General features: G+C 63.9%; 55 protein-coding genes and 2 tRNA genes (1 of these 57 cut by a window edge). 49 read left to right on the forward strand and 8 right to left on the reverse strand.

The genetic code is table 11. From position 1 onward, the window contains the following. Positions 1-399: 399 nt before the first annotated feature. The 12 genes from ACFMO3_RS04060 (at position 400) to leuS (ending at position 11,783) form a co-directional block, all read left to right on the forward strand. Entirely contained in the window at positions 400-2,358 is a 1,959-nt protein-coding gene (locus tag ACFMO3_RS04060; RefSeq protein WP_376789159.1) for a hypothetical protein, read from the forward strand. Between the two features lie 23 nt (positions 2,359-2,381). Beyond that, positions 2,382-2,693, forward strand: coding sequence for a hypothetical protein (locus ACFMO3_RS04065; RefSeq protein ID WP_376789160.1), 312 nt, complete (start codon positions 2,382-2,384; stop codon positions 2,691-2,693). A 40-nt stretch (positions 2,694-2,733) separates the two neighbouring features. Further along, positions 2,734-3,906: a phospholipase D-like domain-containing protein gene (locus ACFMO3_RS04070; protein ID WP_376789161.1), complete on the forward strand. Its 1,173-nt coding sequence runs from the start codon at positions 2,734-2,736 to the stop codon at positions 3,904-3,906. 26 nt (positions 3,907-3,932) lie between these two features. Beyond that, positions 3,933-4,721 (forward strand): lysostaphin resistance A-like protein, encoded by a 789-nt coding sequence (locus ACFMO3_RS04075; RefSeq protein ID WP_376789162.1) that lies wholly within the window; start codon positions 3,933-3,935, stop codon positions 4,719-4,721. A gap of 48 nt (positions 4,722-4,769) precedes the next feature. Next, the gene (locus ACFMO3_RS04080) at positions 4,770-5,543 is read left to right on the forward strand and encodes an enoyl-CoA hydratase (RefSeq protein ID WP_376789163.1); all 774 of its coding nucleotides are present in this window, start codon (positions 4,770-4,772) and stop codon (positions 5,541-5,543) included. Next, positions 5,528-6,379: an AAC(3) family N-acetyltransferase gene (locus tag ACFMO3_RS04085; RefSeq protein WP_376789164.1), complete on the forward strand. Its 852-nt coding sequence runs from the start codon at positions 5,528-5,530 to the stop codon at positions 6,377-6,379. The genes ACFMO3_RS04080 and ACFMO3_RS04085 overlap by 16 nt, the downstream gene beginning before the upstream one ends. 81 nt (positions 6,380-6,460) lie before the next feature. Then, positions 6,461-6,877 (forward strand): RidA family protein, encoded by a 417-nt coding sequence (locus ACFMO3_RS04090; protein ID WP_376789165.1) that lies wholly within the window; start codon positions 6,461-6,463, stop codon positions 6,875-6,877. A 248-nt stretch (positions 6,878-7,125) separates the two neighbouring features. Further along, positions 7,126-7,198 (forward strand) — tRNA-Ala (locus ACFMO3_RS04095). Positions 7,199-7,205: 7 nt separating this feature from the next. Beyond that, a tRNA-Ala gene (locus ACFMO3_RS04100) sits at positions 7,206-7,278 on the forward strand. 474 nt (positions 7,279-7,752) lie between these two features. Further along, entirely contained in the window at positions 7,753-8,268 is a 516-nt protein-coding gene (locus ACFMO3_RS04105; protein ID WP_376789166.1) for a metal-dependent hydrolase, read from the forward strand. A 13-nt stretch (positions 8,269-8,281) separates the two neighbouring features. After that, on the forward strand, positions 8,282-9,208 hold the full coding sequence (locus tag ACFMO3_RS04110; protein ID WP_376789167.1) for a branched-chain amino acid transaminase: 927 nt from the start codon (positions 8,282-8,284) through the stop codon (positions 9,206-9,208). A gap of 130 nt (positions 9,209-9,338) precedes the next feature. After that, positions 9,339-11,783: a leucine--tRNA ligase gene (gene leuS, locus ACFMO3_RS04115; RefSeq protein WP_376789168.1), complete on the forward strand. Its 2,445-nt coding sequence runs from the start codon at positions 9,339-9,341 to the stop codon at positions 11,781-11,783. A 68-nt stretch (positions 11,784-11,851) separates the two neighbouring features. Here the strand turns inward: leuS and miaB are convergent, their stop codons facing one another. Continuing rightward, positions 11,852-13,195 (reverse strand): tRNA (N6-isopentenyl adenosine(37)-C2)-methylthiotransferase MiaB, encoded by a 1,344-nt coding sequence (gene miaB, locus ACFMO3_RS04120; RefSeq protein WP_376789169.1) that lies wholly within the window; start codon positions 13,193-13,195, stop codon positions 11,852-11,854. 558 nt (positions 13,196-13,753) lie between these two features. Between miaB and ACFMO3_RS04125 the strand changes: the two genes are divergently transcribed. The 10 genes from ACFMO3_RS04125 to ACFMO3_RS04170 all read left to right on the forward strand — a co-directional run bounded on the left by ACFMO3_RS04125 (position 13,754) and on the right by ACFMO3_RS04170 (position 23,236). After that, complete coding sequence (locus ACFMO3_RS04125; protein ID WP_376789170.1) at positions 13,754-14,566, forward strand: dolichyl-phosphate beta-glucosyltransferase; 813 nt, start codon at positions 13,754-13,756, stop codon at positions 14,564-14,566. Further along, positions 14,469-15,119 carry a ribonuclease HII gene (locus tag ACFMO3_RS04130; protein ID WP_376789171.1) on the forward strand — a complete coding sequence of 217 codons (651 nt, stop codon included), beginning with the start codon at positions 14,469-14,471 and terminating at the stop codon, positions 15,117-15,119. Before ACFMO3_RS04125 ends, ACFMO3_RS04130 begins: the two co-directional genes overlap by 98 nt. A 35-nt stretch (positions 15,120-15,154) precedes the next feature. Beyond that, entirely contained in the window at positions 15,155-16,300 is a 1,146-nt protein-coding gene (locus ACFMO3_RS04135; RefSeq protein WP_376789172.1) for a glycosyltransferase, read from the forward strand. An 11-nt stretch (positions 16,301-16,311) separates the two neighbouring features. Beyond that, on the forward strand, positions 16,312-16,992 hold the full coding sequence (locus ACFMO3_RS04140; protein ID WP_376789173.1) for a hypothetical protein: 681 nt from the start codon (positions 16,312-16,314) through the stop codon (positions 16,990-16,992). A 58-nt stretch (positions 16,993-17,050) separates the two neighbouring features. Further along, on the forward strand, positions 17,051-18,346 hold the full coding sequence (locus ACFMO3_RS04145) for a YveK family protein (protein WP_376789174.1): 1,296 nt from the start codon (positions 17,051-17,053) through the stop codon (positions 18,344-18,346). Positions 18,347-18,388: 42 nt separating this feature from the next. Further along, a complete protein-coding gene (locus ACFMO3_RS04150; RefSeq protein WP_376789175.1) occupies positions 18,389-18,973 on the forward strand; it encodes a CpsD/CapB family tyrosine-protein kinase in 585 nt (194 codons plus the stop codon). Between the two features lie 519 nt (positions 18,974-19,492). Next, positions 19,493-20,554 (forward strand): glucose-1-phosphate thymidylyltransferase, encoded by a 1,062-nt coding sequence (locus ACFMO3_RS04155; RefSeq protein WP_376789176.1) that lies wholly within the window; start codon positions 19,493-19,495, stop codon positions 20,552-20,554. A gap of 160 nt (positions 20,555-20,714) precedes the next feature. After that, positions 20,715-21,992 carry a beta-ketoacyl-ACP synthase II gene (fabF, locus tag ACFMO3_RS04160; protein WP_376789177.1) on the forward strand — a complete coding sequence of 426 codons (1,278 nt, stop codon included), beginning with the start codon at positions 20,715-20,717 and terminating at the stop codon, positions 21,990-21,992. 111 nt (positions 21,993-22,103) lie between these two features. Continuing rightward, complete coding sequence (locus ACFMO3_RS04165) at positions 22,104-22,415, forward strand: hypothetical protein (protein WP_376789178.1); 312 nt, start codon at positions 22,104-22,106, stop codon at positions 22,413-22,415. 119 nt (positions 22,416-22,534) lie between these two features. Next, positions 22,535-23,236 (forward strand): nuclease-related domain-containing protein, encoded by a 702-nt coding sequence (locus ACFMO3_RS04170; RefSeq protein ID WP_376789179.1) that lies wholly within the window; start codon positions 22,535-22,537, stop codon positions 23,234-23,236. 235 nt (positions 23,237-23,471) lie between these two features. Here ACFMO3_RS04170 and trxB read toward each other — a convergent pair whose 3' ends face one another. Both trxB and def read right to left on the reverse strand, forming a co-directional pair. Continuing rightward, entirely contained in the window at positions 23,472-24,431 is a 960-nt protein-coding gene (gene trxB / locus ACFMO3_RS04175; protein ID WP_376789180.1) for a thioredoxin-disulfide reductase, read from the reverse strand. A gap of 187 nt (positions 24,432-24,618) precedes the next feature. Further along, entirely contained in the window at positions 24,619-25,170 is a 552-nt protein-coding gene (def, locus tag ACFMO3_RS04180) for a peptide deformylase (RefSeq protein WP_376789181.1), read from the reverse strand. 375 nt (positions 25,171-25,545) lie between these two features. Here def and ACFMO3_RS04185 point away from each other — a divergent pair, with 375 nt between their 5' ends. The 14 genes from ACFMO3_RS04185 (at position 25,546) to ACFMO3_RS04250 (ending at position 39,641) form a co-directional block, all read left to right on the forward strand. Then, positions 25,546-25,818: a chloride channel protein gene (locus ACFMO3_RS04185; RefSeq protein WP_376789182.1), complete on the forward strand. Its 273-nt coding sequence runs from the start codon at positions 25,546-25,548 to the stop codon at positions 25,816-25,818. Then, positions 25,802-26,275 (forward strand): DUF4349 domain-containing protein, encoded by a 474-nt coding sequence (locus ACFMO3_RS04190; protein ID WP_376789183.1) that lies wholly within the window; start codon positions 25,802-25,804, stop codon positions 26,273-26,275. The genes ACFMO3_RS04185 and ACFMO3_RS04190 overlap by 17 nt, the downstream gene beginning before the upstream one ends. Before the next feature lie 183 nt (positions 26,276-26,458). Continuing rightward, positions 26,459-28,903 (forward strand): tetratricopeptide repeat protein, encoded by a 2,445-nt coding sequence (locus ACFMO3_RS04195; protein ID WP_376789184.1) that lies wholly within the window; start codon positions 26,459-26,461, stop codon positions 28,901-28,903. Positions 28,904-28,966: 63 nt separating this feature from the next. Next, complete coding sequence (locus ACFMO3_RS04200) at positions 28,967-29,461, forward strand: metallophosphoesterase family protein (RefSeq protein ID WP_376789185.1); 495 nt, start codon at positions 28,967-28,969, stop codon at positions 29,459-29,461. Further along, positions 29,458-29,901, forward strand: a complete 444-nt coding sequence (locus ACFMO3_RS04205; protein ID WP_376789186.1) for an acyl-CoA thioesterase — start codon at positions 29,458-29,460, stop codon at positions 29,899-29,901. Before ACFMO3_RS04200 ends, ACFMO3_RS04205 begins: the two co-directional genes overlap by 4 nt. Positions 29,902-29,999: 98 nt before the next feature. Further along, positions 30,000-31,073, forward strand: a complete 1,074-nt coding sequence (locus ACFMO3_RS04210) for a dipeptidase (RefSeq protein WP_376789187.1) — start codon at positions 30,000-30,002, stop codon at positions 31,071-31,073. 136 nt (positions 31,074-31,209) lie between these two features. Then, positions 31,210-32,157 carry a carbohydrate kinase family protein gene (locus ACFMO3_RS04215; protein ID WP_376789188.1) on the forward strand — a complete coding sequence of 316 codons (948 nt, stop codon included), beginning with the start codon at positions 31,210-31,212 and terminating at the stop codon, positions 32,155-32,157. A gap of 124 nt (positions 32,158-32,281) precedes the next feature. Next, the gene (locus ACFMO3_RS04220) at positions 32,282-33,433 is read left to right on the forward strand and encodes a M20 family metallopeptidase (protein WP_376789189.1); all 1,152 of its coding nucleotides are present in this window, start codon (positions 32,282-32,284) and stop codon (positions 33,431-33,433) included. A 77-nt stretch (positions 33,434-33,510) separates the two neighbouring features. Continuing rightward, positions 33,511-34,299, forward strand: a complete 789-nt coding sequence (locus ACFMO3_RS04225) for an NAD-dependent protein deacylase (protein WP_376789190.1) — start codon at positions 33,511-33,513, stop codon at positions 34,297-34,299. A 143-nt stretch (positions 34,300-34,442) separates the two neighbouring features. After that, positions 34,443-35,249 carry a DUF4388 domain-containing protein gene (locus tag ACFMO3_RS04230; protein WP_376789191.1) on the forward strand — a complete coding sequence of 269 codons (807 nt, stop codon included), beginning with the start codon at positions 34,443-34,445 and terminating at the stop codon, positions 35,247-35,249. Positions 35,250-35,399: 150 nt separating this feature from the next. After that, on the forward strand, positions 35,400-35,942 hold the full coding sequence (locus ACFMO3_RS04235) for an ATP/GTP-binding protein (protein ID WP_322800419.1): 543 nt from the start codon (positions 35,400-35,402) through the stop codon (positions 35,940-35,942). 265 nt (positions 35,943-36,207) lie between these two features. Further along, entirely contained in the window at positions 36,208-36,999 is a 792-nt protein-coding gene (locus ACFMO3_RS04240; RefSeq protein WP_376789192.1) for an alpha/beta fold hydrolase, read from the forward strand. A 131-nt stretch (positions 37,000-37,130) separates the two neighbouring features. Then, entirely contained in the window at positions 37,131-38,447 is a 1,317-nt protein-coding gene (locus ACFMO3_RS04245; RefSeq protein ID WP_376789193.1) for a multidrug transporter, read from the forward strand. Positions 38,448-38,567: 120 nt separating this feature from the next. Next, positions 38,568-39,641: a shikimate dehydrogenase gene (locus tag ACFMO3_RS04250; RefSeq protein ID WP_376789194.1), complete on the forward strand. Its 1,074-nt coding sequence runs from the start codon at positions 38,568-38,570 to the stop codon at positions 39,639-39,641. 40 nt (positions 39,642-39,681) lie between these two features. On the opposite strand, the gene ACFMO3_RS04255 is transcribed toward ACFMO3_RS04250, so the two are convergent. Continuing rightward, positions 39,682-40,389, reverse strand: coding sequence for a ubiquinone/menaquinone biosynthesis methyltransferase (locus tag ACFMO3_RS04255; protein WP_376789195.1), 708 nt, complete (start codon positions 40,387-40,389; stop codon positions 39,682-39,684). 137 nt (positions 40,390-40,526) lie between these two features. On the opposite strand from ACFMO3_RS04255, the gene ACFMO3_RS04260 reads away from it, so the two are divergent. The 7 genes from ACFMO3_RS04260 (at position 40,527) to ruvA (ending at position 45,852) form a co-directional block, all read left to right on the forward strand. After that, the gene (locus ACFMO3_RS04260; protein ID WP_376789196.1) at positions 40,527-41,381 is read left to right on the forward strand and encodes an alpha/beta hydrolase; all 855 of its coding nucleotides are present in this window, start codon (positions 40,527-40,529) and stop codon (positions 41,379-41,381) included. 10 nt (positions 41,382-41,391) lie between these two features. Then, entirely contained in the window at positions 41,392-42,003 is a 612-nt protein-coding gene (locus ACFMO3_RS04265; RefSeq protein ID WP_376789197.1) for a metallophosphoesterase family protein, read from the forward strand. An 85-nt stretch (positions 42,004-42,088) separates the two neighbouring features. After that, positions 42,089-43,318, forward strand: coding sequence for a S8 family peptidase (locus ACFMO3_RS04270; protein ID WP_376789198.1), 1,230 nt, complete (start codon positions 42,089-42,091; stop codon positions 43,316-43,318). Positions 43,319-43,573: 255 nt separating this feature from the next. Continuing rightward, on the forward strand, positions 43,574-44,335 hold the full coding sequence (locus ACFMO3_RS04275; RefSeq protein ID WP_376789199.1) for a YebC/PmpR family DNA-binding transcriptional regulator: 762 nt from the start codon (positions 43,574-43,576) through the stop codon (positions 44,333-44,335). After that, positions 44,335-44,820 carry a crossover junction endodeoxyribonuclease RuvC gene (gene ruvC / locus ACFMO3_RS04280; protein ID WP_376789200.1) on the forward strand — a complete coding sequence of 162 codons (486 nt, stop codon included), beginning with the start codon at positions 44,335-44,337 and terminating at the stop codon, positions 44,818-44,820. The genes ACFMO3_RS04275 and ruvC overlap by 1 nt, the downstream gene beginning before the upstream one ends. Positions 44,821-44,891: 71 nt before the next feature. Continuing rightward, a complete protein-coding gene (locus ACFMO3_RS04285; protein WP_376789201.1) occupies positions 44,892-45,212 on the forward strand; it encodes a hypothetical protein in 321 nt (106 codons plus the stop codon). A 46-nt stretch (positions 45,213-45,258) separates the two neighbouring features. Then, complete coding sequence (ruvA, locus tag ACFMO3_RS04290) at positions 45,259-45,852, forward strand: Holliday junction branch migration protein RuvA (RefSeq protein ID WP_376789202.1); 594 nt, start codon at positions 45,259-45,261, stop codon at positions 45,850-45,852. 77 nt (positions 45,853-45,929) lie between these two features. Here ruvA and phnE (ACFMO3_RS04295) read toward each other — a convergent pair whose 3' ends face one another. The 4 genes from phnE (ACFMO3_RS04295) to ACFMO3_RS04310 form a co-directional block, all read right to left on the reverse strand. Next, the gene (gene phnE / locus ACFMO3_RS04295) at positions 45,930-47,078 is read right to left on the reverse strand and encodes a phosphonate ABC transporter, permease protein PhnE (protein ID WP_376789203.1); all 1,149 of its coding nucleotides are present in this window, start codon (positions 47,076-47,078) and stop codon (positions 45,930-45,932) included. 110 nt (positions 47,079-47,188) lie between these two features. After that, complete coding sequence (gene phnE, locus ACFMO3_RS04300) at positions 47,189-48,559, reverse strand: phosphonate ABC transporter, permease protein PhnE (RefSeq protein ID WP_376789204.1); 1,371 nt, start codon at positions 48,557-48,559, stop codon at positions 47,189-47,191. Continuing rightward, a complete protein-coding gene (gene phnC, locus ACFMO3_RS04305) occupies positions 48,549-49,307 on the reverse strand; it encodes a phosphonate ABC transporter ATP-binding protein (RefSeq protein WP_376789205.1) in 759 nt (252 codons plus the stop codon). The genes phnE (ACFMO3_RS04300) and phnC overlap by 11 nt, the downstream gene beginning before the upstream one ends. 132 nt (positions 49,308-49,439) lie before the next feature. Continuing rightward, positions 49,440-50,348 (reverse strand): phosphate/phosphite/phosphonate ABC transporter substrate-binding protein, encoded by a 909-nt coding sequence (locus tag ACFMO3_RS04310; protein ID WP_376789206.1) that lies wholly within the window; start codon positions 50,346-50,348, stop codon positions 49,440-49,442. Between the two features lie 322 nt (positions 50,349-50,670). On the opposite strand from ACFMO3_RS04310, the gene ACFMO3_RS04315 reads away from it, so the two are divergent. The 6 genes from ACFMO3_RS04315 to ACFMO3_RS04340 form a co-directional block, all read left to right on the forward strand. Then, entirely contained in the window at positions 50,671-51,330 is a 660-nt protein-coding gene (locus ACFMO3_RS04315) for a phosphoribosyltransferase (protein WP_376789207.1), read from the forward strand. After that, positions 51,331-51,993, forward strand: coding sequence for an NUDIX hydrolase (locus ACFMO3_RS04320; protein WP_376789208.1), 663 nt, complete (start codon positions 51,331-51,333; stop codon positions 51,991-51,993). Positions 51,994-52,238: 245 nt separating this feature from the next. Then, a complete protein-coding gene (gene ssnA / locus ACFMO3_RS04325; protein WP_376789209.1) occupies positions 52,239-53,621 on the forward strand; it encodes a putative aminohydrolase SsnA in 1,383 nt (460 codons plus the stop codon). A 71-nt stretch (positions 53,622-53,692) separates the two neighbouring features. Beyond that, positions 53,693-54,598, forward strand: coding sequence for a homoserine kinase (gene thrB / locus ACFMO3_RS04330; RefSeq protein ID WP_376789210.1), 906 nt, complete (start codon positions 53,693-53,695; stop codon positions 54,596-54,598). A gap of 97 nt (positions 54,599-54,695) precedes the next feature. Further along, complete coding sequence (locus tag ACFMO3_RS04335; RefSeq protein ID WP_376789211.1) at positions 54,696-55,235, forward strand: hypothetical protein; 540 nt, start codon at positions 54,696-54,698, stop codon at positions 55,233-55,235. A gap of 76 nt (positions 55,236-55,311) precedes the next feature. Further along, on the forward strand, positions 55,312-55,756 hold the 5' portion of the coding sequence (locus ACFMO3_RS04340; RefSeq protein WP_376789212.1) for a metal-dependent hydrolase. Its footprint extends 101 nt past the window's final position; the window shows 445 of its 546 coding nt (coding positions 1-445); its start codon is at positions 55,312-55,314; the stop codon falls past the right edge of the window.

Here is a 55,756-nt window from a genome sequence, read left to right on the forward strand (position 1 = left end):
CAGTGGATGACCGTTTTGCGCTATCCGGAGCCGATACGACCGGTCGGCTGGAACGGACCTTCCAGGAGCTGCGGCGGCGGTTTAAGGTGGTGGAGGCGTTGGAGCGGATGACCTATGGGCACCTGGCGCGGTTGAACGCCCGTTGGGGCGAGCGCACCGTGCGCGGCTTTTTGGCGGCGCGGGAAGAGCGGCCGCACTTGTTTGCGCAACGTTATCCCCCGTTTACACAAAAAAACTTGACGCTACCGTCCGTGGCTTCCGTTGGAAGGTTGTGGGGGGGGCTCGCCGTCAGGCCGGGGTGGGCGGAGTTCCCCGAATGGGTGCCTGGGGTCCTCCCATGTCGGTGGGGGCGGCGTTATGATAATAGAGGCATGGCTGGACGTTCCCCTGGAGCCTCTGATGATGCGAACCGGAGTATTCCGATGGGTTCTTCTCGCGCTGGTCCTGGGCGGGCTGTGCGGGCGCCAGGAGATGCCCGGCGGGATCCCCTCCCCAGAGAGCCCGGCCGCTACACCGACGCGGAGGCTGTCCCCTTCGGGGGATGTCCGCGCGGAGGAGACCCTCCAGGCCCTCCAGCAGGCGGATCCTCCGGTGCGGGATCTTCGGGATCTGGCGGTGCGATATTTCGGCCTTCCCACCGATACGCCGGAGACAGCCTGTCGGCCGGAGCGGGATCTCCCCCTCGGCGCCCGACGGTCCTTCCTGGTCTCCAACAATGACACGAACGAGACCTTCACGGTGACCGCGGTCTTGCAGGAGAAGACCCCTCATGCCTACCTCTGGGTGGAAGAGGATCAGGCGGTGGATCCGACGGACCTGCGGGCGGCGGCTGAGACCTTCGAGGGGCGGATCTATCCCACCGTCCGCGAATTCTTCGGCAGCGAATGGACGCCCGGTGTGGATTGCGATCCCCATCTGTTCATCCTTCACGTGAGGGGGTTGGGGGATGTCGCTGGTTACTATGCCAGCAAGGACGAGTTCCCCCAAGCGGTGCGGCCCGACTCCAACGAGGCGGAGATGTTCTACATCAACCTCGATGCGGTGCGCGTCAACTCAGGCTTCTATCACGGGGTTCTGGCCCACGAGTTCCAGCACATGATCCACTGGCACCAAGATCGCAACGAGGAGACCTGGTTGAACGAGGGCGCCTCGGAGCTGGCAGCCTTCCTCAGCGGCTACGATGTAGGCGGCTTTGACGTGGCTTTCCTCGATCATCCGGACACGCAGCTGAATACCTGGGGGACGCAGGAGGAAGGGAACGCCGAGCATTACGGCGCCGCTTTTCTCTTCCTCGAATATTTCCTGGAACGTTTCGGGGAGGAAGCCACCCGGCGCCTGGTGGCCCACCCGGAGAACGGCTTGGCCGCGGTGGACGCAGTGCTGCGGGAGATCGGAGCCGAAGAGGATGCCGACACCCTCTTCCTGGAGTGGGTCGCAGCGAACTTCCTGGATCACGCGGAGCTTCCTTCCGGACCGCGCTACCGGGCCTTGTGGCTTCCGGAGCCCCGCCTGGCCGCACGGGTGAGCCGTCTTCCCGAGGAGATCCAGGGCACGGTGCTCCCTTACGCCGCCGATTACATCGAGCTCCCAGCTGGGCAAAGCTTGTCCCTCGCTTTCCAGGGCGCCATTACTCTTCCTCTGATCGCCACTTCTCCCTTCGAAGGACAGCGTTTCTGGTATGCGGTGCGGGGAGATGACAGCAACCCCCGGCTAACCCGCCAGGTGGACCTGCGGGGGGTATCCCGAGCCACCCTGCGCTATCGGATCTGGTATGATCTGGAAAAGGACTGGGATTACGCTTATGTCAGCGTCTCCACCGATGGAGGACGCCGTTGGACGCTGCTGCAGGTGCCCGCCGGGACCGGTGCGAACCCAAATCACAACAACCTGGGGTGGGGCTACACGGGCGTGAGTGGCGGCGGGGAACAGCCCCGCTGGATCACTGAGACGGTGGATCTCACGCCCTACGCGGGCCGGGTGATTCACCTGCGCTTTGAGGTGGTCACCGACGATGCCGTCAACCGTCCCGGAGTGGCCCTGGATGCCATCGAGATCCCCGAGATCGGGTTCTGGGATGGAGCCGAAGGGGAGGCCGGATGGGAGGCCAAGGGATGGGCCCGCGTATCCTCCCGGGTGCCGGTTCGCTTTGCTCTTCAGGTCCTCCACTTCCGGAAGGATGGGGAAGCGCAGGTGGAGCGATTGCCCCTGGGGACGGATGGAAGCGGGGCATGGCTTGTCGAAACCGGACCCGATCGGCGGGCGGTGCTGGCGATCGCGGCCCTGGCGCGGTTCACCACGGAGTCTGCTCCCTATGCGGTGCGGGTGGCGCTTCCAGAGGTCACAGGAGGACGGCATTGAGTGGGGAACGGGAAGCAAAGGAGATGAGGTCGGGGTGGGATGCCTGGCTGGAGGGGGTGCTGGAGGATGAAAGCTGGCGGAGCGGCTTGACCGACGATCAGGCGGAGCGCCTGCTCCGGTGGGCCCTCGCCCGGCTCGGTCCGCATCCGGAAGAGACAGGGGGGATCCTGCGTCGGGCCATGCGCCGGATCCGGCGAGCCGTTCAGGCTTCGGAAGAGGAGGCCAGAGCCTTACTCGCCGAATGGGGGCTTCACGTGCCGCCGGGGTGGAAGAACTGGACGGTGGAAGATCGCCTGGTATGGGTGCTGGAAGCGCTGGCCCCCTGGCAGCCATAGCCGGTTCGCTGAAGCATCCATCCGGTAGGAGGGGAAAACTATGACAGCCTCCCGCTCACGGCGGACACGAAAAGCCGCGTTGCCCGTGCCCTGGGGAACGCCTCCCTTCACCAGGCTGATCGGTCTGGCCGTCCTGGTGCTGCTCGTGCTGGCCGTCATGTATCGTCTGGGCCGACCGGGCGTTTCCCCTTCTCCTTCTCCCCCGGTAGAGTCGGGAAGCTGGTATGAGGTGTTCTTCACCACTCCTCGTTTCCCGGATGCTCCGGAGTTCCACCGGGGGGGAGTGGTCGATTCCCTGATTGCGGCCATTGAGGGCGCGCGCCAAACCCTAGATGTGGCAGTTTACGACATCGACCTAATGCCGGTAGCGGAGGCGCTGCTACGGGCCCGCGATCGTGGGGTTCGGGTTCGGGTAGTCACCGAAACCGACAACGCGGGCACGAAAGCCATCGCCCGCCTGCGGGCGGGGGGCATCCCGGTGGTCACCGACGAGCGGAACGGCTATATGCACAACAAGTTCATGGTCATCGACGGCGAGCGGGTGTGGACAGGCTCGATGAACTTCACGGACAACGACGCCTATCAGAACAACAACAACGCGGCGCTTCTCCGATCGCCGGAGCTGGCCCACAACTATGCGGTCAAGTTCGCGGCCATGTTCGAGCGCCGCGCCTTCGGCCCGGCCCGCTCCTCTGGGAACACGGTTCCTCGATTGACCATCCAAGGGACCCCCGTGGAAAATTACTTCGCGCCGGAGGATCCGACGGTGGAAGCTATCCGGGCGGCGCTCCGCAGCGCTCGGGAGCGGATTGTGTTTATGGCCTTCTCCTTCACCCATCCCCGCATCGGCGATGTGCTGCTGGAGCGAGCGCAGGCGGGGGTGGAAATCCACGGCGTGATGGAACGCAGCGGCGCGGAGGCGTCAGTTAGCCAGTTCAACCGTCTGCGGCGGGCGGGGATCGACGTGCTGAAAGACGGCAACCCTTATACCATGCACCACAAGGTCTTTGTCATTGATCGGCGGGTGGTGATCTTCGGATCGTATAATTTTTCCCGCAACGCGGCAGAGGATAATGACGAGAATTTCCTGATCGTGACGGATCCGGCGATGGCGGCGCGCTTTGAGGGAGAGTTCGCACGGGTTTATGAGCAGGCGCTGAGCCCACCCCGCGCGGGATGGCTGACGGTGGAACGGGCTTTCGCGTTTCGGTAACCTCAATGCTCAGGAGCATTTCGGCGATGGCTGCGACACGTCCCTCCCATCCCTCGTCATCGGAAGAGTTGGAGCCCGCCCCGCCATGGGGAATCGGCTTGGCCTTGACGGCCCTGGCGTATTTCCTGATGGTCCAGTTCATGCTGGGTGTTCTCGTATTTCTAATCTACTGGGCGCTGCTGGAGCCTGGTCAGCCCTTTGCCGCCGCGTTCCAGCGGGCAGCCGCCAGCGGGCGCTTCATGGGGTTGGCCAACAGCCTGATCTATCTGTTCGTTCTGCTCACGGTAACGGCTGGTCTGCGTCTGTGGGTGCGCGGGCCTCTGGGCCCGGCGCTCCGCCTCGTTCCCCCGGTCCGGATCCCCTTGTGGGCGACGCCGTTCCTGGCCCTGGGCCTGGGGGTCGCGTTGGATGCCGTGACGATGGTCCTGGGTCGCCCAGTGATCCCGGAAACCCTCGTCCCCCTATTTCAAGGGCGGGATCCGCTGGGATGGGCTGCGATGGGGTTCCTCACCGTGGTGGTCGGGCCGCCCACCGAGGAGCTGCTCTTCCGGGGCCTACTGTATCCGGCCCTGGCGGCGCGGGTGGGCCCCATGTTTTCCATTTATCTGGTCTCCTTGATTTTCGCTCTCTTTCATCTTTTCACTTATGGCGGCACGGCAGACCAGTGGTTCTGGATTGCCCAGGCGTTCCTGGTGGGCCTGGCGCTGACCGGCCTGCGGGCTCGCACCCGTTCCCTGTGGCCTCCCCTCGTGATGCATATGACGTTGAACCTTTACGCCACCCTCGAAGCGATTTTCCTGCTCAACTTCCGGTGAGCCGATCGCGCTCCCTTCTAGTCCACCTCCCGCGTATAGGAGGAGCCTATGGCATATACCTCGATCCTGGTGGAGACCGTGGAAAACGTCGGGTTGATCCGCCTGAATCGGCCTCAGCAGCTCAATGCCCTCAACAGCGTCCTGATGGAGGAGCTGGCTACCGCCCTGGAGGATTTCGACCGAGAGGATCAGATCCGGTGTATCGTGATCACCGGCAACGAACGGGCCTTCGCGGCAGGCGCAGATATCAAAGAGATGGCGGAGGCCAGCGCGGTGGAGATGTTGCTCCGGGACAACATCTCCCGATGGGATCGAATCCAGCGGATTCGGAAGCCGATCATCGCCGCGGTGTCCGGCTGGTGTCTGGGCGGAGGGTGCGAGCTGGCGATGGCCTGTGACATCATCATCGCTTCCGAGACGGCCGTCTTCGGCCAGCCGGAGATCAATATCGGTGTGATGCCGGGCGCCGGGGGAACCCAGCGCCTGACCCGGGCGATCGGCAAATCGAAGGCAATGGAGATGATCCTCACCGGGCGCTACATGAACGCCCGCGAAGCCGAGGCCGCCGGGCTGGTCTCCCGCGTGGTCCCGGTGGAAACCTACCTGGATGAAGCCATTCGTCTGGCGAAGGAGATCGCCGCTCGTCCCCCCATCGCCGTACGGCTGGCGAAAGAGGCGGTGAACCGGGCCTTTGAGACCAGCCTGCGGGATGGTCTGGAATACGAGCGGCGGTTGTTCTACTTCCTGTTTGCCACAGAAGATCAGAAGGAAGGCATGCGAGCCTTCATCGAGAAGCGAAAGCCGGAATGGAAAGGACGCTGAGGCGGGTGGGCTCATCGATCGGTTTCCGGACCCTTACACTGGCCCTGGAGGCGGTGCGCTGGAATTCGAGCGGCCCCGCCTTGATCCTGGTGGCTCCAGATGTGGAGCATCGGGTGCGGGGAGGCCTTGCCACCATCCTCGGCGCGGTCCAGGCGGCGATGCGAGGGAACACCTGGATCACCCCCGCCTTCACCTCGCGGACCATGGTTTACCCGCGGGTGGGGCCGCCGGATAACGGTGTGGTCTATCTGGCCATGCAGGCGGTCAACGCTCGGGCTACGTTCTTTCATAACGATTTGCCGGCGGATCCAGAATGGGGGCCGTTCCCAGAGGGGGTTCGTCGGCTCCCCGGAGCGCGACGCAGTGAGCATCCCGTCCTCTCATTCCTGGCGGTGGGCCTCCAGGCAGAGGCCGCCGTCGCAGCGCAATCCCTTCTGGATCCATGGGGACCCATTCGCTGGCTGCATGCGGAGGATGGCGATGTGCTCCTGATAGGGGCGGATCACACCATGAACGTGGCCGTCCATTACGTGGAAGCCCTGGCCGGCCGGAAGACCTTCGTCCGCTGGGCGTTGATGGATCGACGGGTAGTGGAATTGCCAGGCTTTCCAGGGTGCCGGCGGGGCTTTGGAGCGGCCGCCCCGGTGCTGGAACCGGCCACCCGTCGGGTCCACCTGGGGGATTGGGCCATCCAGGGATGGCCGCTGGAACGGATGGTCCAGCTCCTGCTGGATCTCCTGCGTCGGGATCCGATGGCCCTGCTCTGTGAGGATCCCCTTTGCCTGCTCTGCCACGCGGTCCGACAGCATGTGCTGTATGGATCCCGCACGGCGTAACCCCAGTTGGGGTGAAACCTTCCCAGGATGCGCATAGCGGTCCACGCCCCCTCATGAACCCATCTTCGGGAGGGGATTTCCATGGCCCGAGAAGTGATTATGACGGAAAAGGCTCCGGCAGCGGTTGGCCCCTATTCTCAGGCGATCCGGATCGGGAACCTCATCTTCACCGCAGGGCAATTGGGTCTGGTCCCCGACACCCGCCAGCTGGCTGGGCCGGATATCGAGAGCCAGACCCGGCAGGCCCTCGAGAACCTGCGGGCAATCCTGGAGGCGGCGGGATCCTGCCTGCGCCATGTGGTCAAGACTACGGTCTTTCTGGTGGATCTCTCCGAGTGGCCCCGGATGAATGCTGTTTATGCCGAGTTCTTCCCCGAGGCGCCGCCGGCCCGCTCGGCGGTGGGCGTGGCCACGCTCCCTATGGGCGCCCGGGTGGAGATCGAGGCGGTGGCCGAGGTGTGCGACTGTCCTTCCCCGCAGGCATGCGGGTGCCGGTGAGGGAGCTCTTCTGAAGGCGATGGAAGGGGGATCGGATGGCTAGGCTGAACAGCCCAGGAGGGAGCTCCGCTGCCGGTTGCCTCCTTCTCGGGCTCGGCCCATCCATAGCGAAACCCGACAGCCGGGCCTAGAGAGCCGGGGCTGGGATCAAAGGAGATCCGGAGGGGCGTAATGGGGGTGGACGAGCCAGCGGACCCTTCCCAAGCCTTGACGATCGCATGCGGAACGAATAAAATAAACGTGCTGGTGGGGCCGTAGCTCAGCTGGGAGAGCGCTCCTCTCGCACGGGAGAGGTCGCCGGTTCGAATCCGGTCGGCTCCACTGCTGTGGGCCCGTAGCGCAGCTGGGAGCGCGCCTCAATGGCATTGAGGAGGTCACGGGTTCGAATCCCGTCGGGTCCACCTATTGCTTCCGGGCGCGCAAGCGCCTTGTTTTTATCCGGTCGCTGGGTTCAGGGAAAAGCCGGAAAGGCGAAGAAGGGGAGTAGTAGACCATCCCCCAGCGAGCGGCCGGGAGGTGCGAGGCCGCAGGCCTATGGGGAGGGCCAGGGGCACAGAGCTCCCAAAGGTCGAACTCGCCCTGGAGCCGCCGGGGTGAAAGCTGTTCCGGCTGTAGCTCCGGCCGGGTCGCGCCCGTTATCGCGCCAGAGCGCACCGGAAGCATAGGCATGCCCTTCCGGTGAAGCAGGGTGGGACCGCGGAGGAGCCCCCCTTCGTCCCTGACGGAGGGGGGCTCCTTGTTTCCACGGGAGCGGCCCGGCGGCTCCCATAGCGGGCTTCAGAGCCCGGTCTGGGGAACAGAGGCGCCCCCGCGGCCCGCAAGGGGAACTCCATCGCGTCCGTCCTGCCGGAAATCCCCTCAGGCCGGAGGCGTGGATGACGGTAATGGCCCATGCGGCGGCCGGGGTGGTCGCCGCCTATATGATCCAGCGGGTGACCCATCAGCCCTTCCACCTTGGGATCGCTGGGCTGGCCGTGTTGCTCAGCGGGCTGCCGGATCTGGATCTTCTATGGGGCTGGTGGTATCGGCAGCGAATGGGCGGAGAGGGTCATAACCCCCATCATGCCCTCTGGACCCATACCCCGCTGTTCTGGATGTTCTGGGGCGGGATCCTGGCCTGGGGGTTCCATCTGCCGCCGGGTCTGGTGGTCGGATTGGCCCTGATACATCTCGGGCTGGATAGCATCGGGACGGATGATGGGATTATGTGGCTCTGGCCATGGCGCCAGCGCCAGTATGCTCTGTGGCCCCGGGACCTCCACGCCGCCGGTGTCCGTGGGCTGGCCTTCTACCGCCGATACTATCGGCAGCCCTTATTGCTCCTGCTCGAGCTATCGCTGTTGCTCATCGCTCTCTGGATCCTGGGCGCAGAGATCCTTCGATCCTTTTAGGAGGGAAGGCCCGATGGCGCCGAGAAGCGAATGGATCTGGTGGAACGGGCGGCTGGTGCCCTGGGATCAGGCGACGATCCACGTCACGGCCCATGCCTTGCATTATGGAACAAGCGTGTTCGAAGGGATGCGGGCCTACGAGACCCCCCAAGGGGCGGCGATCTTCCGGCTTCGACCGCACCTGGCCCGGCTGCTTTTCTCCGCCCGCCTTCTCCGCCTGGAGATCCCTTACACGGAGGAACAGCTCGCGCAGGCGGTCGTGGAGACGGTGCGGGCCAACGGGCATTCTTCTTGCTATATCCGCCCCCTGGTCTTTCGGGGCGCGGGGCCCCTGGGGGTGGATGGCCGCTCGTGCCCGGTGGAGGTGGTGATCATCACCTTCGAGTGGGGGAAGTATCTCGGCCAGGAGGCGCTGGAGAAGGGGGTGGATGTCATCGTCTCCTCGTGGCGACGCATGGCGCCGGATACTTTCCCGGCGCTGGGCAAGATCGGCGGCCAGTATGTCAACTCACAGTTCGCGGCTATGGAGGCCCATGATCTGGGGTATGCGGAGGCGATCATGCTGGACGCCTATGGCTATGTGGCGGAGGGGAGTGGGGAGAACCTCTTCCTGATCAAGGATGGCGTGCTCTATACGCCGCCCTTCCATAATTCGATCCTGCTCGGCGTCACCCGTGACGCGGTGCTGACGCTGGCCCGGGAGCAGGGGATTGAGGTCCGGGAGCAGCCCATCCCCCGGGAGTGGCTGTATGCAGCCGATGAGATCTTTATGACCGGAACCGCAGCGGAGATCACCCCGGTGCGATCCGTGGATCGCATCCCTGTTGGATGCGGGCAGCCCGGCCCGATCACCCGCCGCCTCCAGGAACGGTTCTTCGCCATCGTGACGGGCCGGGCGCCGGATGTGTATGGGTGGCTGACGCCTGTGGCGGTGGCTTGAGGGGCTGTCGGGATGGAAGATGGAAATTCGGGGGAGTCGGGCCGACTGCCCTCGGTGGCCGGCCCGGCCATTAGAGCCTTCGTCATGAGATGCGCGGCTTGACCGGATGGGATGCAGAAGGAGGTGGGGGATGGAGCGCTATGATCCTCAGGTGATCGAGCCGAAGTGGCAGGAGCGCTGGGAGGAGACCGGGATCTACCGGGCGGTCCGCGACCCGAGCCGTCCCAAATTCTATTTCCTGACCATGTTCCCTTATCCCTCGGGCGATCTCCATATGGGCCACTGGTTCGCCATGGCCCCCAGCGATGCGGTGGCCCGCTATCTGCGCATGAAGGGCTACAACGTCCTCTTCCCCATCGGCTTCGACGCCTTCGGCCTGCCTGCGGAGAACGCGGCCATCAAACACAACACCCACCCGAAGACCTGGACCTATGCCAACATCGAGCGGATGCGCCGCCAGCTGCGCAGCATGGGGGCCTCCTTCGACTGGACGCGGGAGGTGATCACCTGCGAGCCGGAATACTACAAGTGGAACCAGTGGTTCTTCATCCAGTTCTACAAACGGGGGCTGGCCTACCGCAAGCGCTCGGCGGTCGATTTCTGTCCGAAATGCAACACCACCCTGGCCCGGGAGCAGGTGGTCAGCCAGGACGGCGAGCGGGTCTGCGAGCGGTGCGGCACGCCGGTGATCAAGAAGGAGCTGGAGCAGTGGTTCCTGCGCATCACCGCCTATGCCGATGAGCTCCTGGATCACAGCCAGCTGGACTGGCCGGAGCGGGTGTGCACGATGCAGCGGAACTGGATCGGGCGCAGCGAGGGCGCCGAGATCCTCTTCCCCACCGAAGGGGAGGATTCCATTGTGGTCTTCACCACCCGCCCGGACACCCTGTTCGGGGCCACGTTCGTCGTGCTGGCTCCCGAGCATCCCCTGGTGCCGAAGCTGACCGCGCCGGCGCGCCGGGCGGAGGTGGAGGCCTATATCCAGGAGGCCCAGCGCCGCACCGAGATCGAACGATTGTCCCTGGAGCGGGAGAAGACCGGCGTCTTCATTGGGGCCTACGCTCGCCATCCCCTGACCGACGAACGGCTGCCCATCTGGATCTCTGATTACGTGCTGATGGAATACGGGACGGGGGCGGTGATGGGCGTGCCGGCCCACGATCAACGGGACTTTGAGTTCGCGGTGAAGTTTAACCTGCCCATCCGGGTGGTGATCGCCCCGCCGGGCTGGCAGGGGCAGCCCTTGTCGGCTGCCTATGAAGGGCCCGGGACGATGGTGAACTCCGGCCCCTTCGATGGCCTGCCCAGCGAGGAGGGCAAAAAGGCGGTGGTGGCCGAGCTGGAACGGCGCGGCCTGGGCCGCCCGGCCGTCTCCTACCGGCTGCGGGATTGGTGTATCAGCCGACAACGCTACTGGGGCACCCCCATCCCCATCATCTACTGCCCAACATGCGGCACCGTCCCCGTGCCCGAGGACCAGCTGCCGGTCCTGTTGCCGGAGAGCGTCAACGTGCTCCCCACCGGCGAGTCGCCACTGAAATACCTGGAGGACTTCGTGAAGACCACCTGCCCCCAGTGCGGCGGGCCGGCTGAGCGGGAGACGGACACCATGGACACCTTCGTCGATTCCTCATGGTATCAGTATCGCTATCTGAGTCCACACAAAGACGACGCGCCGTGGGATGAGGAGGAGGCCCGCTACTGGCTGCCAGTGGACCTGTATACCGGCGGGGTGGAGCATGCCACCATGCACCTGCTCTACACCCGGTTTTGGACTAAGGCGCTGCGGGATATGGGGATGGTCTGGTTTGATGAGCCGATGATCCGCCTGCGGAACCAGGGCGTCATCCTGGGCGAGGACCGGGAGAAGATGTCCAAGTCCCGGGGGAACGTGGTGGCGCCGGATGAGCTGGTGATGCGCTATGGGGCGGACACGGTGCGGGCTTACCTGATGTTCGGCTTCCGCTGGGATGTGGGTGGACCGTGGAGCTCCACCGGCATCGAAGGCGTGCACCGGTGGCTGCACCGGGTGTGGAATCTGGTGCTGGAGCCGGTGGAAGGGGAGGGAGAGCCCGCTCCAGAGCAGGTGGCCGCGCTGAGGCGGTGGACCCATCGGACCATCAAGCGGGTGACGCAGGACCTGGAGGATTTCGAGTTCAATACGGCTATCGCCGCGCTCATGGAGTTCACCAATTACCTGCAGGACGCTCGGAACACCCCGGTGGTCCGCCACCAGGCATGGATGGAGGCCATCCAGACGCTGGTGCTGCTGCTGGCGCCGTTTGTGCCGCATCTGGCCGAGGAGCTGTGGGAACGGCTGGGCTATCCGTACAGCGTGCATCAGCAGCCCTGGCCGCAGTGGGATGAGGATCTGGCGAAGGCCGACACCATCACCCTGGTGATCCAGATCAACGGGCGAGTGCGCGATCGGGTGGACGTGCCGGCCTCAATCACCGAGGAGGAGGCGAAGCGAATCGCCCTGGATCGAGCGAATGTCCGCCGACATCTGGGCGATCGACAGCCTCAGCGGATCATCTACGTGCCGGGGCGCCTGATCAATATCGTGGTGGAATGAAAAACCGGTGGGGCAGCGACTGGGCCGCTGCCCCACCCCTGAGCGTTCTCGGAGGGCAGTGCGGATCCTCACACCGCGGAGATGGGGGTCCCCTGGAGGGACCAGGCACCCGCTGAGGTGATGCGGACCTGGATCAGCTGCCCCCGCCAATCTCGGTCGCCGTCTTCAAAGAACACCAGCTTGTTGTTACGGGTCCGCCCGAACCACTTGCCCTTCTCGTTGCGGTCTTCCACCAGGATTTCCACCGCTTGCCCGATGAGGGCCTCGTTCTTGCGGCGGGAGATCCGCTCATAGAGCTCCTCTAGCATGCGGAAGCGGCGCTCTTTCTCCTCAGGCGGCACATCATCGGCCATCGTGCGCCAGGCTACTGTCCCCGGCCGCGGGGAGTATTTGGCGATGTGCACCACGTCGAACTCCAGCTCTTCCACCAGCCGATAAGTGTCCATGAATTGCTCTTCAGTCTCACCGCAGAAACCGACGATGATGTCCGTGGCGATAGAGGCGTTGGGGATGCGCTGGCGGATCTTTTCCACCACGCGCTTATAATCGGCCACCGTGTAGCCCCGGCGCATGCGGGCCAGCACCTCATCGTTGCCGGCCTGAACCGGGATCTCGATGTGCTCGCAGACCTTGGGCAGCTCTGCCACCGCCTCGATAATGCGGTCGGTCATGAAACGGGGATGGGAGGTCAGGAAACGGATGCGCTGGATGCCCTCCACCTCGTGGACCGCCCGGAGCAGGTCTGCCAGATCCGGGCCGTCGGGGATGTCCTTCCCATAACGGTCGACGATCTGACCCAGCAGAGTGACTTCCCGGACGCCCTGTTCGGCCAGGGCACGCACCTCCGCGACGATCTGACCCACCGGTCGGCTCCGCTCCGGGCCACGGCGGTAGGGGATGATGCAGAAGGTGCAGCCGAAGGAACAGCCATGGACCACCGGGACATAAGCGGTCACCTTGCGGCCTCGCTCGGAGGGCGGCAGCACCAGCTCCTCGTCCTGGAGGGCGTAACGGATCATGCGCTCCAGGTCCGCCACCGCCCGACCCTCATCGATCCGCCGCGCCAGGAAATCCACCAGCGGGCGGGGATCTGCGGGGGGCATGAAGACATCGACCCAGGGGAAAGCCCGGCGGAGCCCCTCGTTGCCCTTCACGCCCACCAGGCAACCCATGACCGCCACCACGCGCTCCGGCCGCCGCTCTTTGAGGGGGCGGACCATATGGAGCCACCCGTAGGCCTTCTCCTCTGCCGACTGGCGCACCACACAGGTGTTGACGACCAGCACGTCGGCCTGTTCCGGGCGCTCGGCCATCTGATAGCCGAGCTTCTCCAGGGCCGAGGCCAGCCGCTCGCTGTCGGCTACATTCATCTGGCAGCCGAAGGTATGGATGTAATATCGCATCCCGCGCATTCCTACATCCTTCCCATTGGAATCCGGGAGGCCCCAGGGCGAGGATCCGCTTGACCCTTTCGAAGTCCAGACGGGGGAATGCACCACGATTTCCTTTTCCGCAATCGATTCCCCCAGGAGAAAGCCCGCCGCCCCGTTTGGGGCTCCGAGAATCGGCTCGCCCATCATTTTAGGGGGATCGGAGGTGCTCCGTCAAATCCCTGTCCGGGTTCGGGGTGAGGCCATGCGGCCTTTCGGATTCCCCTTGAGGAAGCACCATGGCCTCCCCCTCTGGGCTCTTCCCTGCTTTCATTTCGAGGCGCATCGGCTCTGGGGATCCATCATCCCTGGATCTCCAGACCCCACAAGCTCCACACCCGCATCTGCCCGGCGCTGGTGGCTGCCACGACATCCTGGGGATACCGCTTATGGGAAGTCCCACGATTGGTCTATAGAGGCCCTCTCGATGATGGGATAAGGCCATGGGTTGGGAAGCCAGGTGGCTTGTCCGGAAGGCCGTCTTTGTGATATGCTGCTTTCCGCCAAGGCGGAGGGAACCCGGGGTCGTTGAGGCCAGTGATGGACGAACCATTGCTCTCCATCATCATCCCTGCTCACAACGAAGAGCGAAGGCTGCCCCGTGCCCTGGAGGCCATCGACCGCTTCCTGCGGTCTTGGGGCCAGCCAGCCGAGGTGATCGTCGTCGAGAACGGCAGCACCGATCGAACGGCGGAGATCGTGGAGGCCTTCGCGCGGGATCATCCGTATGTCCGCCTGATCTGTGATCCCCATCGGGGGAAGGGGCGGGCGGTCCGCCAGGGGATGCTGGCCGCCCGCGGCCGCTACCGCTACATCTGCGATGCGGACCTTTCCACGCCTATCGAGGAGGTGGTGAAGTTCCTCCCGCCCCAGCTGGACAACTTTGATGTGGCCATCGGCAGCCGTGAGGCGCCAGGAGCCCGACGGATCGGGGAGCCCCTCCACCGCCACTTGATCGGCCGTGTCTTCAACACCATCGTCCGCATCCTGGCGGTTCCCGGCTTCCAGGATACCCAGTGCGGCTTCAAGATGTTCCGCGCCGAGGCGGCGGAAGACCTCTTCCGGGCGCAGCGGCTGGATGGCATGAGCTTCGATGTGGAGGTGCTGTTCATCGCTCGCCTGCGCGGCTACCGGATCGTAGAGGTCCCGGTGATCTGGTATTTCAACCCGGAAAGCCGCGTCCGGCTGTTCCGGGACAGCCTGAACATGTTCCGCGAGCTGCTTCTGATCCGCTGGAATGCGTGGAGGGGGCGCTATGTCCGGTCGGAGTCGGTCTCGCCTTCCCCGGCCGACGCTCACGGAGGAGATGGCCTTCTGGCGTCGGGGCGTTCAGAGCGTGGCCGGTCTGGATGAGGCCGGGCGGGGGGCATGGGCGGGTCCGGTGGTGGCGGCGGCGGTGATCCTCCCGCCGGATCCCAAAGGCTTGCGCCATGGGTTGGCGGGGGTGCGGGATTCCAAAACCATGACCCCTGAGCAACGGGAGGCTCTCTTTCCGGAGATCCTTCAGATCGCCCGGGGGGTAGGCATCGGGATGGCGAGCCCGGAGGAGATCGATGCGCTGGGTATCGTCCCGGCGACCCGCCTGGCGATGCTGCGGGCCCTGGGGGCGCTGCCGATCCCCCCTGAGGCGCTGATCGTGGACGCCCTGACCCTGCCCGTCCCGCTGCCCCAGCGGGTTCTTTTTCAGGCGGACGCTCGCTGCCTGTCCGCGGCGGCGGCGTCCATTGTGGCCAAGGTCACCCGGGATCGATGGATGACGGAAATGGATCGGATCTATCCGGGATACGGCTTCGCAGGGCATAAAGGCTACGGCACCCCGGGCCACCGTCGGGCGCTTCGGATTTACGGACCCAGCCCCATCCACCGCCGGTCCTTCGCCCCGGTTCGTTCGTCTTCCCGGCTTTAGCTGGGGAGATCCTATCCGCACCACACAGGAAATCCATGCGCGTCGCGCTGGTCCACGATTGGCTCAATCAGATGGGAGGGGCGGAGGCGGTGCTGGAGGCCCTGGTGGAGGCCTTCCCTGGCGCCCCCATCTACACCAGCATCTACGCTCGGGATCGGATGCCCGCTCACTATCGGGGCTGGGAGATCCACACCACCTGGCTGGACGCCATGCCCTTCATCCACCGGCATCACCAGCTTTACCTCCCCCTTTATCCTTTGGCGTTCGATGGGCTGAACCTCTCCGGATACGACGTCGTGATCTCGAATAAAAGCGGGTTCTGCCACGGGGTGGTCACGGGGCCTTCCACGGTTCACCTCTGCTACTGCCTGACGCCAACCCGCTATGTCTGGGCCTACGAGGAATACATCGCCCGCGAGGGCCTGCCGGGACCGCTGCGACGCCTGCTGCGGCCGCTGATTGCCGTTCTGCGGGTCTGGGATCGGATGGCCGCGGATCGGGTGGATGCCTTCATCGCCATCTCGCGGGAAGTCGCTCGCCGCATCCGCAAGTTCTATCGACGTCCCTCAATCCTTCTCCACCCGCCCGTGGATGTGCAGCGCTTTCAGCCTACCACCCGCACCGAGGATTACTTTCTGATCGTCTCTCGCCTGATCCCCTACAAGCGAATCGACTTGGCTATCGAGGCGTTCAACCGACTGGGACTGCCCCTGGTGATCGTAGGGGACGGCCGGGACCGTTGGCGTCTCCAGCGGATGGCCGGGCCGACCATCACGTTCCTGGGGAGGGTTCCGGCGGAGCAGCTGACGGAGCTTTACGCCCGGTGCCGGGCTTTTGTGTTCCCGGGGGTGGAGGATTTCGGGATCGCACCGGTGGAGGCGATGGCCGCCGGGCGGCCGGTGATCGCCTTCGCGGCCGGCGGGGCGCTGGATACAGTGGTGGAGGGCGTGACCGGGGTCTTCTTCCATGCGTCTACGCCGGAGAGCCTGGCAGAGGCGGTGCGCCGCCTCGAAGGCTTGCGGTTTGATCCCGGGGTGATCCGACGTCATGCGGAGCAGTTTGACAAAGGGGTGTTCCAGGAAAAAATAAAGAAAATCGTGGAGCTGGCGTGGGAAGTTGCCCGTCAGGGCCAGGATGTGGAACAGGCCCTGCTGGATCGCTGGGGAGCTTCGCTTTCCTGACGGAAGGTCCGATGACGTTTGAGGAACTGCTGCGGGTGCTGAAGCGATGGGGGTGGCTGGCCCTGATTCCCACCGCGCTGGGGTTCTTCGCGGCCGTGCTGGATCGTCCCCCAGCGCCTGCCTATCAGACCTCCATTCGTCTGGCGGTGGGGATTCGGCCGGAGGGCCGCGGGGATTACGACTACGAAGGATACTACCGCTGGCTCTCCAGCGAATACCTGGCCGCGGCCGTTTCCGCTTGGGTTCGAAGCCGGGACTTCGCGGAACGGGTGGCGGCGCAGTTGCAGGCGGAGGGTCTTACCCTCCCACCCCCCGCGGTTCAGGGGGCCATGGCTTCGGATTATCAGCGGTCCCTGGTGGTTCTCTATGTCACCGCTTCGGATCCAGGGGTGACGGAGGCGATCGCCCGGGCGGCGGTGGCGGTGGCGCGTCGGGAGGTTGATCAGGTCTGGCCCCAGTCGGGGGAGGGGATGGCCGTGCTGACGCCGCTGGATGTCCCCACCGCCTCGCCTACTGCGCCTTCCCTGCGTGCCCGGCTGGAACCGCTCTTCCGGATTGCCTTGGGCCTCCTGGGGGGATTCACCCTGGCCTTCCTGGCCGATTTCCTGGATCCCCGCATCTGGGATCGAACGGATGTGGAGCGCCTGGGCTTCCGGGTGCTGGGGGAGATCCCTCGACGCCGGGGAAAATAAAGGGGAGAAAGCCTCCTCAAACCCGGGCCCAATGGCCTAAGCCCTGTGAGGGAGCCCGATGAGCCTCTGGGATCTCATACTAATTCTGCGGCGATGGGGGTGGCTGATCCCGGTCCTGGCTGTTGCCACCGCCCTGAGCGCCTTCGTCTATAGCCGGCTGCAGACGCCGGTGTATCGGGCGGTGGCGACGATCGCGGTGCAGCCGGCGCGGCCGGATTTCGGTCAGAGCCAGGCTGCCAAAACCCTCCTCAGCAGCTACGTGCAGATCATGTCCAGCGCATATGGGGGCGGGGATCTCCATCAGCCCTCGGCCAGCCGGGTGATCCAGGCCCTGCAGCTGGATATGACGCCCGAGCAGCTGCGGCACAGCGCGATCTTCTCGGCGGATGAGCGCAGTCTCCTGATCGAGCTGGAGATCCGATCTTACGATCCGGAGATGGCGCAGCGGATCGCCCGGACGTGGGCGGAGCTTTTCATCGAATGGCGCCGGACGGAAAACCAGACGCTGCGTCAGGAGGACCAGATCGATGCGCTCCTGGTGGATCAACCGGTCGCCGGGCGATTTCGCCCCCAGACGGCCTTCAATGTGGCGGCCGGGGCACTGATGGGGATGGTACTGGGAGGCGCGCTGGCCCTGCTGATCGGCTGGATGGAACTGGGGGCAACCCGGGCGACGGAACAATGGTTGCTCCTCCGGCATTACCTTTGGCTCCTGCGACGGCGGGGGTGGGCGCTGATCCTCTTCCCGCTGGCCGCTGCGGGCCTGGCCTTCGTCTACAGCCGGCTGCAGACACCGGTGTATCGGGCGGTGGCGACGATCGCCGTGCAGCCGGCGCGGCCGGATTTCGGCCAGAGCCAGGCCGCCAAAACCCTCCTCAACAGTTACCTCCAGATCCTCTCCAGCGTCTATGGCGGGGATGATCCCGCGCAGCCCTCTGCCCGCCGGGTGATCCGGGAGCTGGGCCTGGCGATGGCCCCGGAGCAGTTGCGTCGGAACATGTCCCTTTCCCTGGATGAGCGCAGCATGGTGATCCGCCTGGAAGTGCGCGCGCTGGATGGAGAGCTGGCTCGACAGATCGCCAAACGGTGGGCGCAGCAGTTTGTGGAGTGGCGACAGAAGGAGAACGAGCGGCTCCGGCGGGAGGACCGGATCGACGCACTGCTGGTGGACGAGCCCACGTATACCCGGTTCCGCCCTCAGACCCGCTTGAACGTCGCCCTAGGTGGCCTGGGAGGGCTGCTGATCGGGCTGATCGTGCTGTTCTTTGAGGAAGGCCTGGCGAACCTCCGCCGATGGGTGGAAGCTCCTTCCGGAACCCCGCGGCGGGAGGAAATCCCGGAAGTCCTTTCGTGAACTGCGCATCCAACAGCGGCGATGGAATCCCGATCCTGGCCGATGATATCCGAAGCCTGCCGGATCCTGCGAGCCAACCTGGAGGCGCTGCGCCTGGAGCACCCGCTTCAGGTCCTCCTTCTCATGCCGGCATCCCCAGGAGAGCCGGCGGCGGAGGTGGCGCGGGATCTGGGCATCGCCTTCGTAGAGGCAGGTCGGCAAACCCTCCTGGTCGATGCAGATCTGGAACGGCCCCGGCTCCATGAGGAGCTGGGGGTTTCCCCTTCGCCCGGTCTTCGCGGCCTGCTCACCGGGAAGGGAGGATCGATCGATGCGGCCCTGGTCGAGACCGGGATCCCCGGGTTCATCCTGTTGCCCGCCGGCTTGCCGGAGCCGGATCGACAGCCTCCCAGCCCGCGGAGGGTAGGGGAGCTCCTCCAGGCTCTCCGACGACGGGCGGAGCGGGTCCTGATTTATGCTCCGCCGGCGCAAACCGTGAGCTGGACCCTGACGCTGGCGGAGCATAGCGATGGCGCGCTCCTCATCGCGCGTGTCCGTCGCACTCACCGGGCCCATCTCCTCCAGGCCCGCGAGGCCCTGGAACGGGTCCACGCCACCGTGTTGGGAGTGATCCTCTGGGCGGGATGAGATCCTCGGATAGGTTTTCCCGTCACCGATCGGATCTTAGCGCCCGCGCCAGGCTTTCCCTCGTCAGCAAGGCTACCAGGTCATCTTTTCAGAGAGCTTCGTGGATTGCCTCTTCGCTTGCAGGGCAAGAATGAGATCCACTTCCGGTCGGTAACCGAACAAGAGATCGGAGCGCACGTGGTGGTCGAGGAAAGCACCCAGGGGCGTTTGTCGCTTCCCAGGGTGAGCGGTTGTCACGCTGGGGATGACATGGACGGCTTCCGGGATAAGGCCGTGATGGGCAAGGGCAGCCTGCGGGCTGACGTGGGAGGGCCGCATGAGGCGGTTGGCGACCCGGAAAAAGTGAGGGAGAAGGCGCTGGTAAGGGGGAGCCAGCTGCCCGGGAGTCGGATAGAATGGAAAGCGCTGGAGGCACGGCGGGGTTCGGTCGGCCGGATCCTGCTTGCCAGTGCCTGAAGGGGCGCAAGTGGGAGGGTGGATTCCTCCTATCCCGAACACCCAAAAAGGAGCGGGAGATCCATGAAGGCGCTGATCCTGAGCGGAGGGAAGGGAACTCGCCTGTATCCTCTGACCTTCACCAGCGCCAAGCAGCTCATCCCCATCGCCAACAAGCCGGTTCTCTTCCGGGTTATCGAAACGGTCAGAGACGCAGGCATCACAGATATCGGGATCGTGGTGGGGGATACGGCCCCCGAGGTGATGGCGGCGGTGGGGGATGGGAGCCGCTGGGGGGTGAAGGTGACCTATATCCGTCAGGAGGCTCCCCTGGGCCTGGCCCATGCCGTGAAGATCTCCCGGAGCTATCTGGGGGACACGCCCTTCGTGATGTTCCTGGGCGATAACGTGATCCAGGGGGGAATCCGCCATCTGGTGCAGATGTTCCTGGAGAGCGACTACGATGCCCAGATCGTCCTGAAGGAGGTCCCTGACCCTCAGCATTATGGGGTAGCGGAGCTGGAAAACGGCCGCATCGTGCGGCTGGTGGAGAAGCCCCGGGAGCCGCGGAGCAACCTGGCGCTGGTAGGGATCTATCTCTTCCGGCCGCCGATCTTCGAGGCCGTGGAAGCCATCCGCCCCAGCTGGCGGGGCGAATTGGAGATCACGGATGCCATTCAATATCTGGTGGAGAAAGGCTACCGGGTTTACCCCTATCTTCACACCGGGTGGTGGATCGATACCGGGAAGCCCATCGATATGCTTGCCGCCAACAGTCTGGTGCTGGAGGAGCTGGAGCCGCGGGTGGAGGGCTATGTGGATCGGGATTCCATGCTGGAGGGGAAGGTGGTCATCGAGAAGGGCGCGGAGATTATTAACAGCCGGATCCGTGGCCCGGCGATCATCGGCGAACACACCCGCATTGTGAACAGCTATATCGGCCCCTTCACCAGCATCTATCATCACTGCGAGATCATCAACAGCGAGATCGAGCATAGCATTGTGCTGGAGCATTGCCGCATTGAGGACATCCCGCGGATCGCCGACAGCCTGATCGGCCGCCGTGTGGTGATCACCCACTCGCCGATGAAGCCGAAGGCGTATAAATTCACCCTGGGGGACTACAGTCAGGTGGGGATCATCTGAGCGGGGATGCCATCGCTGGGGATGTTCCCGGATTTTTGAGGCCATGGGGATCGCCCCCGGCGACCCGACCGGCCTCAAAACGATGTTTCGCCTTCCTGGATGAAGCTTTGCGGTTCGGGGATGGATGAGAAAGCTCCGTGGATTGCCCTGGATGAGTCAGATGCTGTGTTCCCGTTCGGAAAACCAGCGGGTGGTGATCACCGGGATGGGGGCCCTCTCCCCCCTGGGCCTGAACGTGCGGGCGTTCTGGGAGGGCCTGATCGCCGGCCGCTCCGGCATTGGCCCCATCACCCAGTTCGATGCCTCGGGTCTCCCGGTCCGCATCGCCGGCGAAGTGAAGGGCTTCGATCCGACCGTCGCCCTCCCCTCGAAAGAGGCCCGGCGCATGGCCCGCTGTTCCCAGTTCGCCGTGGTGGCGGCGCTGGAAGCCGTGCGGGACGCCGGGTTCGATGGGTTCCCGGATCCTGAGCGGGTGGGGACGCTGATTGGGGTCGGGATGGGGGGGTATGAGGTGGCGGACCGTCAGATCCAGATCTTCCGCACCCAGGGGCTGGCTCGGGTAAGCCCCTTCGCCCTCGTCGCTTCGATCCCCAACATGCCGAGCCACCACGTGAGCGTTTACTTCGGGGCCAAGGGCCCGATCGCCACGGTCGCTGCCGCCTGTGCCACCGGCGCCCAGGCGATCGGCGAGGCGGCCGAGTGGATCCGCCGGGGCATTGCGGATGTGGTGATCTGTGGCGGGGTGGAGGCCCTGATCACCGATTTCGCCATCGCCGGCTTTGCGGCCATGCGGGCCCTTTCCACCCGGAACGAGGAGCCTGAGCGGGCCAGCCGTCCCTTCGACGCCCATCGGGATGGCTTCGTTTACGCCGAGGGCGCTGGGATCCTGGTGCTGGAACGGCTCTCCCACGCCCGCGCCCGAGGCGCCCGCATCTATGCGGAGGTCCTGGGTTACGGCAACGCCGCCGATGCCCATCACGTCGCCGTCCCTGAGCCGGAGGGGGCCGGAGCGGCTCGGGCGATGCGCTGGGCCCTCCAGGATGCGGGGCTCAGGCCGGAGGAGATCGACTACATCAACGCCCATGGAACCTCCACCCGGTTAAATGATCCGATCGAGACGATGGCGATCAAGCAGGTGTTTGGGGAGACCGCTTACCGGATCCCGATCAGCGCCACCAAATCCATGATCGGTCACACGATGGGCGCGGCGGGGGCACTGGGCGCCATCGCCACGGCGCTGACACTGGTTCACCAAATCATCCATCCTACTATCAACTATGAAACCCCGGATCCCGAATGCGATCTGGATTACGTCCCCAATGTGGCCCGCCGCGCCCGGGTGCGCCGGGCGCTGGTGAATGCCTTCGGTTTCGGGGGGCACAACGTCTCGCTGATCCTCGGGCGTTGGGAGGGCCCGGAGAGGGAAGCCCATGGATGAAACGGAGATCGGCATCCGGCCCCCGCCGTTCACGTTTAACCCCATCCGTCTGGATCAGGATACAATACGGTTCCAATAGCGAGCTCGGGATTTGGAAAGGGAGGTCCGGCCATGATCTGGCGCAGGATTCGGGAGCTCCTGGGCGGGGAGATCACCGAGCTGGATCCCGATGCAATCTGGCTCTACGTGCAGTGTGAGCGATGCGGGGCTCCGGTTGCTGTCCGGGCCGACCGCCGGTATGACCTGAATCCTGAGGAAGCCGGAACCGGCTATGTGCTGATTAAGGAGATCATGGACGACCGCTGTTTCCAGCTAATGCGAGCGGAAGTGCATCTGGATGGCCGTTATCGCGTGGTGGAACGAACCATTGAGGGAGGGCGCTTCCTGACCCCCGAGGAGTATCATCAGCTGCGCGGCGCGTGAAGCGCGCGTTGCCTACTCCTCCAAACGCATCGAACGGTGGATGGGAGGATCGGTTTCCATTTCGGGGTGAGGGCTGGCGCTCCTTCGATCCCTGACTTCAACCGGGAGGCCTGAAACCGATGAAAGTCGTGCGCAACGAACGGTATATCCAGCGTCGGGCGGCGATTGGCAACTGGGCCTTCCCCATCGGCTATATCATCCTGATCCTCGGATTGGTGACCTCTTTGCTGTATCCTCAGCTCGCATTCATCCCGGTCATCGCCTTTTTCGTGGGATTCGGGCTGACCCAGATCGGGATCTATTACATCCATCGCTTCGTGCGTCCGGACCGGCCGGAGGCAGCGTTGACCCAGGCGCTCAAAGGCCTAGATGATCGATACGTGCTCTATCACTATATGCTCCCCGCAGAGCACGTCCTAGTGGGCCCGGATGGGGTGCGGACCTTTGTCGTCAAATGGCAACAGGGGGAGATTCGCTGTCGGAACGACCGGTGGTCCCAGCCGATGGGGCTTTTCCGGCGTTTCCTGCGCTGGATGGCTCAGGATACCCTGGGGAACCCGACCCGGGAAGCCCAGCTGGAGGCCGAAGCCCTGCGTCGCTATTTCGTCCGTCGGCTGGATGGGAAGGAGGTTCCCATTCAGCCGGTGATTGTCTTCACTCATCCGGAAGCGCGCCTGGATGTGGAAGGCAGCAGCATCCCGGTCGTTCACGCGCGGAAACTCAAGGAGTGGCTGCGGAAGGAGGCCCGCCAAAGCGCTCTCCCCCGAGATCTCCAGGAAGCGCTCCGGCGGGTCCTCCCGGTGTCGGATTCGGAGGAGTGAGCCGCGAGGGCGCGGAAGACGTCCCCCCGTTCCCCAAAGGTCTTAGCCGCAGGGCATCCCGACATAACCAGTGCGCCGATTGGAAATCGGCCTACGCCGGCGCAGGCCGGCCATGGGCCGGAGGCCTATAAGGTCGAATTCATTCGACACAAAGGCCGGTCACCGGCTGAAGGTCCCCAGGTTGCATGCATTTGACGCATCTTGTCCCGTCGCCGCTGAAGCGGCCCCTGCAGATTTAACGGGACAATTCCCCCGTGGCGGTCAGGGCCGGGTAACCCTGGTGTTCCAGCTCGGCCAGGAATTTCTCCGCCTCCATGGCCGCCATGGCCCCGAATCCGGCCGAGGTGATGGCCTGACGGAACCATCGATCATGCACTTCGCCGGCGGCGAAAACCCCCGGAACGCTGGTGTGCAGCCGCTCGTTGACTTTGATATAGCCCGCCTCGTCCATCTCCAGCTGCCCCCGGAACAGCGCGGTGTTGGGCTCGTAACCGATGAAGATAAATACGCCATCCGTGGGGAATTCCCATTCCTCCCCGGTCTTCACGTTCCTCAGCCGCACCGCCTGCACCTTGCCGTCGCCCAGGATGGCGGTGACGACGGTGTTCATCAGGAAGGAGATCTTGGGGTTGCTCCGGGCGCGCTCCTGAAGGATGGGTTGGGCGCGGAACTGATCCCGCCGATGGACTATGGTGACCTTCCGGGCATAGCGGGTGAGGAACAGCCCTTCCTGGAAGGCGCTATCGCCCCCGCCGACCACCACCACTTCTTTGTCGGTGAAGAAAAAGCCATCGCAGGTGGCGCATACAGAGACACCTCGCCCCCAGAACTCCTGCTCGCCAGGGACGTTCAGGCGGCGAGGGGTTGCCCCTGTGGCCACGATCACCGCCTTCGCCTCGTATTCCTCGCTATAGGTGCGCACCCGGAAAGGATGACGCCGGAGGTCGACCTCTATCGCCTCATCAAACTCGAAGCGGGCGCCGAAGCGTTCCGCCTGTTGCTTCATGCGTTCGGCCAGCTCGGCGCCGCCGATGGGCTCCGGGAAACCCGGGAAGTTCTCCACCACATCTGTGGTGGCGATCTGGCCGCCGACGCTGTTGCCGGTGATGACCAACGGCGAGAGGTTCGCCCGTGCAGCGTAGAGGGCCGCCGTCAACCCGGCAGGCCCGGCTCCCAGAATGATCAGGTTCTCCATTCGAGCTTCCCTCCGAAATGGACTCATAGGGTATCCCATTGAGATCGCATGCAGGATGGTGGGATGCGCTTTTCCCCTCTCGGAGCCCTGCGAGCACCAGAGAAGGGAGGAAAAAGATGCTTGGGGGCCGAGTGCCCTCAAACCTGGAGAGGATCCATCCCCTGAGCGACGCCTGGCCATGCGCCCCTTAATGACGCGAGCCGGGGGAAGCACGGGCCGGGACGGGCTCCGGAATGGCCTCCCGGGCTGGCTGAACGCGCCAGATGCGGGTCGGATCCATAATCCGGTCCGGGAAGAGGATGCCATCCAGATGATCGATCTCATGTTGGAACACGCGGGCCACCAGGCCTTCTGCCCGGATCCGAACCCTTCGCCCATCCCGATTCAGGCCCCGCACCGTGACGGAACGGGCACGGGGGACCCATCCATACCATCCAGGGATGGAGAGGCATCCCTCCACCCCTTCGACGATCTCGGGGGAAGCCTCCACGATCTCCGGGTTGATCACCACATACAGCACACCGCTCCCGGGGACCTCCTCATCCTCCGGGACCTCCACGATGATCACGCGGAGGGATTCCCCCACCTGGGGCGCGGCGAGGCCGATCCCCTCCGCCGCCCGCATGGTTTCAACCATGTCATCGATCAGGCGCCGGAGGGCCGGCGTGATCCGCGTGACGGGCTCCGCCTGCTGCCGCAGGATCGGTTGATCCGCCAGGACGATCGGTCGCACAGCCATGGATGGCCCCCTCCTCCTTCACCCTTTAAATTCGATGCGTCTACCCCTGAAAAGGTGACACGCCCTCTGATTTCTGATTTTAGAGGGATTGGGCTTAACCGGCTACCATTGGGTTCGAGGGCTCAGGTCGTGCCTCTCTCCGGCACCGATGGGTTTTCTGGCGGAGCTTTCGCAGAGGGCCGGTCGCCTTCGGTGGCTTGACCGACTCTCTAAAGCTCTTAGGGATCCGGAAGGGGCTGCCCCACGGGGAGCCTTCATCGGGGGCCCGACGTCTTTTGGATGAGCTCCACAGAAAGAGGGAGGAGGTCCCCGTGTTTTCTGTGCCCGTGTGGCATACCCTCGGCCCTGCTCCAATGCCCGCTCTATCCTGGAGCCATGTTCACCATCGGCGCGGGCGGCTCGGCGGGACGTGAGGGGCCTATCGTGCAAATTGGGGCCTCCTTGGGGTCTACGATTGGCCAGCTGCTCGCGTTTTCGGAGGAGCGGATCAAGATCTTGGTGGCGGCAGGCGCGGCTGGCGGGATTGCGGCCACGTTTAACGCGCCCATCGCCGGTGTTATCTTCGCCCTCGAGGTGATCCTTGGGGAGTTTGGCATGGCCTATTTCGGCATTGTGGTGATCGCCTCGGTGGGTGAAAGTCGTGGATGAAAACACCTCCGGCCAGGATGTTAGCCAGGAGTATGTGGATCTGGAGGCCCGGCTGGCCAACCTGGAGGCGGCGGCGGCCCGGCTCCGGGAGTTCCTGAAAGAGGCGAAGTCGGTAGAAGAAGCCCTTCAGGTCGAAGCGCGATTGCGAGAGCTGGAGGGAGAGATCGCCCAGGTGAAAGGCCGCATGAACTTCCTGAAGGGGCGCTCCGCTTACTCGCTGATCACGGTCATCCTGGAACCGCTGCGTCCGACACCGACCCCCACACCGACGCCCCTCGTCTGGAATCCTGGGGAAACGTTCCGTGAGGCCACCGGTGTGCTGGGGATCCTGTTGCGGGGCCTGGTGGATATCAGCATCTGGATGCTGGTGCGGGGCGGCCCCTTTGTGCTCCCGGCCGGGGCGATCGCCTTCGCGGTTTATCGACTCCGGAATCGCCACCGGCCGAAGGCATTGTAAAGACCGGGTGGGGTCTGGGAGCTTGCCCATGTTCCCGCTGAATCTGGACATTTGACCAGAGCACGCTGACGCCGGGAGATGGGGAACCGGCTCCAACCGGCCCGCGAGCGTCCGCTCTTGCACGGCCCCCTCTCCCTCAATCTCCGTTATAATCGAATTGACCCAAGGGGAAGGGGGATCCGGATGCAGGAGATCGCGCTTTCCCAGTATTGTGCAGAGATTGAGCGCCTTCTTCAGGATGAGGCCTACGATGAGGCCATCGCCCATTGTTTCCATATCCTGAAGCGCTATCCGAAGTATTACAGGGTCTATCGCCTGCTGGGCCAGGCTTATCTGGAGAAAGGCCAGGATGAAGCGGCGATGGATCTCTTCGCCCGGTCGCTTGGCGCGGACCCCGAGGATTTCCTTCCTCGTATTGGCCTCAGTGTGCTCTACGAGCGACAGGGGAAGATTGCCGAGGCTGCCTGGCAGATGGAACGAGCCTATGAGATCCTCCCCTATAATGAGTTCATTCGCGAGGAGCTGGCCAAGCTCTATGCCCGCCGCGACGGAGCGCCGCCGGAGTTCCTCCCCCTTACCCGGGGCGCGCTGGCCCGTCTCTATGCCCGGGGCCATTTATACGCCGCGGCCATCGCGGAGCTGGAGAGCCTTCTTCAGGAAGCGCCCCGCCGCTATGATCTGCGGGCTCTTTACCTGGAGGTGCTATGGCGGGATGGACGTCGCCTGGAAGCTGCCCGGTCCGCTCAGAGCCTGCTGCAGGAGCTGCCCTACTGCCTGAAGGCCAATCTGATCCTGGGAGAGTTCTGGATAGCCAGCGGCCGCGAGGCGGATGCCCGGGAGCTGTTCCGACGGGCCGCGGCCGTGGATCCGGAGCTCACCCTGGTCCCGGATCTCCTTGGCCCCACGGCCTCCATCCAGCCGGCTTCTGTGCGGATTGAACGGCTGATATATGTGCCGCCCACTCCTGCCTATGCCCGACCTCCGGTGGAAGAGGAGGAGATCCCGGAGTGGCTGCAGGCCTTAGGCCTTCCCCTGGGTGAGGCGATCCCATCCGCGGAAGCCCCTGCCCCGGTGGGGCAGGAGGAGGTTCCCGAGATGGCTCCGGAAACTCCTCCCCCCGTGGAGATCCCGCAGGAAGCGCCTCCAGAGCCGATCCCCGAGCCGCTGGAATGGCTTCGCGCGCTAGAAGGGGCTCCGTTCCCCGAAGAGGAGGGGCCTACCACAGTCGCGGAAGAGGGGCCCGAATGGCTTCGCGCGGTGGAAGCGCCAGCCCCACCTGGGATGGAGGAGGCCATCCCGGAAGCCGAATTGCCGGAGTGGTTGAAGGCGGATTTCGCCCTGCCGCCGGAGGAAGAGCTTCCGCCCCCACGGGAGGTCCCGTGGGAAGAGGAGGGATTCCCGGGCCTGGAGTGGCCAGGGCCTCCTCCGGCGGAGGCCCCAGAGATCGTCGCACCGCCTGAGGAGATCCGGTCCGCGGAGGAAGCAGCGCTTGAAGCCCATCAGGCAGAGGAGGTTCCTGGAACCGAGCTTCCTGCAGAGGTCGAGGGAATCCAGCGGGTGCAGGAACCTTCTGGGGGCCCGACCCCGGAGTTCGTTGGTCTTCCTCCACTTCCGGAGTCCTTGAGCCCCGAGGAGGCCCTGGCCTGGCTGGCTCGGATTGCGGAGGGGAAAGAGGAAATGCTGCGCGCCCAGGCGGAGCGGGAGGCGGAGGCCCGGATGGCGGAGATCCTGGGCCGTCGTCCACCGGAAGCACAGGAGCCCGCTCTTCCTTCGGAACCCGTGGAGGCAGCGCCTTCGCCGGAACTCCCGGAGCTCCCATCCAGCGTGGAGATGGAGGAGGTGGCTGCGGAAGAGAAAGCGGTGCTCCCGGAATGGCTGCTGGCCCTTAAGCCGCCGGAGGAAGCGCTGGAGGCGACTCCTTCCGAGGAGGCCCAATTCCAGGCGCTGCTGGAGGAGGCCGCGGCGCAGCCGCTGGAGATCCCCCCGGAGTGGATGGCGGAGCTCGGGCTGTTCCAGGAACCAGCGCCTGCGGAAGTGCTATCGGGTAGGGAAGCATTGCCCGTCGAGTCCATGCCCCCAGAGCTTCTGACGGAAACCCCGCCGGGGAGGGAGGAGGTTAGGGAAGCGGGGTTGGAAGAAGAACCTGCCCCGCCGATGGCTGGAACCCCGCCTGCTGTGGCAGCACCGATCTGGGATCTGCTGGCAGTGGATGAGGGGGTTCCGCCCGCAGGGAAGGTGCCGGAGGTCCTTCCTCCCGTGGATCTCCGTTGGCTGGAGCGTCTGCAGGCGGTTCCGATCGCGGAAACGATGGCCGGACCGCTGTTGGGGATCCTGGCGGAATATGAGGTCCGGCTCAAGGAGCAGCCGCGCGACCATGAGACCCGCTTGGCGATGGCCCGGCTGCTCTTCAATCTGGGCGACACGGCGCGCGCGGTTCGGGAATATCAGCGCCTCCTGCGGGTCGCCTCGATGCGCGATACGGTGATCACGGATCTGGAGCAGGCCGTGCAATTGCGGCCCACCGACTCGCGGCTCTGGCAGGTTCTGGGAGATGCCTATCAGGGGGCCGGGAAGCTTCAGAAGGCCCTGGAGGCTTACCGGCGGGCTCTTGCCACTTTAGGCTCGTAGCCGCTGGCCTCGCGCCAGGGGGATCACCGCCCTTAAAGAGAACCAGACCCCGGAGGGGCATCCATGCGAATCGGGATCCTGAGCGATACCCATGACCATATCGAAAACACCCGTCGGGTCCTGGAGCTCCTTCGTCAGGAACAGGTTGAGCGTCTTTTCCACTGCGGCGATGTTACCTCGCCGGAGGTTGTCTCCCTGTTCGAAGGCTGGGATGTGCTGTTCGTCCGGGGCAATCTGGATCGCCTGGATACGCTCGAGCCGGCCGTGGTCGCCCTGGGGCGCCAGCCCTTCCTGGGCGATGAGTTGAGCACCACAATGGCTGGCCGTCGCATCCTCATCCTCCATGGCGATGATACGGAGCGCTTGAAACAGGCGATTGCATCAGGGGAGTTTGACTATATTTTCCATGGCCATACCCATCGGCGTCGGGATGAACGGGTCGGTCGGACCCGGGTCATCAACCCGGGCGCCCTGGGAGGGATCCGGCATGAAAGCCGCTCTTTCTGCATCCTGGATCTGGAGACCGATGAGCTTCGCTTCATCGAGGTTGAGCCATGAGGGAGGAGCTCTTCCCGCCGGATCTGTCGTTCCGCATGGCCGTGCCTATCGAGGTCCGCTTCCGGGATATGGACGCGATGGGCCATGTCAACAACGCGGTCTATTTCACTTACTTTGAGCAGGCGCGCCTCCATTACATCCGCCAGCTGGCCGGGCTTCCTCCTCCTCTGGAACCCTTTGGGATGATCGTAGCAGAGGCCTTGTGTCAATATCGAGCCCCGATCACCATGGGGATGCCGATTCAGGTCTGGATCCGGGTCGCTGAAGTGCGTCAGCGGAGCTTCGTCTTCCTGTATAAGATCGAGCGCTGCGACAGCGGCCAGATAATGGCCCTGGGGCGCTCGGTGCAGGTGGCTTACGATTATGCGCAGGGAGTCCCTGTGCCGATCCCGGAGCCCTGGCGCGAGCGGTTCCTTCAATTCGAAGCGGGCACGATGTAACACTCAAAGCACGTTTTTTCGTGCCCCTTATGGCTTGAAAGTGAAAGGTCATCCTCTGCATCGAAGTCCAGCGGCGAAGAAGGAGGGTTCCGCGTGCTATGAGCATTGTCGACGCTCATGAAGATCTGGCTTGGAATGCCCGGTCGTTCGGCCGGGATTACACCCAATCCGCCTATGCTATCCGGGAGCAGGAGGAGGGGACGGAGATCCCGAGTTTGAACGGGCGGTGCATGCTGGGTTTCCCCGAATGGCTAGCCGGCGGGGTGGCGGTGATCTTTGGGACGATCTTTGTGATGCCCGCGCGCCGAGCCCGTTCTCCTCGGGAACGGACCTATCGAACGCCCGAGGAGGCCTATGCGGAGGGGATGGCCCAGCTGGATTACTACGAGCGCCTGGCGGACACTCAGCCGCGCTTTCACCTGATCAACACGCGAAAAGATCTCGAGGTCGTGCTGGAAACTTGGAAGGAGCCTCATCTGGAGGCCGATGCCCGGCGCATTGGGATCGTCCGGCTGATGGAGGGCGCGGATCCGATCCGACGGCCGGAGGAGGTAGAGGTCTGGTATGAACGGGGTGTGCGGATCATCGGCCTGTCCTGGGGGGCCACTCGCTATGCCGGCGGAACCGGGGAGCCTGGCCCTCTGACCGATGAGGGCCGTCGTCTCCTGAAGGCGATGCAGGAGTTCCCTCTCATCCTGGACCTCAGCCATATGGCGGAGCAGAGCTTCTTCGAGGCCCTGGACCGCTATGAGGGCCCGGTGATCGCCAGCCACTCGAACCCCCGGGCGCTGGTGCCGGGAGATCGTCACCTTTCTGATGCGATGATCCGGGCCTTGGCGGAACGGGATGGCGTGGTGGGAGTGGTGCTTTGTAATCGGATGCTGAAGAGAGGGTGGACACGAGGGGATCCCAAGGAAGCGGTGACCATCTGGGATGTGGTGCGGGCCATCGATTACGTCTGTCAGCGAGTCGGGGATGCGCGCCACGTGGGGATCGGAAGCGATTTCGATGGGGGGTTCGGCGCGGAGTCCGCACCGGCGGAATTCGACACGGTGGCCGATCTCCCGAAAATCGCCCAGGCGCTCCGGGAAGCCGGCTTCGCGGAGGCAGACATTGAAGCCGTGATGGGCGGAAACTGGTTGCGGATCCTGCGACAAGGGCTTCCCGATTGAGCGGATGAAGGAGCCCTGCAGGAGCGTTTGGGGGAAAGGGGGTCTTTGACCTCGAGAGGTCGAAGGGCCTTCGTTATCGTAGAAAAGGGAAGTCCTGTCAAGGAACAGAGTAAGGATCGATGGGGGGAGGCGAGGGATGTGGCGGGCCAGGGAGGGGCTGGAGGAGCGACCGGTTCTGGTGATCGGAGCCGCCGGTCTGGATCTCAAGGGTTACTCGGCCGGGGCAATCCGGCTGGCCGCTACCAATCCGGGCCACGTGCGCCGGAGCGTGGGCGGCGTGGCCCGCAACATTGCGGAGAACCTGGCCCGACTGGGTCATCCGGTCCTCCTGATCTCGGCAGTCGGGAACGATGAGGCGGGGCAGTGGGTGCTGGAGCGAACTCGGGGCGCAGGGGTTGACGTCACGCATGTGATGGTGGTCCCCGATGGGCGAACCGGGATTTACCTTGCGGTCCTGGACGAACAAGGTAATCTGGTGGTCGCGGTGGATGACATGGGGATCCTCGAGGCGATCACGCCGCGTTATCTCCAGACATGCCGGACCCTGTTTGAGCAGGCCGCCATGGTGGTGCTGGATGCGAATCTCTCCCCGGCCGCTTTGCGGATGGCGGTTCGCCTCGCCCGTCGCTTCGGTGTCCCTGTCGCTGCGGATCCAACCTCGCCGACCCTGGCCATGCGCCTCCGGCCGATCCTTCCCGAGCTGCACCTGGTGACGCCCAATACGGCGGAGGCCGAAGCGTTAACCGGGCTGCCGGTTTCCGGCGTGGATGAAGCGCTCTTCGCGGCCCGCTATCTTGCCGCGCTGGGCGTGCAGATCGCTATCATCACCATGGCCGAGCTGGGCCTGGTCTACGCAGCCGGGGATCTCAGCGGGCACATCCCGGCTTTGCGGACAGAGATCGTGGATTTCACCGGGGCGGGGGATGCTCTCACAGCCGCGGTGATCTTCGCGCTCCTTCACGGCATCCCGATCGAGGAAGCGGTTCGCCTGGGGATTGCAGCAGCCGCTCTGACCCTTCGCTCCCAGGAGACCGTTTCCCCGGATCTCAGCCTGGAGCAGCTGTATGAGCAGCTGGTGATTTGATCAACCGCATTGGGGGATTTCGGGGCCGGCCTGGCCCTAAAGCGGGGAGGAGTCCTTCGGTCTCCCCAGATCGAAGCCCAGCGGCGGATGTCCTCAGCGAGTGCCACTCGCCGGGAGAACGATCATGACATCGTTCATAACCTGGATGGAACGATTCTTCGCGCTTCGGGAGGAGTTGGTCTCTTTGTTGCGTGAGCTCGCCCTTCGGGAATCGCCCACCACGGAAAAGGGGGCTGTGGATCGACTCGGGGAGTTTGTGGCGGATCGCCTGCGGGATCTCGGGGCCCGGGTGGAGCGCATCCCCCAGGAGACGGTGGGCGATCACTGGATTGCCACCTGGGGGGATCCGGAATCCTCCACCCAGATTCTCACCCTCTGCCATCTGGATACGGTATGGCCTCTGGGAACCCTGGCCCGGATGCCCATCCGGGAGGAGAACGGCCGGCTCTACGGGCCCGGCGTCTTCGACATGAAAGGCGGGATCGCCATCCTCCTGGGGGCCCTGCAGGGACTCCAGGCCCTGGCTGTTTGCCCTCCCCACCGGATCCGCATGCTCTTCACCAGTGATGAGGAAACCGGTAGCGAGACCTCTCGCCCTCTGATCGAGGAGGAGGCCCGGCGCAGCCATCTGGTGCTCTGTCTGGAGCCCGCGCTTCCGGATGGAAGCTTGAAGACCTTCCGGAAGGGGGTGGGGGATTTTGTGGTGGCGGCCTATGGTCGATCGGCTCATGCCGGGGCCGACCCTCAGCGCGGGGTCAACGCCATTGAGGAGCTGGCCTATCAGATCATGCGCTTGCGGGGGCTGGCAGACCCCCGGCGGGGCACTACGGTGACCGTGGGGGTGATCCGGGGTGGGACCCGCCCGAATGTGGTGCCGGAGTATGCGGAGATGGTGGTGGATGTGCGGGTGGCCACGCGGGCGGAGATGGATCGGATCGAGAAGGCTTTCCGGAATCTGCGGCCGGTTTTGGATGGCGCTCGCCTGGAAGTCCGGGGCGGGTTCAACCGGCCCCCTATGGAGCGCAACGCGCTCATGGTGACGACCTTCGAGCGGGCCCGCGCCATCGCCGCGGCGTTGGGGCTGGCCCTGACCGAGGGGGGAACCGGAGGGGGGAGCGATGCGAATTTCACCGCGGCGCTGGGCATCCCCACCCTGGACGGCCTGGGGGCCATCGGGAACGGCGCCCATGCCCTGGATGAGCACGTGCACATCGATTCCCTCCCTCAGCGGGCCGCCCTGGTCGCCGCTTTGCTGGCTCGATGGACGGTATTATAGTTGAAAGCGAACCTCCCTCGATGATTGGATTAGGTTTTGCCGATTGTGAAGCTTCCGGTTCGGGGCAATGTCATGCGATGCACGGCGAATGGGCTCGCGCCGTTGAACTGATCCGAGGCGCTCGCTACCTGGTCGCCCTGACCGGCGCAGGGATCAGCACGCCATCCGGCATCCCGGATTTCCGGAGCGAGGGTTCGGGGTTGTGGACGATCTATGACCCGATGGAGGTGGCCTCGATCTGGGCTTTCTCCAGGCGCCCGGAAGCGTTTTTCGAATGGGTGCGCCCGCTGGCTCGCATGATCCGGGAGGCCCGCCCGAACCCCGCCCACTATGCCCTCGCCCGCCTGGAGGCCGCCGGCATCCTCAAGGCGTTGATCACCCAGAACATCGATGAGCTCCATCAAAAAGCCGGCTCTCGCCACGTCATCGAGGTGCATGGCCATCTCCGGGAAGCCACATGCATTCGTTGCTATCATAAGGTCCCCGCGGAACCCTATCTGGAGGCCTTCCTGCGGGATGGGACCATCCCCCGCTGTGGGCAGTGCGGAGGGGTGCTGAAGCCGGACATCATCCTGTTTGGCGAGCCGCTGCCCGCCCGGGCGTTCCTATCGGCCCAGCAGGAAGCCCGGCGGGCCGATGTGTTCTTGGTGGCCGGCTCCTCGCTGGAGGTCGCCCCCGCGGGGGATCTGCCGATCCTGGCGAAAGAGCATGGCGCCCGCCTGATCATCATCAACCTCTCCCCCACGGCGGCGGATCGCTATGCGGATCTCCGGATCCACGGCGATGTCGCGGAGGTCCTCCCGCGACTGGTGGACCAAGTGTTGGGACCGGCGGAGACTCCCGCTTCAGCGATCCGCCCGGAATGAGCCACCGAACGGTTGGGAATTCGGAGCGCCCATGGATCCCGATCGGGGAGCGCGAAGCCATCAGCGGAAGGAGGTCGGGCGATTTCCCGCATCGTCCCATCCCGTGAGATCTTTAGGACTTAAGCCATTGGGGAGGATCCTGAATGGCGTTGAAGGGAAACCTTCGAGATTTCAATACCACGCAGCTCCTCAACCTGATCCATCTGGCCCGGAAGACCGGGACTCTGACCGTGGAAAGCCGGAGCGGCACGGCCCGTTTGTGTTTTAAAGACGGCAAGCTGATTTATGCAGCGCTGGATCGCCAGGATGGGCGCCTGGTGGATGTCCTGATCCGGGCCGGCAAGCTTCAGCCGGAACAGCTGAAGGGGTTGGACCTCGCCCGCCTTCAGGATGATAAGGTGCTGGGCCTCAAGCTGATCGAAGCGGGCTACGTCACGCAACAGGACATCCTGAACAGCCTGCGAGCCCAGATGCTGGATGTGGTTTATCGGCTGTTCTCGTGGAACGAGGGGGTTTTCCGTTTCGAGCCCGATCTTCAGGTGTTACAAAATCGCATTCCGGTTCCCCTGGACCTGGAGAACATCATCATGGAGGGAGCCCGGCGCCTTCGGGAGGTGGAGCGCCTGAAGGAGGAGCTCCCGGATCTGGACATCCCGGTCCGGCTGACCAGCCGCCCGGAGGCCATACGCAAGGTGCAGCTGAGCGCGGAGGAGTGGCGGGTGATCAGCCAGGTCAACGGCCGGAACACCATCGAGCAGATCATGCGCCGTTTGAATATGGATGAAATCCAGATCCGGCGTATTATCTACGGGCTCCTCCAGGCTGGGTTGATCGAGTTGGGGGCTCCGCCACCCGTCGCCCTGCCGCCGGGCATGCCGGCCCGCGGGCCGGGGAGTGGAGTCTCCCGCTCCGTGGTGGAGAAGCTGATCAATTACTTCCGCCGGCTGTAACGTTTTTGAGGACGGTTCCATCGTGGAAGGCAACCCGATGTCGCAAAACGGCTTTCTCTCCCGATTCGATCCGGACGGCGGGCTCTCGGCCCATCAAGGGTTGAAAGGTTCGTCTCTTTCGGGCAGACTCCCTGGGAGGATAGCAACCCTATGCAAGCGGTGAAAATCGTGGTGACCGGACCTTTCGCCTCGGGGAAGACTCAATTCATCCGCACAATTAGCGAGATCGAGGTGGTCTCCACGGAGCGGCGGATCTCCACAGCGGCGGAGCGGGCGATCAAGGATCAGACCACAGTGGCGATGGATTTCGGGCGGATCACGATCGATAGGGATCTGGTGCTGTATTTGTTTGGAACCCCCGGTCAGCGGCGGTTTGATTTTATGTGGGAGATCCTGGCGGAGGGGATGCTGGGATTCATTGTAATGGTCGACAGCACAAGACCGGAGACGTTCCGCGAGGCTCGTAACATCCTCGACACGTTTCGTCGCTACGCCCAAACCCCCTTTGTGGTTGCCGCCAACAAGCAGGACCTCGAGGACGCGTGGGATCCGGAGGATCTTCGCATCGCGCTGCGCCTGGATAGTCAAGCCAAAGTCCTTCCTTGCATCGCCACCCGGCGAGACAGCGTGAAAACGGTCGTCCTGGAGCTGCTCTATTCGATCCTTGAGGAGCTGTCGGCTTCCCAGCGTTAGCGTGGGTCCGTAGAGGCCGCTGGAGCGGCGACCGAGCGAGATGCGTCGATGTATTCGACCTGAGGGGCCTTTGGCCACTGGCCAGCCTTGGGGTGTCGAAGGAATTCGACCTGGATAGGCCTCTGATCAATGGCTGGCCGGCGCCGGCCAAGGGGCTTTCACGTCGGCCTTCGCCGACGCGGGGCGCGGAAGCGCCTCCCGAGGTCGATTTCCCATCAGCGTGCCACAGAGGGTTTCCGATCCCGGATTGGACTTTTGAAGCGGAATGAGCTCGATTGTCACCGAGCAGGGGATTGTCCATTACGAGGCGATCGGGCGAGGGCGGCCGGTGATCTTCCTCCATGGGTGGCTGGGATCCTGGGCTTACTGGATCGACACCATGAGTGCCCTAGCCCCCCACTGTCGCTCCTACGCGCTGGATTTCTGGGGATTCGGAGAGTCGGATCGGAAACGGGTCAGCTTCACCGTCCCCGATTTCATCGCCCTCGTGGTCCAGTTCATGGACCGCCTGGGAATCGCCTCGGCGGCGCTGGTGGGTCATTCCATGGGGGGGACAGTGGCCCTGGGGGTGGCCCTCGCACACCCGGACCGGGTAACACGGGTGGCGGTGGTGGGTTCCCCGATTGTGGGGACGTCGTTGAATTTCTTCCTTAAGATGGCCGGTCGGCCTTTCTGGGCTTTTCTGGCGTATACGTTCCCAGCAGTGGTGAAGGCGGGGACCTATTTGGCCTCGCCCACCATCACCCGGGCCTGGCGAACATGGTATCGGATGTGGGAACGGGATCTCTCCCGGACCACGCTTCGTTCCTTTTTCCAGAGCATCGGCAGCCTCCATCGCACCGATCTGCGGCCGTTGCTCCCCCAGATGCGTCCTCCGGTCCTGGGGATCTATGGAGCTCGCGATAATATCGTGAACCCGAACCAGGCGTTTCTCCTGGCGCGGGGAGCTCCCCGGGCGCAGATCCTCTGGATGCCCGAGGCAGGCCATTTCCCTATGCTGGACGAGCCGGAGCGCTTCCGGCAGGCCCTGGCTGATTTCCTTCTTCAGAATTCGTAAAGGGCTGGGATGGATGACCTCCGAGTTCCTCCCCTCAGTTAAGATACAATAACTTTAGGTTGCTTCGGTTCGTTATGGGACTCGAGGCGGAGGGGATGGATTCCAGCCCATAGGACGCGAAGGGGGATCAGATGAGCGGGAAGTTGCGCAAGGTAATCCTTCGGGATCGCCGGCTGATCCCGCCCTTCAATGAGCCGGCGAGGGATCTCATGGTGATGAACAAGCCGCTCTGGCTCCATCAACGGGATCTCCTGGCTCCCTATTGCGACGAGGAGCTGGAAGTCCATTCCCTGGATGAGGTCCCGGAGGATCGGGTTCCGACTCTGGTGTATCGGGACAATCTGTTCTTCGATGAGCCCTTCCTCCGGACGTTTCTGGAGCGGGCGCGGCGGTTGGGGAAAGCATGCCGAGTGGCCTTCGCCCTGAACGATCCGGCGATTGTCCATCATGCACTTCCTCTGCAGCGGGGCATCCGAAGAGAGGGAGACGTCTATGTCGCCGATATGTGGTACTTCCCCTATGGGAAAGAGCCCTATGCGCGCCCCCTGGTCATCGAAACCCTGGCCCGGGAGATTGGCTATTATCGAGTGCCTCGCTACATGGCCCCGAACCAGGGGGATCTCACGTTCTGGGTACCCCTGCGGGCGTTCCTTTCGGTGGAGCACTGGGTTCACATCTTCATGGCCAATTCTCCCTTTGGGATCTTTGCTGAAGGCGCGCGGATGGAAGCTCAGATCCACCGACTGGATGTCAAGCTTCGGATTCTCTGGCGGGCGATGCTGGAGCGCCGACAGGTTCTCTCCTCTTCCGCCATGATCCGCGTCGGGCGCAATGTGCAGATTGATCCGACGGCCATTCTACAGGGTCCGACGATCATCGGAGATAACGTGACCATTGGGGCAGGGGCGGTGATCGCCAACAGTGTCATCGGCAACAATGTGAACATCGGCCAGGGGGTCCAGGTTCTGCTGAGCGTGGTAGGGGATGGTTGTTTCCTTCCCTTCCGGGCGGCCCTCTTCATGACCACGATGATGGAGCATTCCATGGTGGCCCAGAACACCTGCCTGCAGTTGTGCGTGGTAGGGCGCGATACGTTCATCGGGGCGGGAACCACCTTCACGGATTTCAACCTGCTCCCCAAGCCGATCCGTACCTATTTCCGCGGTGAGCTGATGGAAGCAGGGATGCCGGTCCTGGGAGGATGCGTGGGCCACCATTGTCGATTGGGATCTGGTCTGGTGATCTATCCCGCTCGCATGATCGAGTCGGATGTCGTCCTCTTCGCTACCTCTGACCGTCACGTCATTACGAAGAACGTCTATTATGAGGACAGCGATCATCTGCGCATCCCCGGCGGGGCAGCCATGCATCCGCGGCTGTATCCCCGGGAAGGGGAAGTCCATCGGCTAGAGGCTGCCCCCGTTCTGGAAGGGCGAAGCTCCCATTGAGGAGAAGCGGGGGAGAGAGACTTCATCGGCGGCGAGGGAGAGGGGGTCGGCGGTTATCTTTCCCGGGATTCCCGAGCTCTCGATCGGTGCCAGGCATCGAGTATGGGCGGATTCGCCTTTATGATCCATCCGATTGATCCCCGACGGGATGTCCAGCGCAAGTTCCCGCTGCTGGGCCGTTTGCTGCCAGAGCCAGCCATCCATTTCTTCTCCGCTTATTTTCCCCCGGTCTATCTCTCCCACGTCACTGGGATCCGCTCCGCGGCGACCGGGAAGGAGATCGAGGGCTGGCTGGTGGCCTGCCCGCTGACGCCGCAGCGTATGCTCTCGCTGCCTCTGGAACGGGTTTACCGCAAGATCATCGAGACCGGACGGTTGGCGGAGCGGCTGGGGGCGCAGATTCTGGGCCTGGGGGCCTTTACGGCGGTGGTGGGGGATGCAGGGGTCACGGTGGCCCGGCATCTTCGCATCCCGGTCACGACCGGAAACAGCTACACCGTGGCTGTCGCGTTGCAGGCCCTGCGCGAAGCAGCCCGACAGGTGGGGATCCCGCTCGCGGGGGCCACCGCGGCCGTCGTCGGAGCTGCAGGCGCCATCGGCCGGGTGGCCGCCCGGCTGCTGGCCCGGGAGGTCCCCCGCCTGATCCTGGCCGGACGCCGGGCGGAGCGTCTGGAAAACATTCGACCGCTGGTGGAGGCCGAGGGGGCACGAGCCGAGATCGCGAGGAGTCTCCAGGCCCTTCGCGAGGCGGATCTGGTCTTGGTGGTGAGCAGCTCTCCAGTGGCGATCATCGGGCCGGAACATCTCAAGCCCGGCGCGGTCGTCTGCGATGTGGCTCAGCCCCGCAACGTCTCTCCCCTTGTGGCTGCGCAACGGGACGACGTCCTGGTCATTGACGGAGGTATTGTGGAGGTTCCCGGGGAGGTGGATTTCGGCTTCGATTTCGGGCTCCCTCCGCGGATGGCCTACGCATGTATGGCCGAGACCATCGCCCTAGCCCTGGAGGACCGCTGGGAATCCTACAGCCTGGGCCGTCGTCTTTCCATCGAGCAGGTCGAGGAGATCGCCCGCCTGGCGGAGAAACACGGCTTCCGGCTGGCCGGCTTCCTTTCATTCGGACAGCCAATGAGTGAAGCGCGTCTTCAGCGGATGCGAGCGCGGGTGTCATTCCCGGCAGGGCGCGCCTGGGGTTAAGAGCTCCGGGAAGAATGGGGGGATGTTCCTGACTTCTCCTTCAGCGCTTCAATGGCTTCATGCCAACTAACAGGGCTACCGTTCCCAGCATGAACGTGCGGGCTTCAAGCAGGATCAATCCGGCCTGGGTCATAGCGTGGGCCAGTTCCTCCAGCGTAAAAAAGGCCTCCACGGATTGCGGCAAATACGTATAGGCGGCCCGATCGCCGGCCACGATCGCTCCCAGCCATGGAACCACGCGATGAAAATAAAAGCGATAGAAGGGCGTCCACCATCGGCGAGGTGGGCGGATCGCCTCCAGGCAGGCCACGCGACCGCCCGGGCGGACGACACGGGCTTGTTCCCGGATAGCGAGATCCAGGTTTGCGACGTTGCGCATTACAAAGCCGGAGAACACGGCGTCGAACTGTTCGTCCGGAAAGGGCAGGCGCAGAGCATCCCCGCCGACCCACTGGATGCGCTCACGACCAGGCTTCATGCGTCCGCGAAGCATCATCGGGAGGGTGAAGTCGCAGCCCACCACCAGTGCCCCCGGGCGCTGTCGCAGCGCTTCCGCCGCCAGATCGCCGGTTCCGGCCCCGACATCCAGGGCGCGGGCATCCGGCGGCAGCGCGCAGGCCCGGATGGCCTGTCGACGCCAGCGGAGATCCAGGCCGCCGGTCATCAGGCGGTTCATCAGATCATAGCGATGGGCGATGCGGGCGAACATCGCCCGAATCTGTTCCGGTTTCCGGGGGGTTGCGATCATGGGATCGCTCGAGAAAAGCAGATTGGAGCCGGGCCTGTACCATTCAGGCGGGGGTTGAGGCGGGGCGCTTTCGACGCCCCGCCTGGCCTCGTGATCCGGCTCTGCCCTGGCTTATTTTACATAGGGAGAGAATGCCGATGACCTTGGGGAATCGCAGGGATGCTGCTCTGCTTCCGGAAGCGAACATCCTGGCCCGCTGGGGACCCCGCCCGGGGGAAGGGCCGCTGCGTCCGGGCGGTGAGCCGTTCTTCTTTCCCGGCGGATCCGTCGGCGTATTGCTGATCCACGGGTTCACGGGCGCCCCTCAGGAGATGCGGCGGCTCGGGGCTTTCCTGGCCGATCGCGGACGGACGGCGCTGGGGATCCGGTTGCCTGGCCATGGGACGCGGCCGGAGGATCTGCGCGGGGTGACCTGGCGGGATTGGGCGGAGGCGGTGGCCATAGGCGTGAAGATCTTGCGGGAGCAATGCGAGCATGTGTTCCTGTGCGGCCTCTCGCTGGGTGGCGTCCTCGCTCTCTATGAGGCGGCCCACCAACCTCCGGATGGCCTGATCGTTATGGCCTCCCCTTACCGGATCCGGGATATTCGCCTTCGTTTTCTCTGGCTGTTGAAATGGCTGATCCCCCATGTCGGGAAGCGATCATCGGATCTCCGCGATCCCGAGGCGCATGCGGAGCGGGTTTCATACGCGTGGTATCCGATGACAGCGGTGGGAGAGGTGGTTCGGACCGTTCGAGCGGCGGCCGCTTGCCTCCATCAGGTGCAATGTCCAGCCCTGCTGATCTACTCCCAATCCGACCGCACGGTCCCTCCAGACCAGGGATGGGCGGTTTATCACCGGTTGGGAAGCCGCGATAAGACGATCCACTGGCTGGTTCGCAGCGGCCATGTCATTCCTGAGGATATCGAGCGGGAGGAGGCTTTCGAGCAAATCGAGCGCTTTATTCAGCGCGTGGTGAAGCAGAAGGCGCGCGGGGTCGCGGAGCGCTGAGGGGAGCGTTATGCGGACCATGACCATAGGCCTGATTGCAGACACTCACGTTCCCCAGCGGCTGGAGCGTCTTCCTCCCCAAGTGATCGAGGTGTTTCGGGGTGTTGCCCTGATCCTACACGCAGGGGATCTGAATCGCTGGCCGGTGCTGGATGAGCTGGCTCGCCTGGCTCCGGTGGTGGCGGTCAGGGGGAACGCCGATCTGGGGCTCCGCCTGCCGTGGCGGGAGGTCGTAGAGATCAATGGGGTCCGGATCGGGCTGGTGCATGGCCACGGCGGATGGCCCGTCTACCTGAAGAATAAAATCCGGGAAATGGCCCTCGGCTTCGAGCCGTTGCGGTATCTTCGGTACGCGCGTTTCGCTTTCCGGGATCCAGTGCATGTGATTGTCTCTGGGCATACGCACCGACCCCATCTGGTTCGCGTGAACGGGGTCTGGCTGGTGAACCCGGGCCCGGTGGCCCCGGATTATTATGTCCAGCAGGGGCCAGCGGTGGGTCTGCTCCATGTGAGCCCGACGGATTTGCGGTATGAGCGGATCGATCTCGGCACCGGCGGAACCCGGGGTTGGGTGCTCTCCCTTGACTTCCCGGGAGAGGGGCAGGAAGCGTGGGAAGGGTAGCCTTCCTTTCGATCTAACCCATATCTCTATAGGTGGTTCATGCGATGTAATCATATAGGGAAATCCACTATGATGGAGGAGACCCATGGGGCGGCGATGGCTGATTCTTCTGATGGTCCTGGTCGCGGGCTTAACCGGCTGGGTCCCTCGCACTCCGACCACGCAGGGGCTTCCGCCAGGCAGCTATGTGTCCGATGAGCTTCTGGTGAAGTTCACACCGGGTGCGGATCCGGGGGCGCTGGCGCGGGCCTTTGGTTTCCGCCTTCATCATCAGACCCTCCTGGGCGTCTGGGTGGTGAAGGTTCCTCCTCAAGCCATCGATGCCTTGCTGGCCGCGTTGAGCCGTCACCCTCACGTCGAATATGTAGAGCCCAATGGCATAGCGAGCATCGCGCTGGATCCCAACGATCCTTATGACAACACTACCTGTTATAATTCCTCGAAGTCCGGATGCGTGTCTCAGTGGGCATGGGGGAAGATCCAGGCCTATGCTGCCTGGGATCTCACAACCGGTTCCAGCGCGATCCGCATCGCGGTGGTGGATACAGGGATCGACAATAGCCATCCGGATCTTCCCGCTGTGGTTGCGCAGCGGGATTTCGTGAACAACGACAACAACGCGGAGGATGATAACGGCCACGGCACCCACGTGGCGGGGACCATCGGGGCGTTGACGAACAACGGGATTGGGGTGGCGGGCATGAACTGGCAGGTCAGTCTGCTGGCCGCCAAGGTCCTGGATGCCAGTGGGTCGGGGACCTACGCGCAGGTGGCGGATGGCATCGTGTGGGCCGCGGATAACGGCGCGAAGGTCATCAACCTCAGCCTGGGCGGTTCGATTGGCTCGCTCACCTTACAGAATGCGGTGGATTACGCATGGAATAAGGGGGCGGTGCTGGCCTGCGCCGCCGGCAACAGTGGTTCCAGTGCCAAGACTTACCCGGCGGCTTACACGAACTGTATCGCTGTTGCCGCCACGGATGAGAACGACAACAAAGCCTCGTTCTCCAATTACGGCGCCAAGTGGGTCGATGTCGCCGCACCAGGGGTTCGGATCCTTTCCACCATGCCGGACACGCCTGTCTATTTGACCACGCAGTATGGTTACCGGACGACGTATGATGCCTTGAACGGCACCTCTATGGCAACTCCCCATGTGGCGGGGCTGGCAGGGCTGGTGTGGGCGAGCGGCCGGTGCACTACCAACACCTGTGTCCGCCAGCGGATCGAGACCACCGCCGATCCGATTCCGGGCACCGGGCGCTACTGGTATTGGGGGCGCATCAACGCCTACCGAGCGATCAGCGCCCCTTAGAACGTTTTCCCTGCCTCGTTATAGCTGAAAGGGGATGGCACCTGATCGGGCCGCCATCCCCTTTTTATTTCTGGGGAATATCCTATGGGCCGTTCCTATGATAGAATTGCGATAGCATCGGGTTTCGGGCGAGCGTGCTGACCTCTCATGGGGGGATTCCGACGGCAATCGGGCGGCCGGAGATCGCTTCACCTGTCGCCCGAATGATCGGGCCGGCTTATTACTTGAACCTCATCGGAAGAGGAGGGAATCTCGATGGCCGGACACAGCAAATGGGCGAATATCAAGCATCGCAAGGCGGCCATGGATGCCAAGCGAGGGCAGCTCTTCAGTCGCCTGACCCGGGAGCTGATCGTCGCGGCCCGGGAGGGAGGGCCGGATCCAGAGACGAACCTGCGCCTGCGGCTAGCGATCGAGCGGGCGCGCGCCGCCAATATGCCCAAGGAGAACATCGAACGGGCCATCCGGCGCGGGGCGGGCCTTGAGAAGGGGGCGGAGCAATTCGAAGAATTGCTTTACGAGGGATATGGCCCCCATGGGGTGGCGATTATTGTGCGGGTGCTGACAGACAATCGAAACCGGACAGTGGCCGAGCTCCGCCGGATCTTCTCCCGCCACGGTGGCAGCCTCGCGGAATCCGGCGCGGTGATGTGGAACTTTGAGAAGAAAGGATACATTGCCATTCGACCGGATGGCCAGGACCCGGAGAAGATCTTCGAGCTGGCTATCGAGGCCGGAGCGGAAGACGTGGAGATCAGCGAGGATCTGGTGGAGATCTACACCGCGCCGGAGGACCTCCAGGCGGTCCGCCAGAGCCTGCTGCAGGCCGGCCTGACCATCGACAACGCGGAGCTGACCATGCGACCCAAGACTCGGGTGACCCTCGATGACCACGCGACCATGTCCGTGATGTCGCTGGTGGACGCCCTGGAGGAGCTGGACGACGTGCAGCAGGTTTACTCGAACCTGGAAATCTCGGACGAGCTGATCCGCAAATACGAGGCTCAGGCCGCCTGATGCGGGTGCTGGGGATCGATCCGGGGATCGCCATTACGGGATATGGCCTGATTGAGGACCGGGGGGGGGATCTCGAGGCCCTGGCTTATGGGGATATCCGGACGCCGGCGGGGGATCCCCTTCCTGTGCGTCTCCGGGAGCTTTACGAGGCCCTTCGCTCACTGATTCAGAGTTACCGTCCGGATGTCGCTGCCATCGAGCGCGTTTTTTTCGGTCGCAATGTGACCACTGCTTTCGCGGTCGGCCAGGCGCGCGGCGTGGCGCTGCTGGCGCTGGCCCAGGCGGAGATCCCGGTCTACGAATACACGCCGGCGGATGTGAAACAGGCGCTGGTCGGATATGGGAACGCCCCCAAAACCCAAATTCAGGCTATGGTCCGCATGCTCCTGCGTCTGCCTCAGATCCCCAGCCCGGATGATGTGGCGGATGCCCTCGCGGTTGCGATCTGCCATCTGAATCACGCTCGCCTTTCGGCGATCCTTTAACGGTCGCCACCGGAGGCATGGGTGACACAGATCGGATTCGGGAAAACCTCGCCGGAGCAGCATATGGAGGTATGCTGGCCCTGTTTCCCAGCGTGGCGCGGGCGCTGGATGCCCTTCGGCATTCAAATCCGGAGGCATCCCCATGGAGGGCAGCGCTCCACATTGGATCTGTATCGGTGGGAAGGCTGGAAGGCCCGGGGCTGGCCGCAGGGGCGATGTTCGGTAAGGCGGTTGAGGAAGCGATCCGGCTGGCCTATCTGCTTCCGGCGGGCATGGGGCGGATCACCGATCCGGCCTGTGCAGCGCTCCCCACGCCGCCGGCCGCTGAGATCGTGGGGGTTCCCGCGCGGGAGCTTCAAAAATCCGGCGAATGCATCGGCGGTGATCTCTGATCTGAAGAGAGGACCTGCTATGGACTCCAGGAATGGATGAGGCGCGATGCTGGTTCAGGTGCGTGGGATCGTGGAGGCCATTGGGAAGGATTGGATCCGGATGGATCTGAACGGCTGGGTGATCCAGGCCTATGTTCCCCCCAGCGTGTTGGCCCGTGCGCGGATTGGGGAGCCCATCACGCTGCATACGGCCGTGGTGATCCGTCTGGAAGGCCATGGGCTAGTCTTCACCCTTTATGGGTTCGCCGACGAGGATGAGCGGGAGCTCTTCGAACAGCTGCTCGCCGTGAGCGGTGTGGGCCCGCGTGCTGCTCTTGCGCTGCTGAGCCTTTCCGCTCCTGCCCTGCGGGCAGCCATCGCCCAGGAGCAGGTGGATGTACTCCGTCGGGTGCCTGGCATCGGACCTAAAACCGCGCGGGCGATCATTCTTCATCTGAAAGATCGCATCGGGGTGGGGCCAACACCAGGGGCTCCGATTCCGCGGGCGGAGGATACGGAGATCATTGCGGCGCTCACGGCGCTGGGCTACAGCGTGGTGGAAGCCCAGGCCGCCCTGGCGCATGTGCCGCCGGACCCCAACCTGCCTCTGGAAGAGAAAATCCGCCTTGCTCTGAGTTATTTCGCTCGCCCCGCGCGATAGCGCTTCAGCGTAGACCCTCTTGGGCTACCGGTTAGGGCCGGTAAGAGCCACCGGTAGGAGCCGCTTTCCCGGCGACCTTATCGGATGGCCTCGCGCAACCGTGCGCTGACATAATCCATCGCCGAGACCACCGCAATGATCGCCCACACGGCCGTCCCGGCCTTATGATAATCCGTCTGATCGATCCACAGCTTCAGCTGATAGCCGATCCCTCCGCCGCCCACAAATCCCACAACCGTGGAGATCCGGACATTGATATCCCAGTGATAAATGATGAACGCCAGGAACGGCAAGGTGATTTGAGGGATCACGGCGTAGCGGATGACCTGGAGGGTGTTTGCCCCAGTAGCCGTAATGGCTTCCACCGGCCCCGGGTCGATGGTCTCGATGACTTCGGAGAATAGCTTGCCCAGGTTGACCACGGTGGCTACGGTCAGGGCCAGCACGCCGGCGAAGGGGCCGAAGCCGACCCACGTGGCGAAGATCGCTGCCACTACGAGGGGCTCGATAGAGCGCACCACATTGAAGATCGTGCGGATGAGGTAATAAATAGCGGTCCCCACAGGGCTCCGGGCAGTGAGGTTACGAGCGGCCAGGAAAGAGAGAGGCGTGGCAATCCCTGTGGCTAAGGTAGTGGCCATCAGTGCCAAGAAGATCGTTTGCACCGTGAGCTCCAGCGTGCGGGTCAGCGCCGGGCTGATTTCCCATCGCCCCCCCCAGCGGGCTTCCGCCTGTAGGCGGGCGCCGCCTTCCCGAGCGAGGAGGGGCCGGATCTCCACATCGAGCTCAAAACGGCCGGCGGCATCCGTCCGGGTCCGACCGGCCAGCAATTCGCCGCCCAGCGGCAATTGCGGGCTGGGCGCGAAGACCCATCGCAGCACCAGCTCGCTCCCCGGGCGAAACCCTTCCCCCCGAATCCGGATCCACGTCCCCGTCGAGGCGCATGGTGGGAGGAACAAGCGGGAGCCTTCGCCTACCTCTATGACTTCAGGGGTGTTTCCCGATTCGCATGGGACTTTCACCGGCGCCTCCACACGCTGGATCCCCCGTTCAGGAACCAGGATCTCCGGCGTGAGGAAGGCGGTGAAGATCTCCTGAGCGCGCTGGGCGGCTTGGGGCTCCACCAGTTTCCTCAGGTCAATGCCCACCACGCGCCAGGATCCGGCGTAGATGCCGAGGACGAGCAGTGCCCCGATGATTTGAAGCCACCGGCGATGTCGGCGCATCCTGGAAGAGCCTTTCATTATGGGTAGCATTTACACCGTTGGGCTCGCGTTCAGGAAGGCCAAACGGCTCCTCTCCCTTCCCGGAGCCTCTAGGGAAACTCCAGCTGTTTTCATACGATCCGGCGCCGCACCCGGGCGCTGACGTAATCCAGCGTCATCACCACCAGGGCGATGCCGATCACCGCCGTCGCGACTTGCCGGTAGGCGCTCAGCCGGATCCACTCGCTTAACCGGAACCCGATCCCTCCGCCGCCAACGAAACCGATGATTGTCGACATGCGGACATTGATGTCCCAGCGATAGACTGCGAAGGAGACGAACTCCGGCACGACCTGGGGAACGACGGCGTAGCGGATGACCTGAAGGCGGTTGGCTCCGGTAGCCGTTAACGCCTCCATCGGTCCCGGATCGATATGCTCGATGACCTCGGAGAAGAGCTTCCCCAGCGCAGCGATCGAGTGCACCATTAAAGCGAGCATCCCAGCGAAGGATCCCAGCCCCACCCACACCACGAACACGATTCCGAAGATCAGGGGCTCCACGGAGCGGATGATATTAAAAAAACCACGCATCGCATAGTAGATCGCTCGAGCGGGCAGGGAGCCGCTCATCAGATTCCGGGCGGCCAGAAAGGAGAGAGGGGCAGCGATCAGCACGGCAAAGGTGGTGGCCAGCAGCGCGATGGCCACTGTCTCTCCCATCTTTTCCACAACCTCCAGCAATGCCTCGCTGGGGCGGGGTCCTCCGATCACCTGCACGACGTGGAGTTCCAGGAAGTGGGTCTGGGATTGGCCGGGAGGCGGCTCGAACCCCAGCGGAACCGCCCGGGGGGCAGTGAAAGCCGTGCGGAATCGACCGGAGGCATCTGCCTGCAGGGAAAGCGGACGGCCCTCCCAGAGGATCTGCTGGCGCTCCCCGATGGGATTCACCCACCAAAGCTCCAGGGCGGGGCCTGTCGGGAATCCTTCTCCCTGAAGGGTGAGAAGATCCCCCGCTTGGGCGCAGTCTGCGGAGAGCCATAAATGGGCCTCCCTCCGTATTTCCCTGGGGGAGGGCGGGCGCGTGCAAGGGACTTCCACGGGGATCCGATATACCTGCCGTTCCGTGGGGTAGGTCAAGAGATCGGGCTGTGTGAGGGCGATCAGATATGGCCGCATTTTATCGAAGCGCTCGAAGGGAGCCAGGGGGTGGATCTCTGTAACCTCCCAGCCCACCCCGTAAATTGCGGCGAGGGCGACCAGCGTGGCCGGCCACAGACGGGATCGGCGGCCTTTCCATCGGCGCCAGGCATCGTAGCCAGTGCCCATCCACCACAATCCGGCCGAGATCCATAGCCAGGGATGGCCCCGCCACAGGGCGAGGCCGACCAGCGTCAGGGAAACTCCTAGCCAGATCCCGGCCAGGGTGCGCAGCCCCATGGCGGAATAGGCCAGACCGGGAAGGATCAGGTAACCTCGGGGGGGCTGGCGCTCAGCTGCCAATGCGCTCCGCCTCCTGTCCGTAGATTTCCTTAAAGCGACGGTCATCGATCTCATCCGGACGCCCATCGAATACCTTAATGCCGTCCTTCAAACCGATCACCCGGGTTGCATAGCGATGGACGAGATCCAGGAAGTGGAGGCTACAGAGCACGGTGACGCCGTCCTTGCGGTTAAGCTCCTCGATATAGCGGAGGATGGAGTGGGCGAGGACCGGATCCAGGCTGGCGACCGGTTCATCGGCCAGCAGGAGACGGGGCTCCTGCATCAGCGCCCGGGCGATGCCCACCCGTTGTTGCTGCCCGCCGGAGAGCTCATCCGCCCGCTTATCCGCCAGATCCGCCAGCCCGACGCGTTCCAGAGCTCGCATCGCCCGTTGCACTTCCGAAGGGGGGAAATAGCCCAGGAGGCTGAGCCAGGGGTTCACATACCCCAGACGGCCGGTGAGGACATTGGTGAGGACGGTGGCGCGCTTGACCAGATTGAACTGCTGAAAGATCATTCCGATCTGACGACGGATTTTTCGGAGCTCTCGGGGTGAAGCCGCGGTGATGTCGACCCCGTTCCAGATCACCCGTCCGGAGGTCGGCTCGATCAGGCGGTTGATACAGCGCAGAAGGGTGCTTTTTCCCGCCCCGCTGAGCCCGATGATGGCCACAAATTCTCCGTCCTCAACGGTGAAACTGACCTCGTGCAGCGCCCGCGTCCCATCCGGATAGATCTTGGTGAGGCGATCCACGATCAACGGCATGGAGGATTATCCTCATGAACAGGATGTGCGCAGCTGGGCGGAGGGAGAAAAAGATCCCGGAATTCCCGGGAGGGAGTCCGCTGGGCAATCCTCGACCGGGGGGTGGAGGCATGGCCCCCACCCCGATACCCTTCATTTCGCCGGTTTCACCAGATCTTCCAGCTTATATCCGGAGGCGCTCAGCTGGGCTCGGAATTCATCATAGAAGGAATCATCGACCGCCTGCAGACCCTCGATCTGATAGACGGTCTGCAACGCCTTCTTGCCTTCCTCGGACTGGGCGATCTCCAGCAACGCCTGGCGGATCTTCGCTTTCAAATCCGAAGGGAGATCTTTCACCACGCTGACGTTATCATTGGGGATTTTCGCTGTGGTTGCCAGGACGACCACCTTCTGTTTCACATCCGGGAGGTCTTTCTCCACTGTGCTCCGGGCATCCACATAAGTGGCCCCGGCATCGCAGTCGCCGTTGTAAACCGCCTTCACCACATTGGGGTGGGAGCCCGCGTTCACTGTCTTGGCGAAATCCTTATCCGGGTCCACCCCGTTCGCCTTCAGCAGGATACGGGGCATCAGGTAACCGGAAGTGGAGAGGGGGTCGACCCAGCACATGGTCTTGCCCTTAAGATCGGCGATGCTCTGGATGCCGGAGTTCGCGCGCACGATGATCTGGCCTGTGTAGTAGGTCTGCTCGAAGCGCACGGTGGCCAGGATCACCTCCACGCCGTATTTCTCATGGGCCAGGAGGTAGCTGAGGGTGTTGAGCCAGCCGATCTGGGCCTGGCCGGCCCCCATCGCTTCCACCGCGGCAGCGTAACTGCTGGCCAGTTTCAGGGTCACTTTCATGTTCAGTTTCTGTCCCAGCAGCTGAGCGAGCTGCTCCCCACCCCGCTTGATTTCTTCGGACTCTCCGGAGGGCACAAAGACCATGACCAAGGGGTTCTGTTCGCTTCCCAATGGGGGCTTTGGGGGCGCGCAGGCTCCCAGCGCCAGGCTGAAGACGATCGTCCCGATCACGAGGAACAAACCAGCGCGTTTCATGGGGAGCCTCCTCTTGAGCTTGAAGTTCCATGAACTTTCACACCCATTTTAGGGGGATCCTGAGGTGGTATCAAGTGTTCTGGCGGATCCAGGCCGGGCTTTTCGGTGCCCTCTGGTCTTCCCCTGTTCGGCGTGGAGGGGGGAGCGAGGATGGCCCTCCTTTCGCTGCACTTTGATGACTTCTCCCTGTTCGGAAAGCCCGTGGTGCCCCTCCCGCAGTTTCAGCAAAACCATGAGGGCACCCCTGGTGGCTGAGCGCCCATTTGCGTTAAGATGGTTTCTAAAGGGATGGCGGTGATCTGGAAAAGAGATGGAGGCCTGGATGCGATTCCGAGATCGGAAAGATGCGGGACAGCGGCTGGCGGAGGCGCTGCGAGATCTGGAGCCGGAGGCTCGAGCGGGTCAGGTGGTGGTGATGGGGATCCCCCGGGGGGGCGTGGTGGTGGCCTATGAGGTGGCCCGCGCCCTTCAGGCGCCCCTGGATGTGGTTCTCTCCCATAAGCTGGGCGCCCCTGGGAACCCGGAGCTGGCCATTGGCGCCGTGGCGGAAGATGGAACCCTCTGGGTGGATCCTCGGGCGATCGCGGAGCTGGAGGTCTCGCCGGCTTACATGGAGGAAGAAGTCCGCCGTCAACAGGAGGAGCTCCGGCGGCGGTCTGCCCTCTTTCGTGGCGCCCGGCCGCCGATCCCGGTGGAGGGTCGGACGGTGGTGGTGGTCGATGATGGGATTGCGACGGGAGCGACGATGCGAGTCAGCCTGCGCTCTCTGCGGAACCGAGGGGCCAGGCGTCTGATAGTGGCCGCTCCGGTGGCCCCGCCGGAGATACTCCCGCGGGTGGAGACCGAGGCGGACGCGGTGGTTGTGCTTTACACGCCGGCGCTGTTCTGGGCCGTCGGTGCTTTCTATGAACAATTCGACCAGGTGCCGGATGAAGAGGTGGTGGCTCTCCTGGAAGAAGCGATTGCCTGGGGACGGAAATAGATGGCGGAACGCACGAAACCCTCTCTCCAAGAACTCATTCAAAAGCTTCGGGAGCGGCTGGCCCGGCCGCTTCCTGGCGCTCCTGCCCAGTGGGAGATGGCCCCTCCGTATCGACGGGCATGGACGGAGCGTCTGAGTGAGGAGCTATCACGGGCCCGCGCGGCTGCGGTGCTGATCCTGCTCTACCCGAATGGTCCGGATCTGGCCTTCCCGCTTACCCGGCGGACCTTCCATGTGGCTTATCACAAGGGCCAGATTTCCCTCCCCGGGGGAGCATGTGAGCCGGGAGAATCTCCGGCGGAGGCTGCCCTTCGAGAGACCGAGGAGGAGCTGGGCCCCCTAGACGATCCGGTGGAGCTTCTGGGTTCCCTCACACCCCTTTTTGTCCCCCCCAGCGGCTTCATGGTGCATCCGGTGATCGGCTGTCTCCCCAGGCGCCCCATATTTCGTCCCGCTCCGATCGAGGTAGCCGAAGTGCTGGAGGCTACCCTCTCCTGGCTCCTGGATCCCCGTCATCAGGGGGAGGAGGAGCGGGAAGTCGATGGGGTGCGCTGGCGGATCCCGGTATTTCGTCTGGGGGATCACACGATCTGGGGGGCCACCGCGATGATCCTGGCCGAATTCCGGGCCATCGTGCGGGAAGTACTGGCTTCCCCAACGTGAGGAACAGGATATCCGCCACCGGGCTCCTCTTCCAACAGGAAGAGGCCGGCTGCATCATGCCTGGGAGGTTTCCACGTCTAAAGCGTCCATGAGAAAATCAATCAGCTGCATCGGAATCCAGCCATGAGGAACAGGGAAAATCATCCGGGTGCTGGGGCCGTTTTTGGCGATCTTTCATTTCCTGCGGAGATCCAACCGGAAGAACGGCGCATCGCACGACTGCTGCTTCTAGGAGGAGGGATCCCATGACCTGGCTTATCATCCATGGGACCGTTTGTACCATGGAAGATCCGCCCCGGGTGATCGAGGACGGGGCAGTGGCGATCGAGGGAGATCGTGTGGGGATGATCGGGACTACGGCGGAGGTGCGAGCGCGCTATCCGGATGCGGAGGCCATGGATGCCCGCGGGCAGTTGATCCTTCCAGGGAGCCTGTGTGCCCACACGCATTTCTATGGGGCCTTTGCACGAGGGATGCCTCTCTATGATGAGCCCCCATCGAATTTCCCTCAGATCCTCCGCCGGCTCTGGTGGCGTCTGGATCGAGCCCTGGATGAGAAGGCAGTCCGCCTTTCCGCCATGGTTTGTCTGATCGATGCGATCCGTCACGGCACCACCACACTGATCGATCATCATGCCAGCCCTTCCTGCATCGATGGCTCTCTGGACATCATCGCGGAGGCGGTGATAGAGGCCGGCCTACGGGTTTGCCTCTGCTATGAGGTGTCCGATCGCAACGGCCCGGAAGGGGCGAGAGCGGGGATCCGGGAGAACGTCCGTTTCCTCCGGCGGGTTCGAGAATGGCGGGCCAGCGGGGATCCTCGGGGTGCCTTCCTGGCGGCCTCCTTCGGACTTCACGCCGCCTTCACCATCGGTCCCGAGACCATGGAGCAGGCGGTTGCGGAAGCTCGGGCACTGGGGACGGGTTTCCATATTCATGTGGCCGAGGATGCGGTGGATGAGGGGCACAGCCTGACGGTCTACGGGGTGCGAACAGTGGAACGGCTGGCCCGCGATGGGGTGCTGGGCCCGCAGACGCTATGTGCGCACTGCGTGCATGTCGACGCCTCGGAGATTGATCTGTTGGCTCGCACGGAGAGCAAAGTCAGCCATCAGCCCCGTTCGAACATGAACAACGCGGTCGGGGTGGCGCCGGTGGGAGCGATGCGGAAGGCGGGCGTGACGGTCGGATTGGGGAACGATGGGTTCTCCAACAATATGTTTGCGGAGATGAAGACCGCTTACCTGGTCCATAAAGTTCACGCCCGCGACCCCCGGGCCATGGGAGCAGAGGAAGTGGTGGCCATGGCATACCGGGAGAACGCCCGCATCGCCTCCCTTTTCTGGCCTCATCCCGTAGGGATTCTGGCGCCGGGCGCCTATGCAGATATCATCCTTCTGGACTACCGGCCTTACACGCCTTTCACAAAGGAGAATCTGCCCTGGCATCTGATCTTCGGCGTGGATGGCTCCCATGTGACCACGACCATTTGCGGAGGGCGGATTCTGATGAAAGATCGGCAGTTGCTGACGCTCGACGAGGAACGGATCGCCGCGGAGGCCCGCGCCCATGCGCCCCGGATCTGGGAGCGCTTTCGGGAGATTGTGGAGTCGGAGCGAAGCCTCTGAAGGCTCAGGAACAGGGGAATCGAGGAAGCAGGTTTCTCTGGATCATCAACCTGTAGAGGTGGAAGGATCCAATGCGGATTCGGGTGCGTGTTCCAGCGACCACCGCGAACCTGGGCCCGGGTTTTGATGGGATGGGGCTGGCGCTGGGTCTCTATAACGAGATCGAAGCCGAGCCGGCCTCCGCCCTGGAGGTCATTGTGGAAGGGGAGGGCGCGGATCTCCTTCCCCGTGATGGGGCCAATCGGGTGGTGCGCGCGGCGGCGGCGCTGTTCGAGCGGATGGGATCCGCGCTTCCGCCGATGCGTCTGCGTTGCCGCAACCGGATCCCCCTCATGTCCGGCCTCGGATCCAGCGCGGCGGCCGTAGTCGGGGGGCTGGCCCTGGCTCAGGCCTGGATGGGACGGCTGGATCCGCCGGAGGTCCTGCTGGAGATAGCGACCGTGCTGGAGGGTCACCCGGATAACGTGGCGCCGGCGCTGTTGGGAGGGCTGGCGCTGGTTGCGCGGGATGAGGATGGGCTGATCGCGGCCCGCGTTCCCATCCCCCCCATGCGGGTGGCGCTGGCTCTCCCGGGCGTTACCGTATCCACCGAGATGGCTCGCCGCCTGCTTCCCGCTCACGTGTCTTTAGCCGATGTGGTCTTCCAGATCGGCCATGTGGCGCTCCTGGTCCACGCCTTTCGGGAGGGCGATTGGGGGTTGCTGGGCCGAGCGATGCGGGATCGGCTGCATGAGCCCTACCGGGCGCAGCTGATCCCAGGTTATGAGCGGGCGGTGGCGGCCGCGCGGGCCGCGGGAGCGGCGGCGGTATGCATCAGCGGGTCGGGCCCAGCCCTCGCCGCGTTCGCTCCGGAGGGCCATGAGGCGATCGCCGCGGCGATGGCGGCTGCGTTTGCAGAGGCCGGCATCCCGGCGCGCACCTGGGTGGTGGAAGTCGATGGGGATGGGGTTCAGGTGGAGGTCGAGCCGGGGGAATAGCGGATCGAACCCTGCTTTACAGCACGGGGAAGGGGAGGGTGGGGTCGGGCGCTGAGAGTTTTCATATACCCCATCAGCTCAATCGGAGGGAAAAGCGATGGGATTTCTCAGACGGCTGTGGGGAGCGTTCAAGAACATCGCCATTCTGTTCTCCTTCACCGTAAACCTGATTCTGGTCATCGTGTTGGCTCTGCTCTACTTGCAGCTGTCCTCCCTGAAGTCCACGGTGAACCAAACGGTGGGGCGTCTGGAGGAGATCGCGCAGGATCTTGGAAGCACCCACATCTCCACCACCATCCCCATCCGGCAATCGGTCCCTGTGGCCTTTGAACTCCCGGTTCAGCAGGATACGGTGGTGGTGACGCTGGCGCCGGTGCCCATCACCACGGTGGCGACGTTCCAGCTGCCCGGGGGCGGGGGCACGATCAACGGGACGGTCTTTATCCATCTGCCTGCAGGCACCCGTCTTCCGGTGCGGTTGAATATGACGGTTCCGGTTCGCACGCAAATCGGGGTGAGCTTCGATCAGCCGGTGGACATCGCCCTGGGCGCTTCAGGGCTGGACCCGGTGGTGGGGAAGCTGCTCCTGCTCCTGAAGGATCTCAAGGCGTTGCTGGACATGATCCCAGGGCCATAGGGGCGGGCGAGGGGTGTGGTGGCCGAGGCGGGGAGCGATAGAAGCTCATATCCTTCATCACTCAGGGTCTAATGGGATGCAGTTGCGCACCCATATTGTCACGGGAGGTGTGATCGGCTTCTGGATCGGCGGACCCCTGGGAGGTGCGCTGGGGGCCTTCTCCGGCGCGATCCCGGATGTGGATCTGGATGTGGGCTCTGTGGCGCGCGGGGCACGGAGGCTGGGGGCGCTGGCCATCGTCGGAGGCGCGCTGGGGGGGTATCTGCTGCGATCTCCATGGATAGCCGGGATCGGCCTGGGAAGTGGTTTCCTGCTGTGGATGTTGATCCGCCTCCCCCATCGGGGGCCCACGCATTCCCTTGCTCTGGCGGTCCTCTGGAGCCTTCTGGGCGCGCTGCTCTGGAAGGAACCCCGGCTGGCCGGGGCATGGGCTGCGGGATATCTCTCCCATCTGTTGCTGGATGCGCTCACGCCCCAGGGGATCCCCTGGCTGTGGCCGCTCTCCACCAGGCGCCTGCGCC

The sequence above is a fragment of the Thermoflexus sp. genome (assembly GCF_042408815.1).
In the GTDB taxonomy this organism is placed as follows: domain Bacteria; phylum Chloroflexota; class Anaerolineae; order Thermoflexales; family Thermoflexaceae; genus Thermoflexus.

Bases quoted from the DNA above. Each gene is read 5' to 3' on its own strand.
- ACFMO3_RS04060 (WP_376789159.1), top strand. From the start codon at position 400: ATGATGCGAACCGGAGTATTCCGATGGGTTCTTCTCGCGCTGGTCCTG.
- ACFMO3_RS04065 (WP_376789160.1), top strand. From the start codon at position 2,382: ATGAGGTCGGGGTGGGATGCCTGGCTGGAGGGGGTGCTGGAGGATGAA.
- ACFMO3_RS04070 (WP_376789161.1), top strand. From the start codon at position 2,734: ATGACAGCCTCCCGCTCACGGCGGACACGAAAAGCCGCGTTGCCCGTG.
- ACFMO3_RS04075 (WP_376789162.1), top strand. From the start codon at position 3,933: ATGGCTGCGACACGTCCCTCCCATCCCTCGTCATCGGAAGAGTTGGAG.
- ACFMO3_RS04080 (WP_376789163.1), top strand. From the start codon at position 4,770: ATGGCATATACCTCGATCCTGGTGGAGACCGTGGAAAACGTCGGGTTG.
- ACFMO3_RS04085 (WP_376789164.1), top strand. From the start codon at position 5,528: ATGGAAAGGACGCTGAGGCGGGTGGGCTCATCGATCGGTTTCCGGACC.
- ACFMO3_RS04090 (WP_376789165.1), top strand. From the start codon at position 6,461: ATGGCCCGAGAAGTGATTATGACGGAAAAGGCTCCGGCAGCGGTTGGC.
- ACFMO3_RS04105 (WP_376789166.1), top strand. From the start codon at position 7,753: ATGACGGTAATGGCCCATGCGGCGGCCGGGGTGGTCGCCGCCTATATG.
- ACFMO3_RS04110 (WP_376789167.1), top strand. From the start codon at position 8,282: ATGGCGCCGAGAAGCGAATGGATCTGGTGGAACGGGCGGCTGGTGCCC.
- leuS (WP_376789168.1), top strand. From the start codon at position 9,339: ATGGAGCGCTATGATCCTCAGGTGATCGAGCCGAAGTGGCAGGAGCGC.
- miaB (WP_376789169.1), bottom strand. From the start codon at position 13,195: ATGCGCGGGATGCGATATTACATCCATACCTTCGGCTGCCAGATGAAT.
- ACFMO3_RS04125 (WP_376789170.1), top strand. From the start codon at position 13,754: ATGGACGAACCATTGCTCTCCATCATCATCCCTGCTCACAACGAAGAG.
- ACFMO3_RS04130 (WP_376789171.1), top strand. From the start codon at position 14,469: ATGTCCGGTCGGAGTCGGTCTCGCCTTCCCCGGCCGACGCTCACGGAG.
- ACFMO3_RS04135 (WP_376789172.1), top strand. From the start codon at position 15,155: ATGCGCGTCGCGCTGGTCCACGATTGGCTCAATCAGATGGGAGGGGCG.
- ACFMO3_RS04140 (WP_376789173.1), top strand. From the start codon at position 16,312: ATGACGTTTGAGGAACTGCTGCGGGTGCTGAAGCGATGGGGGTGGCTG.
- ACFMO3_RS04145 (WP_376789174.1), top strand. From the start codon at position 17,051: ATGAGCCTCTGGGATCTCATACTAATTCTGCGGCGATGGGGGTGGCTG.
- ACFMO3_RS04150 (WP_376789175.1), top strand. From the start codon at position 18,389: ATGATATCCGAAGCCTGCCGGATCCTGCGAGCCAACCTGGAGGCGCTG.
- ACFMO3_RS04155 (WP_376789176.1), top strand. From the start codon at position 19,493: ATGAAGGCGCTGATCCTGAGCGGAGGGAAGGGAACTCGCCTGTATCCT.
- fabF (WP_376789177.1), top strand. From the start codon at position 20,715: ATGCTGTGTTCCCGTTCGGAAAACCAGCGGGTGGTGATCACCGGGATG.
- ACFMO3_RS04165 (WP_376789178.1), top strand. From the start codon at position 22,104: ATGATCTGGCGCAGGATTCGGGAGCTCCTGGGCGGGGAGATCACCGAG.
- ACFMO3_RS04170 (WP_376789179.1), top strand. From the start codon at position 22,535: ATGAAAGTCGTGCGCAACGAACGGTATATCCAGCGTCGGGCGGCGATT.
- trxB (WP_376789180.1), bottom strand. From the start codon at position 24,431: ATGGAGAACCTGATCATTCTGGGAGCCGGGCCTGCCGGGTTGACGGCG.
- def (WP_376789181.1), bottom strand. From the start codon at position 25,170: ATGGCTGTGCGACCGATCGTCCTGGCGGATCAACCGATCCTGCGGCAG.
- ACFMO3_RS04185 (WP_376789182.1), top strand. From the start codon at position 25,546: ATGTTCACCATCGGCGCGGGCGGCTCGGCGGGACGTGAGGGGCCTATC.
- ACFMO3_RS04195 (WP_376789184.1), top strand. From the start codon at position 26,459: ATGCAGGAGATCGCGCTTTCCCAGTATTGTGCAGAGATTGAGCGCCTT.
- ACFMO3_RS04200 (WP_376789185.1), top strand. From the start codon at position 28,967: ATGCGAATCGGGATCCTGAGCGATACCCATGACCATATCGAAAACACC.
- ACFMO3_RS04205 (WP_376789186.1), top strand. From the start codon at position 29,458: ATGAGGGAGGAGCTCTTCCCGCCGGATCTGTCGTTCCGCATGGCCGTG.
- ACFMO3_RS04210 (WP_376789187.1), top strand. From the start codon at position 30,000: ATGAGCATTGTCGACGCTCATGAAGATCTGGCTTGGAATGCCCGGTCG.
- ACFMO3_RS04215 (WP_376789188.1), top strand. From the start codon at position 31,210: ATGTGGCGGGCCAGGGAGGGGCTGGAGGAGCGACCGGTTCTGGTGATC.
- ACFMO3_RS04220 (WP_376789189.1), top strand. From the start codon at position 32,282: ATGACATCGTTCATAACCTGGATGGAACGATTCTTCGCGCTTCGGGAG.
- ACFMO3_RS04225 (WP_376789190.1), top strand. From the start codon at position 33,511: ATGCACGGCGAATGGGCTCGCGCCGTTGAACTGATCCGAGGCGCTCGC.
- ACFMO3_RS04230 (WP_376789191.1), top strand. From the start codon at position 34,443: ATGGCGTTGAAGGGAAACCTTCGAGATTTCAATACCACGCAGCTCCTC.
- ACFMO3_RS04235 (WP_322800419.1), top strand. From the start codon at position 35,400: ATGCAAGCGGTGAAAATCGTGGTGACCGGACCTTTCGCCTCGGGGAAG.
- ACFMO3_RS04240 (WP_376789192.1), top strand. From the start codon at position 36,208: ATGAGCTCGATTGTCACCGAGCAGGGGATTGTCCATTACGAGGCGATC.
- ACFMO3_RS04245 (WP_376789193.1), top strand. From the start codon at position 37,131: ATGAGCGGGAAGTTGCGCAAGGTAATCCTTCGGGATCGCCGGCTGATC.
- ACFMO3_RS04250 (WP_376789194.1), top strand. From the start codon at position 38,568: ATGATCCATCCGATTGATCCCCGACGGGATGTCCAGCGCAAGTTCCCG.
- ACFMO3_RS04255 (WP_376789195.1), bottom strand. From the start codon at position 40,389: ATGATCGCAACCCCCCGGAAACCGGAACAGATTCGGGCGATGTTCGCC.
- ACFMO3_RS04260 (WP_376789196.1), top strand. From the start codon at position 40,527: ATGACCTTGGGGAATCGCAGGGATGCTGCTCTGCTTCCGGAAGCGAAC.
- ACFMO3_RS04265 (WP_376789197.1), top strand. From the start codon at position 41,392: ATGCGGACCATGACCATAGGCCTGATTGCAGACACTCACGTTCCCCAG.
- ACFMO3_RS04270 (WP_376789198.1), top strand. From the start codon at position 42,089: ATGGGGCGGCGATGGCTGATTCTTCTGATGGTCCTGGTCGCGGGCTTA.
- ACFMO3_RS04275 (WP_376789199.1), top strand. From the start codon at position 43,574: ATGGCCGGACACAGCAAATGGGCGAATATCAAGCATCGCAAGGCGGCC.
- ruvC (WP_376789200.1), top strand. From the start codon at position 44,335: ATGCGGGTGCTGGGGATCGATCCGGGGATCGCCATTACGGGATATGGC.
- ACFMO3_RS04285 (WP_376789201.1), top strand. From the start codon at position 44,892: ATGCTGGCCCTGTTTCCCAGCGTGGCGCGGGCGCTGGATGCCCTTCGG.
- ruvA (WP_376789202.1), top strand. From the start codon at position 45,259: ATGCTGGTTCAGGTGCGTGGGATCGTGGAGGCCATTGGGAAGGATTGG.
- phnE (WP_376789203.1), bottom strand. From the start codon at position 47,078: ATGCGCCGACATCGCCGGTGGCTTCAAATCATCGGGGCACTGCTCGTC.
- phnC (WP_376789205.1), bottom strand. From the start codon at position 49,307: ATGCCGTTGATCGTGGATCGCCTCACCAAGATCTATCCGGATGGGACG.
- ACFMO3_RS04310 (WP_376789206.1), bottom strand. From the start codon at position 50,348: ATGAAACGCGCTGGTTTGTTCCTCGTGATCGGGACGATCGTCTTCAGC.
- ACFMO3_RS04315 (WP_376789207.1), top strand. From the start codon at position 50,671: ATGCGATTCCGAGATCGGAAAGATGCGGGACAGCGGCTGGCGGAGGCG.
- ACFMO3_RS04320 (WP_376789208.1), top strand. From the start codon at position 51,331: ATGGCGGAACGCACGAAACCCTCTCTCCAAGAACTCATTCAAAAGCTT.
- ssnA (WP_376789209.1), top strand. From the start codon at position 52,239: ATGACCTGGCTTATCATCCATGGGACCGTTTGTACCATGGAAGATCCG.
- thrB (WP_376789210.1), top strand. From the start codon at position 53,693: ATGCGGATTCGGGTGCGTGTTCCAGCGACCACCGCGAACCTGGGCCCG.
- ACFMO3_RS04335 (WP_376789211.1), top strand. From the start codon at position 54,696: ATGGGATTTCTCAGACGGCTGTGGGGAGCGTTCAAGAACATCGCCATT.